The sequence below is a fragment of the Algoriphagus sp. 4150 genome (genome assembly GCF_031457395.1).
In the GTDB taxonomy this organism is placed as follows: Bacteria; Bacteroidota; Bacteroidia; order Cytophagales; family Cyclobacteriaceae; genus Algoriphagus.
Genome location: NZ_JAVDWS010000001.1, coordinates 288,358 through 346,028, shown reverse-complemented (window position 1 = coordinate 346,028; position 57,671 = coordinate 288,358). Strand labels below are relative to the sequence as shown.

Genomic DNA, 57,671 nt, shown 5'->3' with positions numbered 1-57,671 from the left:
TAGCAAATAACTTGTTTTTGAGATTGGAGTGACATAGATAATGGAAGAAATGTCATATTTAAAGTCACGCAGTATGGGCACTCCCATGATCATGGATGCAATAATCATAGACAAGCCCACAATAGCCGCCATGGATTTGGCAATGACGAGCGGAGAATTCTTCTTGACTAACCCCAAGTCAATTCCCTGAAATACAAATTCAACCCCAACGATTGAGAATAAAAACAGAAACAGAAAGAAAAAATACGTTTCAGGACGCTTTAACCTGTATTTTATTTCGAATGTAAAAAGGCGATACCACATAAAGAGTTAAGATTAAGCGTTTAAGATTTGAGCCATGTAAACATCTTCAAGGTTAGCCTCTAAGGCTTTGAAATCTGACCCTGGATGGGTGTCGCTGATCACATGTACAATTTGCTTCCCCAGATATAGCCGGTCACTGATTACCCGGTATTCTTTTTTGTAGTGGTCCAATTCATTTTTGTTGATTGTCTTCTCATACAATCGACCTTGAAGGCTTTCTATAATTTCAATAGGGCTCCCCTGAATAATTACTTTCCCAGTGTTCATAATCGCCATCCGGGTACATAATTCCTTCACATCATCGACTATATGTGTGGAAAGGATTACGATGGTTTGCTCTCCCACTTCACTTAGCAGGTTGTAAAAACGATTTCGCTCAACAGGGTCAAGCCCTGCGGTGGGCTCATCCACTATCACTAGCTTAGGGTTGTTCACTAGTGCCTGGGCAATACCAAACCGTTGCTTCATTCCTCCGGAGAACTCCCCTAATTTTTGCTTTCGCACGCTATACAGATTTACCCGATGAAGAAGAGCGTCTACGATTTCTTTGCGTTCCTGCCTATTTACGATTCCTTTCAAAACGGCCAGATGATTTAATAACATCTCGGAGGATAGGGATGGATATAAGCCAAATTGCTGTGGCAGGTAACCCAGTACTTTCCGCAATTCATTTGGGTGCACCTTAACGTTGAGGTCCCCAAGCTGAATCTCTCCATGATCCGCTTCCTGCAGCGTTGCTATCGTTCGCATAAGTGTTGACTTGCCGGCTCCATTAGGTCCCAGCAAACCAAACATTCCTTTGGGTATTTGCAATGAGACATGCCGGAGTGCCTTCACTCCGTTGCGATAGGTTTTAGAAAGATTGGTTATGATCAGATCGTCCATGATTAATTAAATTTGATTGCAATACTATGCAGTGCGAAGTGATCGGAAAAAAATGTGGGACAGACAGGCGTTCACCCGGTATGGACTGCTGATTCATGAAAAAAAAACGCTTCATACCACCAGAGCATACGTTCATAACAACTGGGCACGCATCTGCAACGACCCCTATTTGCAGTCTGAATTTTGGGTAACTTTGCAGAATGGCGTTTTATCAGAACATCTTTAGCAAGCGACTTCTTCAAAAGTCAGTACCGTACTTTTTTATAGTTACAGCCATTTTAATCCTAGTTTTTAATGATTTTTTTGGAGATGAGGACGGCTTTGTAGTTTTCAGCCTGCTGTTTTTTACTGCTCTGACCATCTGGCTGATCCGCTGGATATTTATTCAGATCAAATCCATTCTCCGACTGAAAAAGGAAAAAAAACAAGCTGAACTTATGCATTTAAAAAGTCAGGTTAATCCACACTTTTTTTTCAACACCCTGAACAACCTGTATGGATTGGTGGAGAAAGATCCTGGCAAGGCGCAGCAGTTAATTCTCAAGCTGTCCGATATGATGCGTTACAGTATCTATGAGGGGCAAAATGATTGGGTAACGTTAGCAGATGAAATCACCTTTTTGGAGAACTATATGGATTTACATCGTATGCGGTACCATAAGGAAATTGATGTTCGCTTTGATATAGAGACGGAAGACAGGAATGTTAAAATCATGCCATTGCTCTTTATCATTATGGTGGAAAATGCCTTTAAGCATGGGGTAGAAAAACTACGAAGGGATGCATTTGTTCACATCTTCTTAAAGGCTACTAAGCAGCATGTGGACTTTGAAATTGAAAACAATTTTGATACGGAGGAAATTGACGATAAAGCAGGGATTGGCTTGAATAACCTAAAGCAACGGTTAGAATTGGTTTATTTGAACAAGTATCAACTTGAAATATCCCCAACCCATGCCGACATTTATAAGATTCGATTAAGACTTACTTTATGAGCGTTAAATACATTATAGTAGATGACGAGTCAATCGCCCATGACATCATTAAAAAGTATTGCTCGATGTTGCCAAACATGACGCTGATGCAGGACTGCTATGATGCAATTGAAGCCATTGACTACCTAAGCAGTAATCCTGTTGATCTGATCTTTCTCGATCTGAACATGCCTAAGCTGCATGGGTTTGAATTTCTAAAAACACTGCCCAACCAGCCCAGAGTAATCGTGACTACTGCCTACAAAGAGCATGCGTTGGAAGGCTATGAATTGAACATATCAGATTATTTATTGAAACCTTTTTCATTCGAACGATTTTTGAAAGCTGTCAATAAAGCATGGTCAATCAATTCCAAAACACCATCCATTGAGAAAAGTAATGCTGCCGAGGTCAGGCCAGAACGAATTTTTCTACGGTCAACTAACAAACACATACAAGTATCACTGGATGATATTTTGTTTGTAGAGGCTTCGGGCAACTATGTCAGAGTTGTCCTGAAAGAAGAAGTCATCACCTTGCGTGGCGTGTTATCTTCACTGCCTGAGCACATGCCAACAGACGGTTTCATTCAGGTACATCGGTCATTTATGGTGGCGAAAAGGCACATCAAAAGCATAGAAGGAAACCAACTAATTATTGATAAATACACCGTACCCATTGGTAAATTATTCAGGTCACAGCTGGACCGGTTATGGAAATAATATGATTATCCGCTATGTTAAACGTGCCTATCACCGGTGCGGAAAAGTTCTTGCCTCAATTAAACAACCTTCTGAATTCTAGGGGAGATACTTCTGTCTTGGTCTTGAATAATCTGCTGAAAGATTGTGGGTAATCAAAGCCCAATTGATAGGCAATCTCGCCCACAGACAGGTTGGTAGTGGACAACAAATCCTTGGCTTTTTCTACGAGTTTATCCTGGATGAGTTGCTGGGTATTCCTACCGGAAAGTGAGCGAAGCAGGTCACTCAGGTAGTTGGGGGACAGATTGACCTGTCGGGCCAATGACTGTACACTGGGAATGCCATGCTGCAGTGCTTTCTCCCGGTTCAGGTAATCATCGAGATAGGTTTCCACCTGCTGAAGAATATCATGATTTACCGCCTTTCGGGTGATGAACTGCCGTTTGTAAAAGCGGTTTGAAAAATTAAGCAGGAGTGCTATCTGGGAGATCACCACATCCTGACTAAAATCATCGATACGGCTGTTAAGCTCAGTCTCAATCATGTTGAAAAGAGAAGCGATGGTATCTTTTTCCTCTTGTGAAAGCAGCAATGCCTCACGGGTAGAATAGGAAAAGAAGCCGTAGTTTTTGATGTCCTGGGCCAGTGGATAACCAAGCAGAAAATCCGGGTGAATTATTAATGCCTTCAACGAGCACCCGGGCAGGTCAGTCGAATTTTCATCACTGCCAATAATCTGGTTCGGTGAGGCGAAAAGCATTCCTCCCTCATTGAAATCATAATAGCCTTGTCCATATCGTACCCTTGAACTTAGCATGGGATTGAATGAGATCTTGTAAAAATTCAACACATGTGTTCCTCCGGGTGTCATCATATTCCCTCCCGTCCCTCCTGTAATCAAACTGATCAGCGGATGTTTTGGCTCAGGCAGGCCAAATGCGCTATGCGCATCGGAGATGGAATCAAACTTGAGGTGGGTGGGTTCTTTTTTCATAATCGGAAGATAAGTCAGGGATGGCCTGTTCACTGAGTAAACACATGCCATCCCGCTCAAATTTAGTGTTTAATAGTCATTCCCTGTGCAGAGCTGGATACTTCATCCCACTCTTCCCAAATTTTCAGCCGTTCTGCGTATGCAGCTTTAATCCCCTGCAGATTATGACTGCCCAGGTTAAACCGCAGCGGAGGATTCTCAGAGTCAACCACCGCAAAGAGGGCTTCCGGAGTAGCTTCCGGATCACCCCGCTCCATACTGCTGAGATTTCCAAAAAACTTCTCTTTAAAACCGGCATAGATTTCCATTCCTTCGGCAAACTTCAAAGATTGCTGACTACCAAATTCAGTGGCATATGCACCGGGCTCCACGATGGTGACTTTGATATTGAATTGAGCTATTTCGTTGGCCAGACTTTCGTATATGGATTCAAAAGCCCACTTGGATGAGCAGTAATAACCTATCACAGGCAAAGTGATGTGCCCCAGATTGCTCGAGGTCCCAAGGATATGTCCATAACCCTGCTTCCTCAACAGTGGCAAAGCAGCTTTAATTATAGCCAGTGGCCCAAAAATATTGGTTTCGTAGAGTGCGCGGACGTCGTCTGAATCGGATTCTTCTATGGTACCGACCAGAGAGTATCCTGCATTGTTAAAGACAATATCCAACCTGCCGAAATAATCAAATGCCTGCACCAGAGCAGACTTCACCTGCTCAGATTTGGTCACATCCAGAGGTAAAAGCAATACATTATCGCCATAGCGCTCCTTAAAATCTGCGATGCTTTCCACATTCCGTGCCGTGGCTGCCACCTGATCGCCACGTTTTAGCGCGGCTTCAGTCCATACCCGACCAAATCCCCTCGAAGTACCGGTAATAAACCACACTTTAGGTTTCCTTTCATTTTGTGCTGTCATTATTTTCATGTTTAACGTACCCTGCAAAGGTCTGAATAGGAAGACAGGAGTTTGTAACCGAAAAAGGGGGAATTGTAACCAAATCGAGGAAGAAGGCACAACAACCAAATATTTTCACTAAAATCAACCTATGAAATCAAGCATGTCGAGAGCGACACACGGGGGAATGATTATAAACTATGCGAGATTCTCCCGAATGGATCGGGACAGGCTATCCCGTTTCCTTCGTCACGGGACAGGTTATGACCATTGAAAAGACAATTATAAACACATGAAAAGACAACTTTTACTTGCCGTTCTAATTTTCACGTTTGCCCCTTCTCTTCTTGCCCAAACCTATTTCCCCAAAAAGAACAGTTGGGAAAGCAAAAGTCCTGAATCCATGGGACTGGATGCTGTAAAAATCAAGCAAGCTATTGACTTTGCCACCACGCATGAAAGTCAGGAAGATCCCAACCTGAAAATTGCGCACTATGAAGGAGGTTTCGGACGTGAACCTTTTGGGTATCCGGTAGGGCCTATGAAAACGCGCGGCCCTGCTACCGGACTAATTATCTACAAGGGATATATTGTCGGCCAATGGGGCGAACCTAAACGTGTTGACCTGACTTTCTCAGTGGCAAAAAGTTTTCTATCCACCACTGTCGGACTGGCCGTAGAAGCAGGATTGATCAGCTCAGAAAATGATATAGTCTACCCATATATGGCTCCCATTTACCCCTACGATCCCGGTAAACTCAGCATAAATAAAGCAGATCATTTTGGGCAGGATGATACCTTCGAGCTTTTCAATACTGAACACAACCGAACCATCACCTGGGATCATCTCCTGCGGCAAACTTCTGACTGGGAAGGGGTACTTTGGGGCAAACCGGACTGGGCAGATCGTCCCCGCGAGGGAACAAAAGAGAAACGGGCAAGACCCCAAAATCCTGCGGGTTCAGTCTACGAATACAATGACACCAGAGTAAATGTGCTTGCCTTGGCCCTGATGAATATCTGGAGAAAGCCACTTCCTGCAGTGCTAAAAGAGAAAATCATGGACCCCATCGGGGCCAGTGACAGCTGGAGATGGACCGGCTATGAAAACTCATTTGTCATCATAGACGGTCAGATCATGCAGTCCGTCAGCGGGGGCTCACATTGGGGAGGCGGAATGATGCTTTCTGCTTATGATCAGGCTAGATTTGGTTACCTGACGATGAATGACGGCAACTGGGACGGCATGCAAGTAATCCAAAAATCTTGGATAGATAAGTCCAAAACCCCTACCCCGGCCAATCAAGGCTACGGCTACATGAACTACTTCCTTAACTACGACAAAAAGGACATTCCTGCGGCTCCGACCACCGCTTTTTCCCACATCGGTGCAGGAACAAATATGATCTATGTAGATCAAGAAAATGAGTTGGTAATAGTCGCAAGATGGATTCCGGGCGGAGACAAAAATGAATTGGTGAGGCTGGTATTGGAAAGTTTACCAAATTGATCAGAGATTAAAACAATAAGGAATTGAACCTGTTTCTGCCGCACTTAACACTGAAATTAAAAGCATATAAACAACCAGCCACATTAGAACTAGAAATATTTATGTCGAATATTGAGAAGAAAGCTTCCTCCCCTATAGAACAAGAGAAGGAATTGGCAGCAATAGCCGCTGTCTCTTACATCCAAGATCAGCAGGTGGTTGGGCTTGGTACAGGCTCCACAGTGTATTATGCCATTCGTGAAATAGGAAAGCTTATTCAGAATGGTTTGCAGCTAAAAGCAATCCCAACTTCGAAGAAAAGCCAAGCTTTAGCCGAATCCTTCAATATCCCCATTATAGACAGTAATAGTGTGGATTACATCGATGTGACGATCGATGGTACGGATGAGTTTAATGAGGATTTTGTACTGATCAAAGGCGGAGGCGGGGCGCTGTTTAGGGAGAAAATCGTCGCTTCCATGACGAGAAAGCTGATTATCATCGCAGATTCCGGTAAACAGGTGAAACAGCTGGGACTGGCGTTCAAATTGCCTATAGAAGTAATTCCGTTTGCATCCAATTATGTGATGAGTCAAATCAAGCAGTTGGGGGGAATTTGTAGTATCCGTATGAAAGAAGGCAAAACCTTCGCAACTGATCAGGGAAATTGGATTTTGGATGCAGACTTTGGTCACATAAAAGATCCTCACTCCCTCTCGAAATCTCTAAATGAAGTTGTCGGAATTGTTTGCCACGGCCTATTCATAGGGTTGGCTGACATAATTCTAGTTGGAGAAGGTGACGTTACATATACTATCCTTCCATGATACCACTTCTTAATTAGGGCATGCTGAAAAACGCCGGTAATAGTTCAAAAGCTATCATTTTGAATGATTAACCCATTTTTGATGCGAGCGGCTTTTCAGCAAGTGTAAGCTTATTGATTATAATAGGTCTTTATCCATGCATCCGAAAATCCCAAAATCGGGATTTTCAAGCTAGTCTCAGTCATTTTATTATATCCGGATTGGCATAGGCGCGATCCAGCCAATCCACTACCTGCATCCAGCTTTCACGGGGGATTACTGAATGTGTAGTATTCTCCATGACCAAAAACTCCTTTTTATTGCCAGGGATCAAGTCATACAATTCTTTAACTTTTTCTACCGTAAATAATTCGTCCTCATCACCAATACCAACCAAAACAGGGATATTCATATCCTCCGGCAGTCTGAGTGTTTTCACATCAAGCATCATCATAAATCTAGGGGTATATCGCATCGTAAACAGACTGTCTTGGGTGACTGTCATACCTTCTCTGTAATAATTAATAGATTGATGAGCCGGACGGAAGATAGCGCTTGCCAAAAATTTTGCTTTCTTAAAAAGTGAAGGTGGCTTTGATACCCCTTCCCTGCCCTCATATGCGCCGGACAACATAACTAACCCTTCAATATCATTCGGAACAGCATTTGCCACAGAAAAGGCAGCCGCAACCCCTAGGCTGTGCCCCAGCACAACCACTTCAGAAAACTCCAACTCTTTTATATATACAACCGTCTCAGCCATATCAGCAACCCACCTGTCCAATCCCGGCGCATCCCCCCGATTACCACCCGACAAGCCGTGTCCTCTGTAGTCCAATCCAAACGTAGTATAACCACTTTCGGAAAATGGTTTTCCTGCCATGTCATACGCACCACTATGTGCTGTAATACCATGAAGAATCAGTACTGCGACTTCCCTTTTGTCTGAAAGCACACCGTCTGGATTCCATCGGCGCAAAAACAATGTTTCTCCATCAGTAGTCTGTATTAAATGGTGTGGATCTTTGAATTCATTCCTCATGGCGGCGGCCCTGTCTTCGGAAATACCGACATGCTGTGCTTGAGAGTCAGTTGGGTAATATACTAAAATGAATGCCGTACCTACGATGACAATTATTATACTAAACAGAAATTTCATATGATTATAATTTGTTTTTTAGCGGCCATATGGAATGCCCGTAACAATCATTCTCCTGTGTGATCCCGTAGATATGGAACCATGGGCATTTCAAAAGCTTCTTTTTTTTCATTTTTTATGTTTTACTGTTTTTTTCCAAAGATTGACATTGGCCCGATTAAGGAGCTTTGCCGGCTAAATTGTTTAATCCACCCAAATGGATTTAATGTTGACAAATTCGCGGATTCCATAACCGGCAAGTTCCCTTCCATACCCACTATTCTTAATTCCTCCAAAGGGTAATCTGGGATCTGAAGTCACCAATTTATTTACAAAGCAGCTTCCGGCTTCAAGTTGTAATGCTACTTTTTCTCCACGTTCTCTATTTGAAGTGATCACTCCCGACCCCAAACCAAATTGAGAATTATTGGCCAGTGCAATGGCTTCATTTTCATCTTTGGCACGGATCACAGAGGCTACCGGACCAAAAAGTTCATTGTCAAAAGCTTCCATACCCGGATGTACATCGACCAGGATGGTGGCCGGATAGTAAGCTCCCGTTCCTTCCGGGATTTCCCCTCCAAGTATAAGGCGGCCACCTTGCGCTATGGTTTTTGTGACTTGTTCGTGTATTTCATCCCGCAAATCCAACCTTGCCATAGGACCATAATAGGTAGATTCGTCCATAGGATCACCCATTTTTGCCTCACTCATCTTTTTGGTGAAGAGTTCCAGAAACTTATCGTAAATGGCATCGAGCACCACAAAACGCTTGGCTGCTATACAGGTTTGCCCATTATTCTGCAATCTTCCGAACGTAGCCAGATCGGTCGCTTCTTCCAGATCCGCATCATCCAAAACAACGTAGGCATCGCTTCCCCCCAATTCCAATACAGTTTTTTTCAAGTTGGCTCCGGCAACCGAGGCAACGGAACGTCCTGCGGGGTCACTTCCTGTAAGGGTTACTGCTACGATATTCTTATCTTCTATGACATCTTTTACATTGCCTGCATTTATATTCAGATTGGTAAATACGCCTGCCGGAAATCCCGCTTTGATAAAAGCATCTTCCAAGGCAAATGCACTTCCCTGCACATTGGATGCATGTTTCAGTACCCCGGTATTTCCTGCCATTAGTGCAGGTGCGGCGAAACGGATCACTTGGTAAAACGGAAAATTCCACGGCATTACAGCCAGAATAACACCCATTGGCTGGAATGTAACATAACTCTGGGTCGCTTCAGTATCCACTATCTCCTTTCCAAGTAAACTTTCCGAATTATCCGCATAGAAGCGGCATACCCAGGCACATTTTTCTATTTCCTTTCTGGCCTGAACAATAGTTTTACCCATTTCTGTCGTAGCCAGCCGGGCGTATTCTTCCTTATTAGCATCAAACAGGTCGGCAAGCGCATGCATCAGCTGCGAGCGTTCCGCAAAGCTTGTTTCCTTCCAGGAGGCATACGCTTCCCTAGCGAAAGCTATCTTTTCCTGAGCTTTTGAAATAGCTATCCTTTCGTATTCGGCTACAGTTTTCCCGTTTGCAGGGTTAATCGTTATTGCATTACTCATGATGTTGTTTTTTAGGTTCACTGGAATATTTCTTAATCAATACATTTAAAATTTCATGGTTTAGAGAGTAATCGACGGCTAAATCGATAAGCTGTACCCCTTTGGAACTCAAAGCCTGTCCCAACACCCTTTGGAATTCTTCTACAGAAGTCGGCCGATATCCCTGTGCCCCGAAACTTTCGGCATATTTGACAAAGTCCGGATTTCCATAATCCAACCCATACTTCTCAAATCCGAGGTCCTGCTGCTTCCATTGTATCATGCCGTAAGCATGGTCATTTAGGATAATGACTATCAGGTCAAGTTGCATACGTATGGCAGTTTCCAATTCCTGGGAATTCATCATAAACCCTCCGTCTCCGTTTATGGATATAACTTTTTTCTCCGGATTCATTTTTTTTGCCATAATAGCCGAAGGGAGCCCTGCTCCCATAGTTGCCAAGGCGTTATCAAGTAGCAAGCTGTTTTGCACATAGGCCGGATAATTTCGTGCAAACCATATTTTGTACATTCCATTATCTAAAGTCACGATACCGTCATCGGGGAGAATATCTCTCACAATCTTAACCACACGCTGGGGTAAAACCGGAAAACGATTGTCGTTCCCGTATTTTGCCAGGCGGGTCGATACGCTGCTTTTTATATTCAGAAAAAAATCGGTATTCCAGCTATTGGCACGGGGCTTCAAAGAATCGGTCAATTCCAAAACACTGTTTGCTATATCTCCGATAACATTTAATTGGGGAAAGTAAACTTCGTCTATCCCAGCAGGAAAGAAATTGAGATGAATCACCTTACGTTTGTCCTCCATATGCATGAAAAAAGGCGGTTTTTCAATGGTATCGTGTCCTACATTGATAATCAGATCCGATCCTTTAATGGCTTCATGCAAAAAGTCATAATCGGACAATGCCGCTGTTCCCAAGTATAAGGAATGACGTTCGTCTATGATCCCCTTTCCCATTTGTGTGTTGAAAAAAGGTATTCCTAAAGAATCAACAAAGGCTGTCAATGCCATGCTGGCTCTTTTTCTATTGGCTCCGGCACCGATGAGTAAGAGAGGTCTGCCAGCCTCTTTGATCAGGTCTGCGGCCTGTTGAATAGCATCTTTCCCTGCATTGGGAATTTTAAAATCCACCACCTCAAACATCCTCGGATTTTCTACATCTTCCGCGGCAATGTCCTCAGGCAGTTCTATATGGACCGCTCCCGGCCTTTCGTCCTGTGCTAGCCGAAATGCTTCCCTGACCATAGAAGGGATATGTGAACTATGGGTGACCTGCTTGGTGTACTTGGTAAGCGGATGCATCATTTTGACCACATCGATGATCTGAAATCTCCCCTGTTTACTCTTTTTGATCGGCTTCTGCCCCGTAATAATAACAAGTGGCATAGCGCCTAATTGAGCATAAGCTGCAGGGGTCACCAGATTGGTAGCACCCGGTCCCAGGGTAGAGAGGCAAACTCCCGGTTTGCCTGTTAATCTGCCATAAGTCGCAGCCATAAATCCCGCACCCTGTTCGTGCCGGGTAAGGATCAACTCTATTTTTTCCGATTTCCTGAGGGATTCGAGGAAATCGAGGTTTTCTTCCCCCGGTAGACCGAATATATATTCAACACCCTCATTTTCCAGTGCTTTGATAAATAAATCTGATGCTTTCATGTGTTTATAATTGTTTTCTATTGGCCACATGGAATCTCGCTCGGTGAATAATCATACCTCTCCCGAAGCAAGTTCGGGACAAGTTGTGTGTCGTTTTCGACATGCTCGATTTCATATGATTACAATTTTTTCTTAAAGGCCATAACTTGTCCCGTGACGAAGGAAACGAGATAGCCTGTCCCGATCCATTCGGGAGAATCCCGCTTCACAGATAATCATCCCTCTGTGTGACTTGAGTCATGCTCGATTTCTATTGCAATTTTACCATAGAAATTATCATCATCGGATTTTATCTCCAAAAGGCTATGCGCTTTACCAATATCTGATAACGGAAAAGTTTTGGTCAGAATAGGTTTTAGTTTTTTGCTTTCTACGAGTTTAGTAAGTTCATCCAGTTTATTTCTACTCTGTCTGGTAAAAACAAAATGATAAGTTGCATTTTTCCCCCAAGCTTCAATAAGATTTTGTGGCTTATCTATATCAACTATAGTAACTACCTGTCCTAACTGACTAAGTATTTTTCCACTGTCAGAAAGCGTGTTACCACCGATAGTATCGATGATTACATCTACTCCTTTATTGTCAGTTAATTGGTTAATCACCTGAATGTAGTCTTCATTTTTATAGTCAATGACATAATCAGCCCCCAACTCAAGAAGAAACGGGTGGTGAACTTTTCTCGCTGTAGTAAATACAGTTGCGCCCATAGCTTTAGCTATTTGAATAGTCGGTATTCCCACTCCACCTGCACCTCCATGAATCAGTATAGTCTGGTTGATTTTAAGTTGTGCCCTTGAAACAAGCATTTCCCATGCAGTACCGGCAGCTAATGGAAGCGTTGCAGCTTCCAAGTGGCTTATATTTTTAGGTTTTAGACCGATGATAGATTCGTGGGCACAGTGATATTGTGCATAGCTTCCATGTCCCTTAAAAATTTCGGGTGAATAATACACCTCATCACCGACTTCAAAATTTTCAACCCCGGGGCCAATTTCCACAATTACACCCGAGATATCGTGCCCTGTAATCACGGGCAAGGTCAATTCATTTTTATAATCTCCACGACGGACTTGAAAATCCAAAGGATTCACGGAAGAGGCAAGAACCTTTACTAAAACTTCTTGAAACTTTGGTTTTGGTGTAGGTACTTCTGTAATTTTAAAACTATCAAAAGACCCAAATTCATTTAATATTGCTGCTTTCATTATAACATATTTAAGTTTATTAACATCCAAATTATTAATTAAAAGGCTGAAATAGTATCGCTTTGAGAAATTTCAATTTCTAACATCTTAGAACGATAATTATTTAAATAAGGTTACCATAAATTCAAGAACATCTATCACATTGAATTATAACTAAATATAACCTATACAATAAAACACAAGTTCAACCTTAGACAATTATTTTCACAAAAACACACCTCATCATGTAATAAAAATAATTATTATTTCTATAAACTAATAAGTTATTATATTAGTATTATAAAGCATTCATCAAAACATGGATATAATACTACGTTTGTTCGACCTTCTTTTATCAGGTATAATCATAAATGGGGATTAAAGGTTACTATTTTATTTGGTCAATAATCCAATCTGTTATCTCTTGGAGCACTACAGGGGCTATTGTTTGTTCAATGACAGAATATTCAAGTGGGGAGCCTGTGTCAGATTCTTGAAAAAGATGGTTCAAATCCTTATACTCTTTAACAGTAATCCTATCATTACCTCCTTTCTTCAAAGCATCTTTAATCGCAGATAGATTTTCCTTCGGAGGAACCTGAAGATCTTTTTCGCCATTGATTGCCAATACCGGACATTTCACCTTTTCAAGGGTTTTGGATGGGTCGTATCTCAGAAAGTACTTCACCCAAGGAGATGTAAATAGATTTATCTGTGCAGAAATAAATTCATCTTTGGTCATTCCCTGCGGAACCTTGACCGCAGAATCTCCTTTGAGAGATTCATCCAACATATCCTTGAGTTGTGACTTTATAGTTACATCGTTATCGGAATTCACGATAACATCAAAAATTGAGGAGTTTGTCCGGAGAAGATTCTTAATCTCTTTTTCAGAAGTCCCCAACGCTTTTTCTATCAATTCTTCTTGCAACAACAGCAATTTATCTCCCCGGATTCCAGATCCCGCCATTAAAACGATAAAACCAACATCGGCTGTTTCAGCGGCAACCATCGGCGCTATCAAACCTCCTTCACTATGACCTACGATACCAATATTAGTTGTATCGATTTCTTTTCTGGACTTTAAATAGGCAATTGCACTTACTACATCAGTGGAAAAATCAGCAGTGGTGGCTGAGCTGAAATCTCCCGTGGATTCCCCGAACCCCCTATCGTCAAACCGTAAGACAGCGATTCCATTCCTAGTCAAATAATCGGATAATACCAGAAAGGGCTTGTGCCCCATGAGTTCCTCATCCCTATTTTGTGGGCCACTTCCTGAAATTAAAACAACCACAGGGAATTTGCCTTTATCGTGAGGAAATGTAAGGGTTCCTGCAAGGGTAATTTTCGCTTGGCGGTTTTCAAAGGTTACATTTTCTGAAATGTACGGATAAGGTTTTTCAGGCTCTTGAGGTCGTGGGGTTACTTTTTCTTCAGTTAACTGTTTTGTAAGATCTAGCGGGAAGTCCTGATTGTTTTGCTTGAATGTACCAACGATTAAACTATCCCCCTTGTAAACTCCTTCATATGAAATACCTGCCATTGGAACCTCAAAAACAATAAGCGATTCCTTGAACGTTGTTGTAGCGGGTACATCTTTTACTCCTTGATCAGGGCTGTCCATAGTAGTTCTATAGCCATTTTCGTCTTCAGAAATGTTGAAAGAAACAGTCAAGTGAGTTCCATGAACAGTAAGCTTCCCACTCCATTTGCCTGTTATTTCTTGGGCTTTAAGTGATTGAGTTGACAATAAAATCAACAACGCTATTACAAGTTTATACATAATTTCTTCTTTCCATAATTGAGACATCTATCCTTTCTTAATTCACCTAGAACTTATGTGATATTCCAACACCTAAAATCCCATTTCCATAATAAGTTCTATCGTATTGAAACCCCAATTCAGTTCCTGAAACTATTTTATTATACCGCTTCACGGATCTATCTAAGAGTATACCAGATCGAATGTTAAAAAAGGCTGCAACTAAGCCCGCAGTACCCAACGCAGTCCAATAGGCATCACTATTTCGTTTATCAGGTCTAAATAAAGCATACAATGATAAGCCGGAGGAAATTAAGCCAATGACCTTAGCCGTTTTCATTGAATTCTTAAACTTATTATAATCCCTTGTAACCTCTGAATCATTCACCTGCATAATAGGAATTTGCAATCCATAAGGACTCTCAAAACTTTGGCCATTATAGAAATATTTAGTACTAAACACTCCTTTCTTTACTTCTATGGGATGAAAATCCTTCGTGGATTGAGCCAATGAATTGAAATGGAACCCAATAAAGAAGAAGATTAACAGGTTAAACTTCATAAATAAATATATTAGTATTATAATTTTATTAGTAGATAGTATTGAAATTAAAAACCGACACATACGCATTAATGCGCTAGACTTCCCATAAAAGCCCTGATTTTATTTATGATTTCATCCCCATCTTCTTCCAGAGCAAAATGCCCTGTATCGTAAATATTATAGTCAATATTCTTAACATCTTTTTTAAATGCTTCTGCACCGCTTTCAGGAAAATATTCATCGTTTTTACCCCAAACAACCAACAAGGGCGGCTGATTATCCCTTAGGTATTGTTGCCATTTTGGATATTGTTTTAAATTGCTTTGGTAGTCGTACCATAAATCTAAATTCACCTTATGCGCATTAGGACGGCTCATTCTTAGGTAATCCAAATGCCAAGTATCAGGATTTACATTTTCGGGATCTCGCGTTCCGTGGGTATACTGCCATTTTAGACCCTCCAACGTAAAAGCGGGCAATAAAGCCTTTTCAGTACTTTCGTTTCTGTTAGCCCAAAAGTCCTTTATCCCTTTCCACGCCTCCCCGATGCCTTCCTCGTAAGCATTTCCATTTTGTGTTATTATTGCAGTTACCCTTTTTGGATTTGCTGATGCGATCCTAAATCCGATAGGGGCACCATAATCCTGCATCATTATCGCATATGAACTAATACCTTTTAGTTCTAAAAATGAGTTCATCGTAACCGCAATATTGTCAAATGTGTATTCGTACTCTTCGGGAGATGGGAAATCACTGCTCCCAAATCCCGGGTAATCGGGTGCTATTAGATAAAATTCATCCGAAAGTTGATTCAACACTTTCCTGTATTGATGGGAAGAGGAAGGGTAACCGTGCAGTAATACGATCGCCGGCTTTTCGGCATTTCCTGTTTCACGATATGCGATGTTTACCCCATTTACATCTAATGTTTTATATTTTATTTGTTGCATTTTATTTTCTTTTTTAATTATCACTTTATTTGCTATAGTTGAATTCTCTTGACATCCCGAAACGAACATCAATAACAAAAGACAAAATATATTTAAATTCCTCATAGGCGATCCGAGCTTCATTTCTATTGTTCCATATTGTTTTCTACCAATTTCTTTAAGCTTTCATTCATCAATTCAAAACCTTTTCTAGTACTGTTTTCAAGTTTTTTCCGGAATAAACCTACTAGAATCCCTTTGAATGTTTCGCTATGAATAAAGTTAGTTGTACCGTTTCCGTTATCTATGAGTTCAAACTTATGTTCGCCGTCAAAAACACCTTTGAACAACAACTTCCCCATCCAACGAAATTCTTTGTTATGTTTAAATGTCAATACGGTTGGCTTGAATGTCATCCTCTTACCTTCCGGCGAGCTAATGCTTACTCTGATTTGACTGCCAACCTTCGGTTCTCCTGTTATACTTTTAATAAAAGGGTTCCAACTGGTGTGGTTTTCAAAGTCTGTCAACACTGTCCAAACTTTATCAGGTGTGGAATTGATCATGATTTGTGTCTTGATTTCCATTGTAACTAGTTAAGTTTTGAACTCAATGTTTTTTTTTATATGATTATATTTTACGATTAATTTAATAGATACTAGTTTTAAATTATATGGTGAATTTAAGTTTATTCAACATTTCATTTGTCACCTCATTGGAATAGATACTAAACGAATTAATTAAAGTACCCTTTAGGCTATACTTATCCGAAGTAATTACATATAATATTGCTGAATTTTCCGGACTCGAGTCATCATCTTCAAACCTATAAAAATGATCTATATTAAATTCGTTATGAAATATTTTATATTGCCCATCTCTGCATTCTATGCAATTTTGTTTTAGGTTAAAGTCTTCCACATAACCTTCTTTCTTTAGATCGCTTAATGCCTCAATTAAATTGTCGTATGATTTCATTTTTTAGAATGTTATTGGATTAAAGCTTATCGTATCCTTTAAATTTTTTACTTACAATGCGTTTCCATTCGGGGAATCTTTTGATATATGCGAATACAAAAGGACAGAAAGGCAATAACTTTAGATTATGATTTTCTAGATAATGCAAGGTCTTTTCAACTAAAGCACTTGCCGCTCCGGTCCCTTCTAGTTCAGGTTCAGTTTCGGTATGCACAAGAGCTATCTGACTCCCAAATTCACCGTAATTGGTGAATGCATATTTCCCATCTATTTCTATTTCGAAGCGTCTTTTACTTTCGTTTTTTATTAAGGGAATTTCTACAAATATTGATTTCATCTGTTTATAATTTGATTTTTAAAGGACAGATGGAATCTCGCATGCATTATAATCATTCCAGTGTGTGACTCTTGGGTCATGCCCGATTTCAACTGATTCCTATGGAATAGGAAATCTTATGTTAAGTTTATATTCAATAGAGTAATTACCAATATTGTGCCTAAATCACAAACAACTCAAACACAGTTACTTAAGTGGTTTTTTAGATGATTTAAAATTCTATTTATTCATAAATTTCTCTTATATAAGAAATTTGTATCAATTACCATATTTGATGGTTGAATACGGTTAATTATAAATTATCTATTGCTTTGACAATGGGCATATTACCATCCTGCATACTTATAACCTTTTTGAAGGTTGAAGCACTTTCTAATATTTCTGATAGTGTTTCTGCAACATTTTCTATTGAATTTTCTCCGTGATGTTCTACATTCAATTCAATCGCCCCAGAGCCTTTTGTTTCTATTAATGCGCCTGGCTGTAAAATAGTATAGTTCAACTTCGTCTGGTTGATTAAAAACAAATCTGCGTAATGTTTAGCCAAATAATAGTCTGTGAGACTTTCAAGTCCCTCTGATTTCCATTTGTGAGGCGACAAGGAAAAAATGGCACTTAACATAATATACCGTTCAATCCCTTTATTTTCGGCAGCCTGCATGGTTTTTACCGCACCATGCAAATCTATTTGAAGCAAATTTTTTCCTCTTGAACCGGACACAAAGTAAACAGTGTCTATTGCCTCCGGGAAATTTTCAGTAATAACATCCAACTCTTGTGAAATATCCAATTGAATTTGAGCATAATTTATGTGTTCAAACAATTCATCCTTTGCTCTTGAAGTGCCGATTACCTTATGGCCTTTGTTCAAAAGATTTTGGGTTAATAGTTTACCCACACGTCCGCTTGCTCCTATAATTAAAATTTTCATCTGTTTATATTTTGATTTTTAATGGTCAGATAGCCTGTCCCGTCCGCCGCGGCGGATCGGGAGAATCTCGCACGACGAATAATCATCCCTCTCCCGAAGCAAGTTCGGGACAAGTTGTGTGTCGCCTTCGACATGCTCGATTTCATACTATTATTTTTTAAAAATTGATCTATGATAATAAAGAAAATCGAGTATCCTTAATAGACCCATTTCGGTCAACAGATTCCCTTCATTACAAATATTTGCTTTTAAATACTGTGAGTTTTTCCCGCATCATTTCATCTATGGAATAGGATATACCCCCCATCCCAATACCGGATAAATCCCTACCGCCAAATGGCATCCAGTCTACCCTGAAAGCGGTATGGTCATTAACCATTACAGCAGTGGCATTTAATTTTTTTACCGTGTCTAAAGCGACATCAATATTCTTTGTGAAGACAGCCGCCTGAAAGTGAACATCCAGTGCATTGGCCTTTTTGATAGCCTCATCACGGTCTGTAAATGGATAAATACATACCACCGGGCCAAAAATTTCCTTATTGGAAACCTTAGAACTTTCCGAAGGATTAAGCAGCACTGTAGGCTGATAAAGAGTTTCAGAAATTCTTTCTCCCCCTGAAAGTAATTTAGCGCCATCTGCGATTGCTTCAGACACCCATTCCTCTAACCGATCAACTTCCTTGGGAGTAATTAACGGACCTACATCTGTATCACTTTCCGATGGATTTCCGACTTTTAACCTATTTGTGGCCTTTAGAAACTTTTCAATAAATAATTCTGAAAGTTCCTGATCCACATAAATTCTCTGAACAGATACACAAACCTGGCCTGCATGGTAAAAACTACCTTTTACCAGATCTGGGATCATTTCATCAAAATCTGCATCTTTTTCAACAATAACCGGTGCAGCTCCACCATGCTCCAAGGCACATCTGGTACCTGGCGAGAGTTTACTTTTTAGATACCAGCCTACCTTTGCAGAACCTATAAAGGAGAAAAAATTAATTCGAGAATCTGTTACCAATGATTCTGCTACATCATTCTCACAAAGTGCAATTTGCAACCATCCAGAAGGTAATCCCGCTTCTTCCAAAATATCCGCAAGAGCCAGACTTGATAAGGGTGTTGCCATTGCCGGTTTGAATATTACGGGACAACCGGCCGCAATAGCAGTGACTACCTGATGAACCGCTAAATTTAGTGGATGATTAAACGCACTTATAGCTGCCACAATGCCAATAGGTTCCTTTGTTGTAAAAGCAATCCTATTTAAAGAAGCCTCAGTAAGTTCCATAGGCACCTGCTCCCCTTTTATTTGTGAGATATGTTCTGCGGCCAGTTTAACTCCTTTGATAGCTCTGAGTACTTCCGCCTTTGAATCTTTATAAGGTTTACCACCCTCGCTTAGAGCCAAAAAAGTTAACTCCTCGATCCTGGTACTCATTATTGAAGCGGCTTTTTCTAATATTTCAATTCTTTTGTAAGCAGGAATCCACAGTGATTGATCATCGAATAAGTTTTTTGCAATAGTTATAACCTTTTCAAGTTCACTTTTAGGCATCAAATCCAACTCTTTTATCATACTTTGATCGTATGGAGATAAAATTTTTACAGATTTCTTCATAACCGTTTATTAAATGTGCGAGCGTAAAAACCAAGCCATTTTTTCATGTTCTTGCATTAATCCAGTGATAAAATCACTTGTACCCAAATCATTGAAATCATTTTCAAATAGATTTATATTTTCCCTTAAATCTTTAATAATTCTTTCATGGTCAAATAAAAGTTCACTTATAAAACTCCTGCCATCTCTTTCATTATTAGTTGATTCTGATAAACTCTTTAAACTTAAAAACTCCTTTAAAGAGGCGGGGGCATAATGACCTAATGACCTGATACGCTCAGCTACCCTATCAATAATATCATCTAATTGCTCAAATTGTATTTCAAAAAACTTATGCTTATCATAAAAATCTAAGCCTATTACGTTCCAATGAGCATTTTTCGTTTTGGTGTAAAGCACAAATTCATCAGCCAAAATTTTTGACAATTCATTAGCTACTGATTGCCTATTGCTCTCTGATATACCTATATTTATCTCCATTTTTACTTTATTATTATGTATTTAATAGTTTTCATAGAACACTATCACTGTATAAGAGTCGTTAAAACAATCTCTCTATTTTCCAATAAAGGCACAATTTTCCCTAGGACCAATTCTTGAAAATGTGATGAATTGCGATGTTCCTCTATGGCAGCTTCGTTTATATAGCCTTCATAAAGCACTAAAGTATTGGCGTCTAAATTACTTTGATGTACTTTATAGAAAAGGTTGCCGTCTTCCTTAATACTTTCTTCCCTAACCGTCTTTAACAAGTCTAAAACCTTGTCTATTTCACCTTGCTTAACTTTCCATGTAGCAAATACGTATACCTGATCTTGATTTTCCATTTTTTTAAATTAGTTTCAGTTTTATTCCTATTACAAATGCTTTTATGTAAAATTGGCCTCCCTCAAGTATGGAAGGAGACCAATAAACTGTTCATTATTTGTCAGAAGATTCTAAAATACCTATCATTTTTTCAGCTACTCCTTTCGCTGAGGCAGGATTTTGTCCTGTTACCAGGTTCCCATCGGCAATGCTGTGGGCAGCCCAGGCAGCGCCGGCGTGAAATCTTGCTCCCTGTTCGGTCAAGGCTGTTTCAAGCAAAAATGGAACATCGGCTATGGCGTAAGCATTTTCTTCCTCATCGGTAAACGAAGTAATGTTCTTTCCACTTACCAAGTAAGTTCCGTCACTCAATTTTGCATTTAACAAAGCTACAGGTCCGTGACATACAGCACCCACTACTGCATTACGTTCATAGGTTTTGGTAATGATACTTTTAAGCAGTTCATTTTCGGGCATATCAACCATAGGAGCTAAACCACCGGGTACAAATACGGCATCATAGTTATCCACGTTTACTTCCGATAGCTTGCTGGCTTTTTGCATGGCTTCCCAACCTTTTCCCGTTAAAAATTCAAGGTTATCAGGATCATCTGCCAGGTTTAGAGCGTCCAAATAAGGGGTGTCTCCGGTTAGACTCGCAAAATCAATCCGGTAATCAGCCTTGGTAAATTCGGCATAGGGATGTGCCACTTCAGGAAGAAAAATTCCTGTTCTTCTGTTGTTTGGACCAATCACGTTTGCATTGGATACGATAATTAAAATCTTCTTTTTCATTTTGGTTTCGTTTTTACCGGTTAAGATCTTTTCATTAAACATCTTATCTTCTCTTTTACTCTCTGAATTGAAAGAAAATAAGACTAGTGCTAGCCCTAGAATCATCATACTTTTCATTGCTATAAATTTTAATGGTTACTAATTATTTATAATACAAATTTATAGCAAGCTTCCTGCTCAGGACGATGAGGCAAGTCACTAAAAAAGTGTGAGTAAAGTCACATTTTTAAAAGCTCGTATCCTTATCATTAATCTTTAGCGTATAGGCGACTAAGGGTTTCCCGGCTTACTCCTAAATACTCAGCAATATATTTTTTAGGTATTTTCAGCATAAGATTCGGATATTGGTTAGCGAATTCTTCATAGCGTTGCTGAGGATTACTCGAAAGCAAAGAAATAATCCTCTGTTGAAGGGCCATATAACCATTGGTCAGTTTTATACGAAAGAAATGCTCCATTTTTGGAAGAAGCATAGAAAGGTTTTCCCTACCCTCTAATGTTAGGCATAAAACCTCTCCCGGCTCCATGCATAGCACATACATATTGGCCTTCTTTTGATTGAAATAAGCAATATAATCCGACATCCACCAGTTCTCTGTTGCAAACTGTATGATATGCTCTTTTCCCTGGTCATCAAGATAAAATACCCTGAAAATACCCGTTAAAATCAAATATTCGTACTTGGCATCATCGCCTTGCTGAATCAAGTATTGATTTTTTAACACCCTTCTTATCGTAAAAAATGGCTTAACAGCATCAAACTCCTTATCGCTAATAGGCGTAATTTCTTCGATATGTTTCCTCAGTTTTTCCATAGCAGATTATCATTATTTAGCAGTTTCGGTTCCGGCAATTAAATTTACGCTGCTATTGATGATTTGATGTGGTTCATAATACGCTGATTAATGTGGTTGAAATTGAATAAATACATTGGGTTAGTTTAAAGGTCTTTTGAGCTTATCTTTATAACACCAAGCAAATTTTGACCATGGTTTGGGTAAGATTGAAGTAACTACCGGGTGGCCGGTTGCTTCAAAATGCTTTTGTGCGTGCTGATTTTGGGATGAATTGCAACATAGTACTGTTCCACAAGTTTGGCAGAGTCGCAGATGAATCCATTTCCCACCAATCTTTACACATTCTTCACAAACCTTGACTTTGGTGGTTCTGAATTTCCCGCCATTCAAATGCTCACAATATCTTTCTGCTTCCTCCATCCCTATTGTTCTAACTTGCTCATTTTTAGTTCAGCCAGGTATTGATGAACTTGACTTATGGCCATGGAACCTTCACCGACAGCGGAAGCAACCCGTTTTACAGAACCTTTCCTTACATCACCTACAGCGAAAAACCCCGGTATGCTCCCCTCCAGGGATTGTGGTTTTCTTTGTTCAAAGATGGAACATGTAGTCATTGCCGCTTCCATGACATCTACTCCAGTATGAATGAATCCCTTACCATCCATAGATACAATTCCATGCAACCATTCTGTACAGGGTTTTGCACCTATGAAAGTGAATAAGTTGGTTATTCCGATGATTTGAGTTTTCCCATTGGTATTCAGTACCAAATACTGTAAGTGATGCGCTCCGTTCAGTTGGACCACATTGCTGTTTTTATGCACAATAATATTGGGCGAGGAATAAATTCTTTGGACCAAGTAATCACTCATTTTATCCCCTAGATCATCCCCACGGATAATCACATGCACCTCAGCAGCGTGGTCAGCCAAAAACAATACAGCCTGACCTGCGGAATTTCCACCTCCTACCACACCGACCAATTCATTTTTGCAGGCAGAGGCATTCATTCCGGTAGCGGAATAAAAGACACCACTGCCTTCGAATCGTTCAATACCTTCTACAGGCAGACGCCTGTAGTTTGCCCCAGTGGCAGCAATGAGGGATTTTGCCTTGATATGTTTTTCATTTGACGCGCATAATGTAAAGTACTCGCCATTGTATTCTACTTTTTCTGCTTTATGTGGAATGGAAATCGTACACCCAAATTTCTGCGCTTGGAGGTAGGCCTTGTTGGCAAGGTCATGTCCTGATATACCCGTTGGAAAGCCTAAATAGTTTTCAATTTTTGTGCTTTTCCCTGCTTGTCCACCGGGGGCATTGCCATCAATGGTCACTACGCTTAATCCCTCTGAAGCGGCATACACACTTGCCGCCAATCCGGAAGGTCCTGCCCCTACTACCAAGACATCATAGATCGTATCCTCAAACTCCATTAATACCCCTGTTAATCTCGCCAATTCAGCAATAGTGGGATTTTTATAAATTTCACCGGACATACTGATAAGAATTGGCAAATCCGCATAATTAAGATTAAAGCTTACCAGCAATTCCTTGGCTTCAATTGATTCATCGATGTTGAGAAAGGAGTGCCAGATGTGGTTTTTATCCATAAAGTCACGGAGACCATAGGTTTCTTTGGATTTTTCGGAACCAATCACTTTTATTCCCCCACTTAGCTCCTTTAGCATAACCTCTTGCCTTAGAAGAAATGCACTTAAAAGAACATCGCTTATACCGCTGTGTTTGGAAATAATTCCTTTCAGGACCTCAGGCTCAATGCGCAACACGCTTGCTCCTTGGGATGCGTACGCACTAAATGGTATGCTTCTATTTGACAACATACTGCTGTCGCCGGTAAACTCATTGATCATATGTGTAGCCAAAACACGATTATCATCATGTGGATCCCTCATATATATCTCTCCTTCCAAAACGACATAAAAATCATAGTCACTATCACCCACCTGAAAAAGCACGGTTTCCTTATCAAAGGTTAGTATAGTACCAAATTCCTTAAGGGTGCTGATTTGTTTTTGTGTCAAAACCGGAAATCTAGGATCAGTCATTGTGTGTTATTATTTTAATATTTATTATTAAATTATTGCTTGTCAAAAACTAAATATGAATCCATATTATATTTTTGAAATTCTCTTGAGTTGGACGGTTGAATTATATATATTCATACCTATGTTAGTTATACTTCCACAAATTTTTCGTGATGATTATTTAAACACGCTTTTATTTTTTGTGTATCGCCCACCAGCCATATGATATCATTGGCCGATAAAATTTCCGTTGAACTGGGATTAAGAATACGGTTTCCATTTCTTTCTATACCTACCACATGGCTACGTAGGTCTTTCCGGATACCGGAGTCTTTTATTGTCTTACCTGAATAATAGTTGGCGTCAGTTATTTGTGCTTTAAGAAGACCTATATCATTAATATCAATATCGTCTTCGTAATTCTCCTTCCGGTTAGTTTGGTCAAAAAGAAATTTTATTTGGGTAATCTGTTCCTCTGTTCCCAAAATACCTACTTTATCGAAAGGCAATATCCGTTGCTCTCCATTAGGCAGATGAATGGTTCTATCGCTTCTACGTATGTATACTATATTTATTCCATACTTCTTTTTCCAATCAAGTTCGTGTAAAGTCATTCCTGCAAAGGAAATCTTGTCGTCAGTTTCCAGTTCTGTTACATATGCATTCCATTCCTGTAACTGCTTTTTTGCTTCTTCGTTTTTCTGTTGAAGTTCTCTACTAACTGTATTTTTAACATATTCTAGCCGCTCCCTTTCGTTAAGGTTGGAAATAAACTGCAGCTCAATCCTTTGGTAAATTTTCTGTACTTTATCTGAGAAAAACCACAACAATACTACAATTATCGGAACAGCGGTCATTAGGGCATATCTGGTTGTTGTAATCTGATCAATAAAGAAACCTATAAGAAATATCCCCAAAAGATATCGGATAGCATTGAGTGAGATACCCGTCAAAGAATAATTCAGGTAATACGAATTGACAGTTGCACCTTCTTCTTTTAAATTGACTTTTTTGATTAGTATTGCCCATAAGAAAGGTGATGCCAGTAAGGCTGCACTGCTTATTAGAATCACATTTCTCCAGAGTACACTTGCTAATTGGGTATTCAGAAACGGAATAAATGTGTATTTGAACAGCAAGACAATGGCAATAAGTATAATGCTGTTTGTAACAAGGATCCTGTAATATTCCCGCAGGATTTTTTTCCATAGCGGATCATTTTTAATTTTCTGTGTTTCGGAAGTGTAAGCATCTAAACGCACTATCCATTTTGCAGGAAGAATTTTTAAAATACCATTATATAGAGGTTCTGAAAATTTTATTAAATAAGGCGTAGTAAACGTTGTAACCGCCGATACGCCCACAGCAATAGGGAACAAAAATTCCGAAATTACGCCAAGTGACAATCCCAACGCAGCCACAATAAAAGCGAATTCACCAATCTGGGCCATACTGGAACCAATTTGTACCGCTTGCTTTAAAGGTTGTCCGGACATCAAGGCACCTAATGCACTGAAGAAAAATTTCCCCGTTAATGTCAGCATTGTAATGAAGAAAATAGGAACGGCGTAAGTGTACATTGCCTGTGGATCGATCATCATACCCACGGAGACAAAGAAGATAGTTCCGAACAATTGTTTAATGGGTTGTGTAAGGTGTTCGATTTTCTCTGCCAAAACGGTTTCTGCGATTAAAGAGCCCATTACAAACGCACCTAATTCTGCAGAAAAACCTACCTGAGTAGCCAACAATACCATACCGAAACAAAGTCCTATCGAAAGAATGAGTACGGTTTCATCATCCATCCATTTTTTTGTCCTTCTTATAAATGCCGGAAGCAGATAAATTCCCACTAAAAACCAAAGCACCAAAAAGAACGCAAGTTTGAACACCGTAAAAATAATCTCCAAGCCTTGAAAATTTTGTGCGACAGCAACTGTAGAAAGCAATACCATTAGAAGGATTACAATAATATCTTCTACCACCAACACTCCAAAAACCACTTTGGCAAATTGCTTCGATTTTAAGCCCAATTCATCAAAAGCCCGCAAAATAATGGTGGTAGAGGAACTTGCCAGCATACCGGCCAGGAAAAGACTGTCCATCTGGTTCCATCCTAATAAATACCCCGTAAGGTAACCACCCAAGCCCACAAAAATAATTTCGGTAAACGCAGTAATCGATGCAGGACCGCCTACTTTCATTAGCTTTTTAAAACTGAATTCTAAGCCTAAGCTAAACAGCAACATGATTACACCTATATGTGCAAAAGTCTCAATGTTGTCATGGTCAACAATTGTGGGCAGAAAGCTGAAATGTGGACCAACCAAAAAACCGGCAATAATATAGCCCAATACCAAGGGTTGCTTAATTCGTTTAAAAAGAATTGTAACCAATGCTCCTACCAATAGGATTAGAGCCATATCTTGTATTAGTTCAGGTAAATGAGCCATCTTTTATTTTATATTATTTAGTAAATTAATTTTCAGTATGATTAACTAATAAAAATCTTTTATTTATACAGTCTAGGTTAAATAAAAGCTAAGTATATCTCACGAATAACATGGTATTGCATAAGACTTGTTTTACAATTCTTGGTAACTTAATGCTTTTGACGGACAAGCATTTATTTGACTCTTTAAAGCTTCTAATGAAGCATTTTCCGGCTTAATCCATGGTGATGCATTTGGATCATAAACCTTAGGCAATGTTTTTACACACACACCGGAATGGATACACTTTTTGGGTTTCCAAATTACCGTTAACTCATCCTTTTGGTATTCTTTGCTAATTTCCATAATTCAGTAATTTATTATTTTAAAACATCCCTAAGATCATCCGACTTTCGGAACATAGCTGCGGCAAAAGGACACAAAGGAATAATCTTAATATTTTTCTCCCTAGCCATTTCTACGATTTTGTATAGTATTTGCTTTCCTACACCTTTACCATTGTATTCCGGTTCCACATAGGTAGAATCTATAATAATCAATTCCTTTCCTGCTATGGAATAGGTCATTGTCCCTATACTTTTTCCATTCTCCTGCGCAGTAGCAGAACCTTTGGCACCCTCTTCTTTTAATAGTATTTCCATGATTTATTAGTTTTAAAATTTTATTTCTGAAGTAAACACAAAATGATATAATGTATCTTCTTTATTACTGGATTCAAGGAATCTCTTAGGAAAAATCACATTAGATTCAAGTTCAAAGAAAACAAACTTGTTGAGCCGGTGACCGACTATTGTTCCTAATTGATGTGCAATAAATCTCCCGTTTCCTATAGCCGGATAATCCAAAGTCAATGCAGCTCCATATACTCCATCATGTAAAGAATAACGCCAAAAAGCAGCATAATCAAATGATACTTCCCACTTATTAAAGTATGTATTGAAATAAGGATGAACATCTATCAAGTTGGACGGCCCAAAGCGTGCAACCCTACCAAAATAAGCCCCTCGGGGATACAGAGCATCAAAGGTGTTCATTTTGTTGTCAGCAGCATCTTTATCCCCACTTATAGCTTCTGTTTTTAAACCCAAATTGACTCTTTTTCCAATTAGATTTACTTCTCTTTCAATATTAATGGAAAGAGTCCATGCCGAAATTGTCTGATCTCCGAACTTCCCAAATTGATAAACTGCTTCATTATTGTATGTTAGCTTTTTGTATTTACCAAAGTGTCTGATTCCCACAGATACCCTCCGCTCGTTTTCCTTACCACTAGCATAGATTGCATCATTTTCTTTTTGATATAAAGCATATACGTCCAAATTCGTTGTGCTCGAAAAGTTGGCCGTCGTGTAAACACCTGAAAAGGTTTCATCAAAATTCAAGTAATCATTATCGAATACCTCAGGCTGTGGCTGTACCGGGATCGAGAAAAATGTTTTCGCCTTAAAATTATCGGTTTGATAGTTAAACTCGACAAAATCAAATGATCTTCTGACATTGGGACCTTCCCGTATATCTACTAATCTTCCAGATCCTAACCGCATGTTATACCTCCCCCCGCTAACATCCCACTTTGGAGCAAATTGATATTTGATAAACAACTGGTTTACATAAAGCTCGTCTTTGTCTACAGGACCAATATCTTCTTTGTCCGTTGCCAAACTGCTACCAAGTTCGGCAAACAGTTCAAACCTCTCACCTACTTTTAAATGAGTATGTACTAGAAATCTATTTAAGTACCAGATATTATCCTGACTTACATTGCTGTCAAATTCACCATTTATAAATGACTCAGTCTGAAATCGCCAACTCCCACCAAATGAAAGTGTCGTGTTTTGAAACAGATTAATAGCTTTTATATTCTGATACATTTTTTTGTTCTCAGTTAAATCCAACTTCCTCAAATCATCATTTTGACGCAACAAACTAAATTCCTGAGCATAAGCAGCGAATTGAAAGGTGTGGAACAACAGGATACAGATCCCGATCCTCACAACTAAAGCACTCTTATAATAATCAGCCCCATTATTCCTGTTAAAAACAGAGGAAATTCAGCAAACACAGGTTGTTGTACAGATTCTACCAATTGAACAGGCATACCCAATTGTATTGGCATAATAGACCCTGCAACTAGTGCTAGAATTAGCTTTATGTGAGTTTTCATGGCTTAATTTAATTTATATAATGTCTATAAAGTACTCATCTATTGAGAACAATTGTCTAACAACTTAAACTTTTTTAATAAATTGAATGTTTATAATTAATTTCACAGTATCACTTACTACAATATTTCCAGACTCTGTCACTGCACTCCAAGTAAGATTGAAATCTTTTCTGTTAAGAGTCCCGGTAGCTTCAAAACCTGCTTTTGTTTGTCCATAAGGATCTATTGCTATACCATTGAAATCAACATCCAGCTTAATTTCTTTAGTAATATCTCTGATAGTTAAATTCCCCACTAAGATTTCTCCATCAAAGGATGTTGACTTAAATACTAATTCGGGATACTTTTCTGCATTGAAAAAATCATCTGATTTTAAGTGTGAGTCCCTATCACCATTTTTTGTGTTGATAGATGCCGTTTGTGCAGAAAAGTTAAAATCCGCATCAATAAAATCATCATTATTGCTTTCAGCTGTTGCATTAAAATTTTCAAAATGACCGGTCACCGTAGAAATCATCATGTGTTTTACCTTGAAGCCTATTTCAGAATGTGCTGTGTCAATAATCCACTTAGTTTTTGTTGTCATGCTCATTACATTTTTATTTAAATAATAGTTAATTTATTTGTTTTGATAACCTCCATAAAAATTTATTGGAGACCAGTTTGGAATTACTTCCGGTAACTTTGGGTTCATATCTACATATTCATCTGAAGCAAAAACCACTTTCCCTCCCACTACAGTAAGTATTGATTTTATATTGTTGATTTCTTTCTCAGGAATTGTAAAATAATCATCGGATAATAATGCAAAGTCTGCAAACATCCCCTTTTCCAACGTTCCTTTTACAGTTTCCTCATCAGAAATCCATGCGCTTCCATGCGTGTATAAGTGCAATGCTTCTTCTCTTGATAACTGGTTTGAAGGTTCAGCCAATTGAAAATCCCCTACAGTCTTGCCTGTAATCAACCAATATAAAGCCGGCCATGGATTGTAGCTTGCCACTCTGGTACCATCAGTTCCTGCCCCTACAGGGAGTCCAAGATCTATCATTTTACGAACCGGTGGTGCCTGTTTTGCTTTATCAACCCCATAACGTTCGACAAAAAACTCACCGGCATATGCCAGACGAGCCTGAATTGCTATACCACCGTTTAAAGCCTTTATACGGTTCAATTCCTTATCTTCAACTGTTTCTGCGTGGTCAAAAAGCCATCTTTTGGAAGTCAGTTTTCTATTGGTTTCCCGATTTACCTCTTCAATTACATCCAACATATTGGCAATGGTTTCTCCATAAGTAGCATGTATCCGAAATGGCCAACCATTGTCCACATGAAGCCTAATAATTCTCTTAAAATCTTCACGCCAGCCAGGTCTTTTTTCCAGCATGGGCTGGGGCGCCAAAAAATTTTCAAAATCGCCCGCACTCCAGGTCAAAAACTCTCCACCTCCTTCGAGCTCATACCCGTGGTCCAAATGTATTTCTCCATTATGACCAACCTCATTGTTGGCCATCCATTCCTGAAATTCAGCATATTCTTCTCCCTTGTTTTGGGGAAACAAATAATAGGAAAGACGGATGGGCATTTCCCCTGCTTCAGCTAAAAGCCGGGTTCCTGAATAATCTGCGGGAAATTGATGACCTCCCCCGCCGGCATCGATACCGCTGGTAATCCCAAAGCTGTTCAACTCTCTATAAAACTGTTTGGTGGAGTTTATCATTTCCTCATCGGACAAGGGGGGTAAAGCAGCAATCCTTTGGTATAAAATTGTGGGGTTAGGCTCTGCCAAAAGCACCCCGGTCAATTTACCATCCAGTCCTTTTTCAAAGCTACCGCCTTCCGGAGCTTCTGAATTTTCATCAATACCCATCGCTTCTAAACCGGCAGCATTCAGCCAGCCTCTGCTGTATAAAAACAGTACAAAAGCAGGAACCTCACCGGTGGCTTCATTGATTTCTTCGGAGGTAGGAAAGCGCTTTTCTTCAAACTGAAACGGGCTCCATCCTCCGATTACCCTAACCCATTGACCTTCCGGGGTCCTTTCAGCCTGCTCCTTCAGCATTTGTAAGGCTGTTTTCAAAGTTTTAACGCCATCCCAGCGCAGTTCTGCGTTATAAAACCGCCCACCTCTTGTTAAGTGTAGATGAGAATCGTTTAATCCGGGTATCAGAGTTTTGCTTTTTGCATTTATACTGATTGTCTTTTCGCCCTTGAACTTTAGGATCTCTTTGTTAGTACCTGAAGCCAAAATTTGTCCATCCTTAACAGCAATCGCCTCTGCAACTGTTTTATTGTTATCCATAACTATTACTTTAGCATTGAAAACAATAAGATCAGCTGCTACATTAATAGATTTATTCTCTCCTCCTGTGAGGAAATATAATATAACGGCCAGTACCAATAATAATGTAATTAGTTTCATATGATTATAATTATTTTTCAATGGCCAGATAGCCTGTCCCGATCCGCCGCGGCGGATCGGGAGAATCTCGCAATGCTAGGTTTCACAAGAAGTCCTCCATGTAAAGTGCAACCTGCATTGCTGTAGGCTACTTTTACAGATGGGACTAATGTTTAAGCATCTCTCTGGCATATTGGACACCTATCCCATACGCCCCCCCATATTTAACAACCAGATCATTTACAGGCTTATAAGTCTCCTGTCTCGCCCAATCCCGTTGTAACTCCAGTAAATATTGTAATGAAGTAATTGGTTTTGCACCTGCCTGAACCATACGGGTAACCGATTGGTCGTGGGCTTCTTTTGAAATATCACCTGATGCATCGGTAATCACATACACATCATATCCTTCGCTAATGGCAGACAAAACGGGCCCTACGATACATACACTGGTCCAAAGGCCACCCATAACCAATTTCTTTTTTCCTTTTTCAGTTATGGCTTTATGAGCATTAACATCTTCCCATGTATTCATTGTAGTACGGTCTATATAGGTGGTTTTATCTGGGTATGCCTCCAAAATTTCCGGAAACACCGGACCGCTAAAGGATTCTTCTGCCACGGTGGTTATTACCGTAGGTATTTCAAATATTTTGGATGCACCCACCACTAGTGCAACATTGTTCCTCAATACATCCATTGAAATACTATTGGTTGCAAAAGCCATTTGACCTTCGTGATCTATCATCACCAACGCATGGTTAGTGGGACTCAATAATTCCGGGCTAGGCTGTTGACCAAAGGCCAATACTGACAAAAATCCTACAGCGATAAATAAAATTGCTTTTTTCATTGAAATTATTTTTAATTTTTTAGACAGTTATAAATATATTTTTAATTGTATATCGTACACTTAATATCACTTCATGAGAACCCTATTAATATCAAGAAAATAGACACACATCATATTAGAATTTTCTCATCAAACAGAACAATAAGATCATAATAAAAACAAAGCCCTCCTACAGATAAATTTAAACACCAACTCATATAATTATGAGAAAATTTTATCTGTGTTTACAACAGTATTATATGACAAATAACACTAATCACGTGCCAACTTTGTATTCATTTGATTTTCAGATAGTTAAAATCAAAACTCTATTGGAAATTTTTCTTAAATATTTTATTTTTCTGATATTTTAGAAATTTTTACATACACTTTAATCACAACAGGCGATAAAAAAATCAATGCGTAAATCACCGGACAAACAATAGTTGAATATCTGCTTTTTTTTGATTGGAAAAGAATTGGTCTGGGAATTATCAGCAATACTAAAGAATTTATCTTTAGACAGTAACCTTCTGCTTAAAATTTCAATTGGGTACTGGCAAATCCAAACAGTATATCATTACCTACTGTAACGTTCTTAAGGTATTCTCCAGAATTAAACCAACTCATACCTGTGGCCAGGGAAATATGCCTAGTAGGTTGAAAAATAAATACACCCGAAATCTGGCTGCCTATATAGCGGGCAGGTGTATCATCGAATTCGAAATACGGAATCATATTTGGTCTATAAATTCCGTCACCTATACTGTATCGCCACAGAAAGGAATAATCACAGGAAAAGGACGTTGCATTGCCTAATTTCAGACTAACACTTGGGTGGACATCAATAAGGTTGCTTGGCCCCAATGGTGCTGCCATACCAAAATAGGCACCGGGAGCAAACAAAGGATTCAATGTTTGATGCTTCCGGTCAGTATTACTTCTATCTCCACTGATTACATCAGTCTTAAGACCAATCTCAGGAGAATATGCCATTTCATTAAATCGATATGAGGTGGCAAAGGCAGTACTCCATGCAGCTATTTTTCTGTCTCCTATTGTTCCAAATTGATAGCCTCCCTCTAAATCATAGCGCCATCTTCTACCGTATTTAACTATCCGGGCGGCCAGGGTATGCCTTTTTTCTATTCCCGCACCATCATTAAACAGCGCTTCGGCATTGTGAAATCCCAAGTAATAGAAATTAAGATTTAGGTTTTCCTTCGATGTTGAAATATCAGAAAAGGCGCCCCAAAGCCTTAAGTCCGAAGAAGAGGTATCGTCAAAAATCCCGATCTTATCTTCCACAGCGTGCATATAAAACACATCAGTATCGGCCTTTTGCTGCCTTATGACAGCCTTAATCCCATCAAAAGATCGACGGCTATTCGGAGCATCCCTAACAGAAATCAACCGCTGCGATCCATAACTGAGTTCTTGCCTACCAGCTCTTAGCGTCAATGGGATGCGGTTAAAAGGCTTATAATCTATAAACGCCTGATGAGCCTTCAGTGGATTCTCTTCAACAGGCACGAGAATTTTCCTGCTGTTTGCAAGGGCGCTTTGCACTTCTGCAAAAATGCGTACCTTCTTTGAAAGGTGCAGGTCTGCGTGAAGCAACCATCTAGTCAACATAAACCCATCCCCATCCCTCAAAGCAGGATTCCAGCCCTCATTATTCATAATCAGGTGCTGAACTCTAAAACTGCCACCAAAACTGACATATGTTTCCTTATTGATCTTCAAGTATTTTAAACCAGAATACCAGTCGTTTACTGTATCCTTCTCTAATACGGAATAATCTTCGTCATATCGCAGTTGCTGAAAAGGAACAGGTTGTTGCCCATGCGCCGAAAAGCAAAAAAACAACAACAAAATTAAGACTGGTCGCACGGATAGCAAAGCCTTTATACAGATTGCTTAATAAGCGGGATAACCTTCGAACCGATCAATTCAATGGAGTGTAACAATTGCTCGTGAGATAACCCTGCATTATCCATTTGAAACGTAAACCGGTCAATGCCACCAAGGGCCTTACTATGCCTTAGCAATTTTTCAGCAACCTCTTCCGGACCACCAACTACCAATACTCCTTTAGGAGCGACCAGTGAATTGAATTGCGTCCGGGTTACCGGTGGCCATCCACGCTCTCTCCCTAATTTGGTCCACAGCTCGGCATACCCAGGGTAATAATCTGCAATCGCCTGTTCACTCGTTTCAGCCACATACCCGGGAGAATGAAGTCCGACTTTCAGCTGTTCCGGTGAATAACCTGCTTTTCGACCAGCTTCGCGATACAAGTCAACCAGAGGTCGGAACCGTTCTGTTTCACCACCAATTATGGCCACCATCAAGGGCAATCCCAAAGATCCGGCACGCACAAATGATTCAGGAGTACCACCCACTCCCAGCCAAATAGGCAGTTTTTTCTGCATTGCTCTGGGATATACAGGTAGGTTTTCAAGAGCAGGCCTGAATTTTCCTTTCCACGTAATGAATTCATTATCACGTATCTCAAGCAATAATTCCAGTTTTTCTTTAAAAAGGGCATCATAATCCTTTAGATTATAACCAAACAGCGGATAGGCTTCTATCGCAGATCCCCGTCCAACTACCAGTTCTGCCCGGCCTTTTGAGATGAGGTCAAGCGTTGCAAAACTTTGGTAAACTCTCACAGGGTCATCAGTGCTTAACACTTTAACAGCACTGCCAAGAATAATCCTTTTGGTTCTTGCGGCCGCAGCAGCAAGGATTACTTCCGGGGCAGAGTCAAGAAATTCCCTTTTATGATGTTCACCGATGCCAAATACATCAAGTCCGGCTTCATCGGCAATTGAAATCCGATCCAATAGCTGCTCCATTGCATCTACATTACTAAGGGAATTACTGCCATACATTGCCGAAGCAAAACTATCTATTCCTATTTCCATTTTTTATCCAGTTAATATAGATTCATATTTTATTTTTAATAATCTTCAACTCCTCTCTTTGTACTAAGAACCTGAGTTCGATTAATTAATCGATAATTATACCGCATGGTATATGTTTTGGCTTACTTTAAACAAACCTTTTCCAAAGTTTCAATTAATTTTAAGAGTCTCATGCAACTATAAACTCTGACAGATACTAAGAAATGTCAACTAAACATCAACTTTGGAAAAGTTGATCAATAAATTAAGCTCGAACTCAGGTTAAGAGCTTGTTTATGAAAGTGCATTGGGAGGCGGACCTCCTGCCGGCCTGCTTTTCTCTTCAGGCAAGGGAACATATTCTTCACTGTCCATGGGGGGCAAAACAATACGTCCCTGTTTCCAATCCTCCTTGGCCTGTTCAATCCTTTCTCTTCTACTGGACACAAAATTCCACCAGATATACCGATCACCCAGGTGTTCACCGCCAAGCATCATCAACGTGGTCTTTTCTCTGGCTATAATCAATGGGTCAACCCCTTTAGTGAACACCATAAGATTTCCCGCTGCATATGCGATCCCGTTTACTTCGACGCTACCCCTGACAATGTAGGCTCCCCGCTCACTATGCCCATTCGGCAAGCCAAAATGAATACCCTGCTCCAACACAACGTGCACATAGAACAAAGGGGAATGTGTCTTGACATTACTTTTCAAGCCATAGGCTTCGCCTGCAATCAATCGCATCCAAACTCCGGTATCCGTAAATACAGGTAATTGTTCCTGCTTATAGTTTTCGAAGGACGGATCGCTTTCTTCATCCCTTTCGGGAAGTGCTACCCAAGTTTGAATCATTTCCAACTCTCCTCCGGCCAGCATCGCCGGATCTTCAAACCGTTCGCTATGTGTAATCCCTTTTCCGGCAGTCATCCAGTTTACTTCACCTGGAGTTATCACCTGCTCTACTCCGAGACTATCCCTATGGGTCACATTTCCGCTGAACAAGTAACTGACTGTGGATAAACCGATATGCGGATGTGGCAAAACATCGAGACTACTTACAGTTCCTGTCGGCATATTTAATGGACCACCGTGGTCCATAAAAATAAATGGCCCCACCATCCTGCGAAGCTGATAGGGAAGAATACGTTTAACTGCAAAGTCTGAGGAAATTTTAGCCTCCCTGGCTTCTATAACAATATCTAGCATATTAAATTAATTAATAATTAAACTCTTTTCAAAATCTTTGGTAACCGCATATATAGGTTCCATCATCAGTCTCTGGCAGTTTTGTTAATCAGCAATGCGGCATCACCATTTTAGCAAAACTGAGTTTCGAGCAGCATATCTTATTTAGTTTTGAGGCCACTCGCCGAACTTGCCTTCCCTGAAATCCTTAAAGGCTTGCTTAATTTGCTCTTCAGTATTCATCACGAAAGGACCCTTTGCCGCAACTGGCTCTCTTAAAGGTTTTCCCGCTATCACGACACACAACAGTGGTTCAGTAGCATGCAATTTAACTTCACTGGGGTTCTCAACGGACGGTGTAAGCCAAAGAACATCGTTCTTTTTACCCGCTACTTTATTTGCTCCAAAAATACCGGCACCATCTATTACGTAAATAAAGCCATTGAAATCAGCGTGAAAATCCTGTACAATGCTATGCGACTCCTGCAACACAACTTCAACCATGGTCACAGGTGCATAATTTTTTGTTTGTGATGTAACACCTCCCGAAGATCCGGAAATCACTTTTATCTCAGCTCCATTTTCTTTTCGTACGGGTGCATCTGCATGGAAGATTTCCTGGTACCGGGGTTCAACCATTTTGTGCTCGGCAGGCAAGTTGACCCACAACTGAAGCAAATGTGCAAAGCCATCTTCTAAAGCCTCTTCGATATGCAAGATACCTTTGCCTGCTGTCATCCATTGTACATCTCCTTTTCTTAGTTCTCCTTCGTTTCCCTGATTATCCTTATGCCGAAGCACACCATCTATCATGTAAGATACCGTTTCGATCCCTCTGTGAGGGTGATGATCAAATGCACCCTTTTTCATGTTATCTTCGGCCATGACCAGAAACGGGTCAAACTCTTCCCATTTTTCGGCTGGCAACACGAGATACTGTTTGTGGATAGAGGTGTCTCTTTGTGGTATTACAGACCACTTATTTTGTATTTCCCGTTTTATCATATTCTTTCTCTCGGTATCTTTCAAATGTTAGATCAGACCGCCGTATTACCACCATCTATTACCATTTCTGAACCTGTGGTATAGGATGATTCATCGGAAGCCAGGTAAAGTACGCCAAAGGCAATTTCATGCGGAACTGCTTCGCGGCCCAGAGGGGTTATACCAATAGCCATTTTCTTAAATTCTTCTGGATTTTGCAGACCTTTCGTCATCGGTGTATCAACAAATCCCGGATGGACCGAATTTACCCGAATGTTATCTGCGGCAAATTCGGCGGCAGCACCTTTTGTAAAACTTCTTACGGCACCTTTAGAAGCGGTGTATGCCGTGGCCTTAGCCGATCCGACTATTCCTGCAATGGAAGATATATTGACGATTGAACCTCCCCCGTTTTTTTTCATATGAGGCACCACTGCCTTGATTCCTATAAATTGGCTTATCAGGTTTATGTCTACGACCTTTTTAAACTCACTTAAGGATGTTTCTTCCAAGCCACTCATAAGATTGCCGGTAATTCCGGCATTATTCACAAGAATATGTATCGCACCATAGAGCTCAATAGCTTTTTTTACAACCTCATTCCAATCCTGCTCAGAGGTGACATCGTGTATCATATAATGGACAGTTCCGCCACTCGCTTTTATGTGATTCGAGACGTCCTTCAGACCATCTTCCTTGATATCAGTTATCAACACTTTTGCACCCTCGCCCGCAAAAAGGACGGCTTCTGCTGCCCCTAATCCGCCTGCTCCACCTGTAATGATTGCTACTTTATTTTCTAATCTTTTCATATGATTATAATTTTTTCTTAAAGGCCATATGGAATCTCGCCAGGCGAATAATCATCCCTCTCCCGAAGCAAGTTCGGGACAAGTTGTGTGTCGTCTTCGACATGCTCGATTTCATAACTATTTTTTTTAGTATATAAAGAGTTTCTTCGTTTATATCAATAACCCAAAGGCATAGTGATTTCATTTTATTAATTCCGTTGAGATATGGATATTTCCTTTTAGCGTTTTTAATATAGGACAGTTTCCCGCTACCCATACCAATATTTGTTTCATTTCCGGATCCAGCTGCTCTCCAAAGTGGAGCTAATGGAAGTAACTTTTTTTAATAACGACGTATATACAATACTCTCATGAAATCATTCATTTAGGGGCGTATGGGTATATGAATGATCCAGAGGCGTAGGCTGAGGGTTCGACAACCACTTGCACGCGGCTATCCTTAAAAGTTTCAATCTCATGGTTATCGATGTGTTGAAATTGTACTTGTAACACACGTGGTTCAGCCCACTCACCACCTTCATCAAAACGCACGCTACCCATTACCGTTTCGAAGGTATTTGCCCGGCAATATGCTGCAAGAACCTCATCATCCAGACTAGCAGTCGACTTAACCGCTAGCTCAAGTATTTGCAATTGCGCATACGCCAAGGGAGCCATATAGTAACCCAGTGCATCTACGTTATTTTCAATTGCCCTTGCCTGATAGTTGGCCAACATATCAGCAACCCCCGGAAAGTCCATCTTTGGTACCGGCATCCAATATTCATAATTGACAAAGCCGTTTAAAAGCGGGCCCAATTCCGTTTTTACGGAAGCACTCTGGGGGCCAATCATAGCACCACCAACCATCTTTGGACGATAGTCACTTTTATGAATTGCACGGACCAAACCTATAGAATCCTTCAAATAAGAACATATGAAAAATAGATCAGCATTAGTAGCTTGTACCCGGTCTATCAGGGATGTAAAATCTTCTGTTGACAGTGGGTAGGTTTCTTCATAAACAATCTGAAAACCATATTTCTCTGCATTTTCTCTGGCTCCAACAACCGGATTTCTTGAAAATTCCGCATCTGCAGAGAGTATGGCGACGGTTAGCGGTTTGGGACTTTGGGAAGCTGCAAGGGCAAAAAAGCCTTCTGTAAGCGATGAATTAGGCTTCGGGCCAGTGGGAATCATTGCAAAATAATTCGGGTATTTCAGGTTTAAATTAACCCCTAAACCCATTAATCCGACCAAAAACCGTTTACGCTCCATAATGATGGGCATCGAGGCTGCAATAGTATTGGTTCCATAACCTCCAATAACCAAATCTACTTTATCCTCATCCAAAAGCTTTTTATAGCTATCGGACACTTGTAAAGGGTCTCCATTGTCATTGTAACAGACCAATTCTACTTTACGACCAAGAAGCCCTCCTTTACTGTTGATGTCTTCTTCCCAAATACTGTGTGCGAGCATTACTGCTTTTGCATTCTCTGCCACTGGACCGGAAAGTGAAAGGCTGTAACCAATGCGAATAGGATTATAGACTATTTTGTTTGACTGCATATTTAAAATACTTTTAATCGTGTATTGTCTATTTTATGGTTATCACAAAATCTTCCTTTGGCCACCTTACTTTTTTCAGCCGGGCATTGGAATCATTTTCTTCATCACGATAACCCAATGCCATCAACACCACACTTTTCAAACCCTTTTCTTTTAATCCCAGCAATTCATCAAAACGCTCAGCTTCAAAACCTTCCATAGGTGTTGCATCAACCTTTTCGGAAGCAGCAGCTATCAATCCGGTACCCAAAGCGATGTAAGCCTGTTTTGTCGCCCAAATAACATTTTCAGCGTCAGTTTTCAGTAATAATCCATTCAGTGCTTTTTCCTTGAAGACTGCCAAACTCTCCACAGGTATTTTACGCTCCCTGGAAATCAACTCAATATACTTTTCAATTGTCGCCGGTTTAATTGAATCGAATGCGGCGAAAATCAGTAAGTGAGAGGACTCCGTAATTTGGGGATTTAAGGAATAGGCACTCAATTTTTTCCTTACATCCGCGTCTTCAATTACCAAAATTTTATAGGGCTGTATGCCAACTGAGGAGGCGGAAAGGTTAATTGCTGTGATGATCTTTTCTATTTTTTCATCAGACACTTTTTTGCTACTATATTTCTTGGTGGCATATCGCCATTCTAATGCTTCTATTAATTCCATTTTCTTCCAATTTTTAATTCTATGATGGCTTAATTGTTCCTTTCATGGTATAAAAGCTACCATCGGGCAAGGTTGCATTACTATAGATGATACCATTCTCATGGTCTTCGACATGCGTTACCGTTGCCCCTGAAATTTCTTTCCAAGCCACCATATATACCTGCGGACGAACTTCAGCAATGGTAGTCTCTACCTTCTCTGCATAACCGGTTTCGGCTAAACCTCCTCCATCTATTATAGTAAAAACCATGGATTCATCTGTTTCAAAAAAGAGTTCGGTTTTCAGAGCACCAACATCCATTACATATCTGTTTCCTGTTAATTTGTTTTCCATTGATAATTTTTTAAAATAATTGTTAAATTAATTTTAAGTGGTTAAAGTACTGTATGCTATTGTCATCACCATTGATATATTATTGACAAATCGGAATTCTCAGTTAAACTTACTTTCGGTATATTATCATTGATTTCAATAACAAACTCATCAATAAGTTTTACAGTATTAAAATCAATGGGCTGTCCTGCTATCATATAATATGCTATTTGCCCTACCAGCTCTTTTTTATCCACATATGTAGCACCTACGTTGATAAAATCATCAATCGTTAATGCTTCATCCTGTTTTTTTTCCTTTCTAAATTCATATAGGTCAAGTAGCATATTCCTAATGGTGAATTTTCCATTTGACGCTAACCTGATTTGATTATCAAGGTAAAAAGCGTAGATGCATCCCCGTCTGTAAGGAAGCACGCCGTAGTTGCTATAATCTGTCCAGTATTTAGCAGCAATGGAGTCGTTGTGTACACCTTTGACCTTGCTTTCGTAATGTGGTTTTAAAGTCTCTTCATTCAGGTAATATAGAAAGTCCTCTTCATCGTAAATTTTGCTGTTTGCCAAATTAATGATTGTGATATAATCGTTAAACCCTTCACCAAACCATTGATTATCAAAGCTGTCATTACCTAACATCATCTTGCTTCCTATCCAGCTGTGAGAAGTTTCATGCGCCGTAACGTACTTTACTCTTGTGTCAAATTTTTTCCCCAGCTTCATTACAAAGCCATTTTTGATTCCAAACCCCCCAGCTCCAATTTCTTTTTGATTGTTTTGTAGTGCCGTGACGGCTAAAAAATAAAATGGGAAATCGGTATCCTTCCAGAACCTGTGGATACTCGGAAAATAGCTTTCAAAAAAAGGAATGAAATTTCCCTGAAGATCATTACCATATCTATCTTCAATTGTGGTGACGCAATAGTAAGGGACACCCATCACGTTGTATTCCTTCACGTTGATATTATCCCCCATCACAAAATACACCATGTTTGAAAGGTTGCCATAATAGTCTACAAGTTTCTCCGATGGATTTTTTTGAGATGGTTGGACGGAATTGAAATAAGTGAAATTTTCAGGATACTTTAGCCATCTAAAAGACACCAAAGGATTACTTTCATCAGTTACGTCTAAGGCAAACTGTAAATGCACCAATGTCAATATTCCCTTGGTGATTACAGGTCTGAATAATTCTGTTTGTGTAGTTACAGTCGGTTTGTCATCATTAAATGAACCGTGTATTTCATAGCTGATACTATGCTTTTTTGCTCCATTATGGTATATGGTGATTTGCCTGTTCGCTTCGTCAATCCTGAGCACTTCAGGTTTAGTAGTACGAATATTTTTAACCACATTAAATATATCATGTTGTCCACCAAAATCCGGATCTCCGAATATAAAGACGGTACTGTCTTTTTGAGTGACAGAATAGGCGAGTTCAACCTCTAATACAGAAGATTCACCATCCCAGCTAAGCACATAATCCATAAAGGGCTTTTGTTGCGCAGAAGAATAAATATTGAAAGAAAGTAGAAGAATTAAAGTGAGGATGCTTTTTGTCATTTTTATCAGTTTTATAATTCCATAGTTACTTAGTTTGGGATCTTCTATATTGAAAATCATTTTCCCCTCACATTTATTAACAGCGTACTGTAGAAAGAAGTCATCGCATTTCCATTGGCAGATTTTAAGGCAGGGATCTCATCTTGTACGACATCCCAGTGTTCTGCTATTTTTCCATCTTCTAATCGGAAAATATCGACCACTATTACGGGCACAGGTCCCCACCCATTTACAAGACTATGCGTAATAACCATATCATTTTCTTCCAGGATTATACCTGGGTGCCACTTAAAACCTGCATCTAAAAAAGGCAAAAGCTTTCTAAGTCCTTCATGACCATTGATCATCGAGGGGTTGTGCTGTTGGTATGATTCATGCCAATAGCGATCGATCGCTGTACTGTCTTTTTCGTGAAACAATTCATTCATTGCCTTTAATACGATTTCTTTATTTCCCATTTTTTGTTTGTTTTAGTTTAACGAGTCAGGTCTAAGCAACCAGCAATTGCCGACACTGTATTCAAAGTCTAAAGCTTCTATTCTAATCCAACTCTATTTCAAGCTTATATCTCGTCATTTTGGCATAAGCGCGGGTCTTAGAATGATCTACACTTTCCTTTATTGACTACTTAGGATAACTTGGAGGTAATGCACATGCTGTCATTTGTCGATGATATCCGATCGGGTCTTTACTCTCCTATAGTATCGAATCCGAAAAGTTTCATCTTGAATTCATCTAATTCTGTGTCTGTTTTTTCTTTAACCATTTGAAGCAATTCTTCTGCATCCTGTCCGACGGCTACACGTATAGGAGCCGGGATCTGCTTCGAAATTTCGATGATCTTTGCCGCTGCTAAATCCGCATGTAAGCCATTGGATTGCATGGTATTAAGTGAAGAACTGAAATGTTCAAAATGCTTGCCGTAGTGTTTTCTTTGCTCTTCAGTCATTTCCTCCGAAATCTTTTTCAATTGAGCGGCTGTCTTCGCTGGACCACCTGTAAGCATGTTTCCTGGTTGAACCATTATAACATCAATTCCCTGAGGCTTTAACTCTATTCTATAGACGTCTGCAAAAGCTTCCATAGTGGCTTTTGACGCACTTGATGGCCCACTGAACGGAAGTGGAAATGGACCTGTCAACGAACCTATTTGCAGAATTCGGCCTTTGGCCTTTCTGAGTAATGGTAGAAAGGAATTGATTGTAGAAATGCTGCCCAATACATTTACTTCGAATTCTTTGCGGATAGCAGCTAGTTCCAGAACTTCCATGGGCCCTGGGGTAAGTACTCCGGCATTGTTAATTAAAATACCCAACCCCTGATTTCCCAGGGTAGAAGCAACTATTTCACTCCAATTCCTAACATCCTCTTCATTGGTAATATCAGTCACCGTAAATGTTATGTCAAAAGCAGCCAGTTCATTTTTTTGTGCTTCGATTTCGATTGGAGAAATTGCTGTACCGAAAACCTTGTAACCTTGTTTAGCATAGCCGATTGCCAATTCAAGTCCAAGACCACTGCCTGCTCCCGTAATAGCTACTGTGTTAATTGTTGTATTTTCCATAGTTGTATACTATTATTTTTATCTGTTATAGGTCTGTTTGTCGACAGAAAGAAAATATTTATATGTGTCTGTTTTTATTAAAGTTGATTATTTTAGTTTGCATCCATTAACCTATTATATTTTGGAACAAAGGGTGTTTTCATTGATTATTATAATCCCTAATTTTAAACAATTCCATATCCCGGGCTTTCGTCAATTAACACCCCACCTTACTTTTGTAGGAAAGCGAGTAATTCATTATTGAATTTTTCCATTTCTTCCAAAAACAATCCATGTCCACTGTTTTCAAATTTCACGATATAGGAGTTTTTAATCCCCTGATGCATTTGTTCTGCCAGTGCAAATTCACAGATAACATCTTTGATACCGTGGAAAATTGCAGTAGGAATAGTCACTTTTGGAAGCTCACTCCTGAGATCCGTATCTCTTAAGGCGATTAAGCTTTGGGTAGTGGCATAAGGAGATGCTTCAATGTTGATCCCTCCTAACCAATTGGCAATACCTGCCGGAAGTGAGGTTTCACTCGCCCCGAATATTTTTCCGAAATTCTCCAAAAGCAATGGCCTGTTAACTTTGCTCAGTGCAATCAAACCCTCTACATCTTCTTTGGAAAAGCCATACTCATAATCATTTCGTTTGGTCCAAATCGGGGCTGCCGCGCCGAATAAGGCAAGCTTACTAACCCTGGCTCCAGAATATTTTGCCACATAATGTATCGCAATAGCACCTCCCATTGAGAATCCCCCCAATGTTGCATCTTCGATATCCAGTTTGTCCAGGATGACGTGAATATCCTTGGCATACACATCGTAATCATAAGCTCCATAAGGCTTGTCGGATTTCCCAAAACCACGTAGTGTAATTCCGATTACTCTGTACCCTTTATCTACTAAAAATTGATACTGGTACTCATACATAGCATCACTCAATGGCCATCCGTGAATCAAAACCACAGGTGTTCCCTCACCCCAATCCGTGACGTGCAATTTGACATTTCTTTCTACCGTGATGAATTCTTCTCTTCCGAAAGAGGTGGCATCATGGTTCTGAGCCATAGCATGACCTGCAGCCATAGCCAGTGCTGAAATCATAAATACTTTTTTTATCGTTTCCATTTTATTTTTAATTTTATAGAAGGGTTGCGTCCAATGATATTTCTAGCTTGTAAGCGTTACTTACAGGACAGGTTTCTTCTGCAGATTTTGCTATTTTTTGAAATTCCGCTTCAGTAATCCCAGCTATTTTTGCAGTCAAAACCAAGTCAGATTTTGTGATAATTCCATTATCCAATGTGATAGTTGATGTCGTGGTCAGTTCCTCCGGATTGTAGCCTGCGGTGGTGAGATCGGCACTCAATTTCATAGTAAAACAACCGGCATGCGCCGCTGCCATCAGTTCTTCGGGATTAGTACCTGTTCCGTTTTCAAAACGGGAGACAAAAGTGTAAGGAGTCTGTTTTAAAATCCCACTTTGGGAAGTCAGGTTTCCTTTGCCTTCTTTAATTGTGCCGTTCCATACGGCTGTTGCTTGTCTTTGCATGATTGTAAATATTTACGTGTCTAATAAATTGATACTGTATCTCTGATTTATATAAAATATATGTTGTGATTTCTTCTTATCTCTTTCGTCTTCATTTCAACTTTTAACCAAAATAGATGACGAGTTATTATTGCTTATAAGCAAACTGTTATTACTATGGTTGATATAGGGGATGAGTAAAATAATTATGCTCACCAGAAGTGAGTTGTTCTTTTTCCAGCGTTTTGATATCGATCTTAAACAAATTCATAGTGGGTTTATTACCAGAGAGGAAGTCGGTTTCGGACTTGCTTGCCCCACTGTACACTATTGATTTTCCGTCTAAAGAAAATGAGGGTGTCAATTCTGTTAGATTGGGTGTGTTGGTAATATTCCTCCTATTTTTACCATCAGTATCTATGATGTATATATCTCCTTGTAATGTAAAGCACATTGATTTTCCATCCGGTGAAATATCCGGAAATATTCCTGTGGTCGACACGCTCTCCATACTCATCCCCTCCAAGGACAATAAAAATTTAAAGCCTGTACTGTCGGGATCTAAAACATATACATTCTTGAACGTCGAATTTGCAACACCCTCCTTTTCATCTATGTTCGAGACAAAAGCTATACGGCCATCGGGAAACACTGTTGGAAAAAACTCCCAACTCGGCGATTTGGTAAGATTTGTAAGGGTCAAACTATCTTTTACACTGTATATCTCTGCATTACCATCTATGTTTTTCAATACGAAAATGAGCTTTAAATCCTTATGCCAATCCAAAACACCTTCATCTGATTTTCCTTTTGGTTTAAGTACTAATTCTCTATTGCTGCCATCAGCATCGACTATATAAGTTCCTCTAACGCCATCTACTGTTCCGGTGAAAGCAAATTGTCTACCGTCTGGACTCCAAACAGTTCGACGGTATAGACCACTTGATGACTCCTCAATATGCACTAAGGTTTCAATACTACCGTCGTTTTCGTTTAAGACACAAAGACTCATATTGTTTTCATCGAAAAACCCTATACGACTTCCTTGCATTTTTTCTGTAGCCTTAATTTTTGAACTACAGCTAATATTTATTAGGACTACTAACAACAGGAGCACACTTATTTTCATGTGTATATTATTGGTTAATTTATATAATAAAATAGTATTAGTTTAGTTGGAATAATTATAATTTCAAAGGTTAGAGTTATATCCTACCCTAACCAATGCGATCAATCTATTATATAGCTTAATGTAGCTATCCCTCGATGGGGATGTCCACCAGTCCCACTATTTATGGAAGATGAGTGAAATTTCGGAACGATGTGGTCTAAAAACACAAACGGACCAACTGCATCTGTATATCTGTTCGCTAACAATCGATAAATGGTTAAGTCACCTATGTCAGCTCTTTGTCCTTTTGTTGAGAAACTGGTTTGCTTTTTCATTTTAGTTTTTCGTATTGTAATAACCTCCGAAATGTTTTACAGCTGACCATTCAGGAAGTGTTTCAGGCAATTTCGGAGACAGCTCACTGTAGTCTTCGGCACCAAAAACCACCCTTCCATCAACTACTGTTAATACGGATGAGACAGTTTTTATCTCTTCATCAGGAATGGTATAGTAATCTTTATTAAGCAATGTAAAATCCGCAAAATGTCCCGGAATGATTTTGCCCATTTCACCCTCTTGGTGCTCAAACCAGGTAGGTCCTAATGTGACTAATTTCAATGCTTCCTCCCTTGTTAACCGGTTATTTTTCGCAAGTATTTCAGAACCTGACACCGACTTTCCGGTAATCATCCAACTGATGCCAATCCATGGATTATAGGATGAAGCTCTAAAAGCATCCGTAGTGATGGCAAGAGGAATCCCGCTGTCAACCAACTGCCGTAATCTTGGGGTTTGCAGTGCTTTCTCCACACTATAGGTCTTTATAAATCCATCACCATGCATAGCCATTTTCATATCCAGAGAAATGCCTCCCCCCAGTTTTTTTACTCTGGCTATATTCTCAGGGGTGATTGTTTCAGCATGTTCTATGCTCCAGCGCAAACCGTCTAAAGGAGTCTTATCATTTATGGCTTCCAATGCGTCCAGAAATGTTGTGATGTTTTCATTGTAACTAATATGCAATCGAAAGGGAATTCCTTTCTCAATAAGCTTGGTAATATCCTCCTGGATATACCTGTGCATAATTTCCTCATCGATAATTACTGCCGGTCTGTCAAAATTTTCGTGGTCATGTATCTCTAATCTGAGTATTTCACCTGTACCTTCATATTCATGGCCATGTGCCATGGTTGGATGTAGGTTTTCTCCCGGACTGATGGGAGATTTTCTTGTAACGGCGTTAATTTCCGCATCCACCAAACTGGGACTGTTGGTGTCACCAAACTGAAGGTCAATGAATGGCATTCGAATATTCAGACGGTTTTCCTTTGCCAGCTGCTGTATTTGCGCATGCCCATGTGGGTAGCCATAAATACTTGCTGCGTCCACAGCTGTAGTAACCCCGAAACGGTTCATGTCATTTATAGCATTGGTAATTGAACTAAGTTGCTCTTCATCTGAAGGTTGTGGCACCATTAATTCCAGCGAGGCGAATGTAAACGTATAGGCATGTACCACTCCTGTGTAATTCCCATTTTTGTCCTTTTCGAAAATGGTTTCCGGTGAATCCGGAAACTTATCCGTACCCACTCCAAAAGCTTCCATAGCCAATTCATTCAAATAGGCACGGTTATAGGCATACTGTATAATTGCTGGTCTGTTTGGAACTGCCTTCTTGATTTCTTCGATGGTGGGCAATCGATTTTCTTCAAACTGGTACGGCGACCAGCCTCCAATCACTTTCACCCAATGTCCTTCAGGAGTTCGCTTTGCCTGCTCACTCAACATTTCCAAAGCACGGGCTAATGTGGGCACACCTTCCCATCTGACGTTGTAGTTATAGCTCCTTTCATTTAGAATATGCGTATGGGCATCATTAATACCGGGTATCAAGCGTCGGCCAGCTGCATCGATGAGTTTGGTGTTGTTGTCTTTCAACTCTAGTATCTCGGCATCAGCGCCTACAGCATAAATTCTACCTCTTTTTACTGCTAAAGCAGTAGCTTCGGGCTTGGTCAGACTTCCCGTGCTAATATTTGCATTGAACACAATCAAATCGGCACCGATTAATTGTTCACTGGATTGTGCTTGAACATTTACAGCAAATAAAATAGCTGTTATAATAATGATTAGTTTTTGCATGATTTTATTTAGTCTCATTTCTAGTCACCTAAGATTTGAAAGACTTATATAGTGTATGTTACTTTTTAAAAGAGGTCTTTTAATAGTATTTTTAATGGATCAAGCGTTCTGAATTATTGTCTATAGGCATGTTTTTACCCTTTGATTATTTAATCAAGAAATACATATAATGATTCTATTTTCCCATCTTCAAAGACAGCGATATCCATTCCTGTTGCTACAATAGATTCTTTATTTGGCCCCAGGCCCCAGATCAACCTACCCATGTTATTATTAATAACAACTGGTTTAAGTTTAAAAAAGGAAAACTCCGAAGGCATATTGTCCAGCACATTATTCACACTTTCATTGATTGCCTCATGCCCTGTTGTTTTATGCCCTACATGATATAAAGCACTATCAACAGTATAGATACTTCGGATGGATTGCAATCTTGCAAAAGCATCTCTTTGGCTCCATACCTGAGCCAGATTTTCTTCCATGAGAAGGGATAGGTCATTACTCATATACACTAATTATTATAATTAAATATTTATAAAGGAGTCTAAAGGACAACCAAAAGCTGCAAAAAATCCTGAAACAGCTTTTGGCACCTTATACAGTCTATTTCGAAACTAAATATTATTGTTGAGGAGGTGTTGTAGCAAGCAACTGCAATTCCCAAGCTAAAGCAACACCACTTCCTCCACCATGATCAAACAGAATAGGGCCCAATTGAGATGCTGTTTCCATTCGAGCCCAATCACGTTGCCATTCTGAAACCACAGCCAACCAATTGATTGGCACAATTCCTACCTGAACCATTCTACGAACAGCCATATCATGAGCTTCTGCTGAAACAGATCCACAGGCATCTGTAACTACGAACACATCATATCCTTCCCCCAAAGCTTGAATTGCAGGCATTGCAACACAAACTTCCGTCCATAGCCCTGCTAAAATCAATTGCTTGCGACCGCTTTCATTTACTATGTCAGTAACTGCAGGATCCTCCCAAGTATTGATAAAGGTTCTGTTAATAGGTTTTTGTTCAGGAAATACATCTTGAATACCTTTAAGGATCAAGCCTCCTCGTTCTTCCGTAACAGTAGTAAGAATTGTTGGTACATTAAATACTTTTGTGGCTTTAGAAAGCCCTATTGTATTGTTAATAATAATTGTAGGTTCGTGGCTATGCAAATTAGCAACTTGAAACGGCTGGTGATCGATTAGTACGACGATACTGTCTTGCGGACGAAGGAGTCCTTCAAGTCCAATCTTTGGGGTTTTGCTCATAATTTTTAAAATTTTAATTAATTATTTAATTCAACAAAGGATACTATTATTTTACCGCTACACTTAGAAATGTTAGTTATTTAAAATAATTGATAAATGAAATTGTAAGACATACAGAATTATACAGAGATAATGACATTTACTTTAAGGTCTTTCAAAGCATTAATAAAACTAATTTTTATAGAGCAAAATAGAACTAAATTAGACTGGCTCCTATCTTCCTTATACCCTATTACATTCATCAATAATGGCTTAACTTCAGACAACCAATTACTATTATTGTGCCACACTTTTAAGTTACTGATAATCAGGAGTATAAATGAAATTGTATTATAGAGTAAATTCTATTTTATAATAAATTTCTCATATATAAGAAATTTCATTTCCTTTTAAATTAAGTTCAACGTATTCAGCCACCCCCTCAAATCCTTTATGGTTATTACATTATATCATAGCAGATTCGAACTATTCTACAATAAGAAAAATAACTAATCGATTCATTATCCTTTAACTTGGCAATTTGGTTTACCTGAGCTGCTTCTTTCCACCGGTAAATATGGTGGCAACCATTATCTTGATCCAAATCAGTAAAATCGCTATATAATATGACTATACCGTATTCAAAGTTGGATTTTATACCCGCAGGTGAAATCTTGAAAAGCCTGCTTGATTCTAAGTCAACAATATTGTAAACCAGTATTTATTTTCCAGATGATACTCTGCTGTAAAAGAAATTTGATTCAGAAAGCCCTACCCAAAGGTCAACTAGTTTAATTTGATTTTTTTGTCAAAGCAGTTGAAGAAAATGATCTAGGCCACTTATCATATAAACCTATAAAAACCCTTCTTTTTTTATCCTATCAAAAAAGTATATAAACTCTTAAAGAATGCTTCAATCGGAAGCTTAATAGCAGCTTGTCTCACATCGAAAAGAATAGGAAGAAGAGAAACTTGATTCCATATAAAATTAATTCAATGGAAGAATCATTTTTTATGTCCTTTACTAAAACCAAATTGGTGACGAGGATGAGTCGAAAAAAAATATTATGTTTATAGTTTTCAAAAATTCTTCCCCAGGGCTAATATCTTATTCGGCCTTCTTAGAAATCGTTCCTCTTCTTCAAAGTGAGCGTTCAAAAATGTCGTGGAAATTTCGAAAATCAGTTTACTCCCAAGCACACGGATGCCCAAGCACAGTATGTCCATATCATCATGTTCAACTCCCTGATGTGCAGAAAAGGTTTCGTGATTAAAGCGGCAAGAACCCCTTTAAATCTAAATAAAACGATTCTCAAATTATTCTCTTGGTCTGAAATTCCTCAATGGGAGCCGTAAAGTAAGATTCGGCAGAAGCTACAAAATTTTTAAAGTGCTTAGAAGTATTATGGTTTTCAAGTGCGACTTCTGACGACCATTCTTCCATCATAATAAAAAGTCCGGGCTGGTCAGTAACTTCATGTAGATCATATTTTTGACACCCCGGCTCTTTTCTGGTTTCTTCTATAAGTCGGATAAAAAGACTATTTAATTTTTCAAGATCTGCACTATTTTTTTTTACTCGAAGGAATGCTGTTATAGTTATCATATTACTTGGATTTAATTTTGTTAATAATTGAAAAAATCATTTCGACCATCTTTAATGGTAACACCAGTAAGTTGAAAAGCGCTGTAGGCGAAGAACTCTCCCAACTGAGGTTCATCGCCAACAACCTGGCTTGCACTATCTACTTTTACATTAATACAAGCGAAAAGTGGTACAATAGTTTAGCCCAATTCCAACTACATATTCACTACTATTTTCCCTACTGTTCTGCCTGTTTCTAGCTGCAAATGAGCCCGTTTCATCTGGGAGAATGGAAATACCTGCTCTACTGATGCTTTTATATGGCCTTTTTCCAATAATAAGGCAATTTGTTTCATATCCTCACCATCAGATTGTACAAGGAAGAAATAGCCATTTACACCTTTCGCCTTGGCTTTTTCGCCAACTGCCTCGTTTAAGGTGGTTGGGATACTGATAACGCTTCCTCCTTTTTTAGTAACCAAAATAGAATGATCGATGTTATCCCCTCCAATAGTATCCAATACAAAATCGAACTCCTCCGGATGGTTTTCCCAATCATAGTTACGGTAATCTAAATGTGAATCTGCACCCAAACTCAAAACAAAATCCCTGTTCTTTGCTGATGAAGTTCCGGTAACTTCTGCGCCTAGGTATTTTCCAATCTGTACAGCAAAATGGCCTACCCCACCGGCAGCTGCATGTACCAATACTTTTTGTCCGCCTTTTACTTTCGCATTTTTAACCATTGCTTGCCAAGCGGTTAATGCAGCTAAGGTACTTGCAGCTGCTTCTTCAAATGAGACATTTTCCGGTTTAAGAGCCAATTGGTTTTCGGGTGCCACTACATATTCGGCATACGCTTTACCGTGACCGGGAAAATTCACCATTCCAAAAACTTCGTCACCTATCTTAAATTTGGATACTTCTGCGCCTACATTTTCTACCACACCTGCAATGTCCCACCCAAGGATCAGGGGACTTTCTGTTTTTATTCGCCCATACACGCCATTACCATTATGTGTTTTTATATCTACCGGATTAATACTAAGCGATTTTACTTTGATCAATACTTCATCGGAAGAAGCTGTCGACTTTTCAGCCTCAGAGTAAATCAGTTGATTTACATCTCCAGGCTGTTCTACAATAATTGTTTTCATGTGTTTGTATTTTGATTTTCTATTGTCACATGGAATCTCGCATGTAGGATAATCATCCCTCTCCCGAAGCAAGTTCGGGACAAGTTGTGTGTCGCCTTCAACATGCTCGATTTCATATGATTATAATTTGTTTTTAAAGGCCATATGGAATCTCGCATATGGGATAATCATCCCAGTATGTGTCGTTTTCGACATGCTCGATTTCATGTGATTATAATTGATTTTTTACAGTAAAGAAAATAGCTTTTATAACAATGTTTGATTCTTTCATAATTGATGATTTAATAGCACAACAACACTCAGTTCCACGCAAAGTTGACTATAAAGTGAAGACTTCGGGTTATGCTTCATCGTTTTACAGTTTTGATCAATTATTTAGTTTAACATAGACGAAATTACACAATGATACTGGAGTGTATATTTAAATGTGTAAATTCAAGATAATAGATCAACCTACTTAAATATTAATGAAAACTCATATACTAGGATTGTAAGGACTTACAAGTTCTTAATGAGATTGACTAATGAGAAAACTCAAACTATACACCAACTAAACTATTCCTTTTATCTCAATAAGACATTCATATAATATTATCTACAACCATCCTTACGATAATAGTGCCATTTATTTAAATTACTGATAACCAATTGTATACCACATATTTTACAATGAATAAATTCTATCATATAATAAATTTCTCATATTTAAGAAGTTCTATTTCCTCCCTATTCATTTTATACAGTATCCTCAGTAAAACAAACATTGGTTTTGATGTGGATTTTGTTTGCAATGAGACCTGAAACACTCAGCACCTCATTAAGCTTACCGTGAAGATGAAGTGAAAATTAGGGAGGGGGTGTAATTAATTTTCAGAACAGTGCACCAAAAAATGGCTGAATTTTTTCCGGAACCTGCTCATCATCTAGCATGTCAATTAAATCAATTTCAATGTTACGGACTATGGTTCCGACGGGTATGTCGTTTAGCAGTCCTTCAAAAGGATTTTCGCTAATGTCACCTACGTATTCCATGAACATAAAAACCCAAGAAACGATCATATTCAAAGGAATCATCAACAACATGTACTGCTCTCCAAGCTCGACGAACTGTGGTAGCAATCCAAAAGGCAGTAATGTCATGAAGACGATAATGAACAGGTTTGAAGTGGTCGCATACTGGCGCGGAAAAGGCGTGTTTTTAATTCGCTCACTCTTTCCTTGTTCGTCATATAGATTGCTAATTAAGTTTTGTAAGGCAATATGCTGGAAAGTATCCAGCTTACCCGCCTGTCGCAACCTGGCAAGATGCTGAGACTGTTTATCTAAAATTTGTGTAGATAGATTTTTCTTACCTTTCAGAGCAATATGCTCCTCAGCAGCAAGATACTTTTCGATATCAACCTGGCATGGGGGTTGCGAACTTTGCAGAGTGTCGCGCTGCCTTTTGCTCGCACGATCTTTATGTTCCCAGCTTGTGCGCTGCCACATGGCATTTTTCAAAGCATACAGCCAGGCAATATGCCTGTAAATGATAATCCGTACATTTTCATCCAAATCATTGCCTACTAGATCGTTCTTAAAGTGATAAGCCTTCAGCGCTGCTCCAAATGATCTGCTATGATTGGTTATGCTACCCCATATCTTACGCGCTTCCCAACTCCGGTCATAGGATTGATTGTTTTTAAAACCAACAAAAAAAGCTGTAGCCGTTCCTACCAAGGACACTGGAAGCCAAGGAATTGCAACCCATTTCCAACTTAAATATGAATAGGCAAAAATAGCTATAAAACTCGTAAAAAATGAAAATAAAACCATTCGCCATGAGTAATAGTAAACTATGAGGGGAGACAAATATCGTTTTACATACATAAGTTACATTCAGGATTGACGGTGAGTGAATATATTAAAATCATTCTTTTCTATTGAATAAGCAGACCGAACAATCAGTTTTGTGCTTTTATACAAAAATACAGTGGTACAAATTTACTAAGGATAATTATCCAATTTTCCTTTATGTGCTTCCTTAAATTTGGAAAATGAATCCTAATCACAGCAATCGTCTTAAAAACAAACCTGTGTTTGTGGGCAGCAATCCAACGGCATTTTCCTGGATCAAATCTGTAGCCAAACCGAATTGCCAATCATTATAACTTAGGCCTAGTCGTAGGTATTGATTGGCAAAATTGTATTTGAGATTGTTTTTGTAGTTAAAATTATAAGAACCCATTAATTGGGTAAATAATCTCCAGCTTCCACTCTCATTCAATGGTGGACTGTAAGTGAGGAGCATCCAGATTTCGCTATTAGGCGATTTAATAGGCTCAAACGAGCCAAAAACCAAAAAGTAAAGATCTCTGATTTCGCGGCCATAAGCTATCGCAAGTTGAGGTACAAACCCAGCATTTGTTATGTAACCACCCCCTCCTGCACTAACCCCCTCGGCTACATCATAAAAAAATAATGACTGGCCGAGAAAGCTACTTTTCAGCCGATCGGAGTATGGAGCTTCATATCTAAGATATCCGAAATAACCAAATCGGCTGGTTGAATCCATATACTTAGTCATATACATCTGGTGGGCAAAGGCACGATTTCCTGCAAACACTTCGACCGGGATTTCGCGATCCTGTGCAATCGCGGTGGAATGCATCCAAAGCAGTGTTATAGATTTAACAGCAAACAACAGCCATCTCATAGCCGGGCGAATTGAAAACAGTTTATTAAGCATATTTATATTTATTTTTAGGTAATTAGCTAAAAACCTAGGTTAAAGATTAAGTAATTTTTAATTTTTCTGTTATTATGATTTGCTAAGTATTGGAATAATTGTTTGTCACATATACAACATAACATCTACCACCTTTAGCAATCAAACCATTAGGAAACAAGAGTATTAATATATACTCATATTAGCCTATTTGAAAAACACAATTTACAATCGCTATGCCATAAACATTATTGATTGATTACCAGTGTTTTAAGTATAGTTTTATTACTTAATAAATTCTACTATTTAGGATATTTCTATCATTTAAGAAATTATATTAGTAGTTATAATTGATTTTTTGACTATATACAACTAATAATTTTTAGACTAAAAAAAAAAAAAAAAAAAAAGAATAATATAAAATCGAAAACCAGAAAACCGTAAACACCGTAATAGAGGTAATTACTTAAGTTCACACCACTTGTTGTCCAGTGTGACTTATAGGTTTTCCTTTGCAAATTTGCTAAACATTCAGATTATTGAAGGCAGATTTCGTATAATGTAAGGAAAAGTTCCGCCGGCATATTCGCTCATAACGATGGATTTCCAAATGGATGAAAAAAGAAGATTTAACTAGTGCCTCCTAATTACTTCTATGATTGCTTAAAGACTTCAGACTAACTTGCTTCTCAATACCCAATCTTTTCATTTTAGCAAAAAGGGTTTTGTCCTTCATCTGCAAAATTGCAGCAGCTCCATTAGGGCCGCTTATGCGCCAATTTGTATGTTCGAGCACTTCAATGATATATTCCTTTTGTTTAATCTCAAAAGGCTGAAAATCATTTTTAAAAGCTGAAATTTCATTTTTAGGGATCCAGCTCCCAGGACCCAAAGTTGTGCCGTTCTCCACTATTACCGCACGCTCGATCAAATTTTCCAGTTCCCTGATATTCCCCGGAAAATCATAATTCATTAAATATTCAATCGTTTTTGTAGCTAACCGCTTAAAGGATTTTCCAGCTTTTGTAGAATATTTTTCCAAGAAAAATTGAGCCAATAAAGGTATATCATCTTTTCTGGCCCGGAGAGGGATATTATATATTGGAAAAACATTCAAGCGGTAATAAAGATCCTCTCTAAAAAGACCCTCCCGCATCATTTCCTTCAGATCCCGGTTTGTTGCAGCAATAATCCGGACATCAACCTTAATTGTTTTTGTCCCTCCCAGTTCATCGAATTCACCTTCCTGTAAAACTCTTAATAGCTTAGGCTGAAGCTCCAGAGGTAATTCCCCTATTTCATCAAGAAAAATTGTTCCACCATCCGCAAGGGCAAACTTTCCCATTTTATTGGCGACAGCCCCGGTAAAGGCACCCTTTTTATGCCCAAACAACTCACTTTCTATGAGTTCCTTCGGTAAAGTAGCGCAGTTGATTTTAATTAGAGGACGGGTTTTTCTTTTACTATTGCTATGTATAGCGCTTGCCAGTAATTCCTTTCCGGTTCCGGACTCGCCCGTAATAAGTACCGTTGTATCAGTAGAGGATACCTGATCTACCTGCGTTAGTACTTTTTTATAGGAATCACTACTATATAAAATGTTGTTAAAATTAAAATTTTTACTTATCTCTTCCTGTAAATATTCATTCTCATTTTCGAGACGCTCTTTTAACGATTTGATCTCTTCTAATGCTTCATATAATTCCAAATCACGTGTTTTTCTTGCTGTAATATCTCTTACAACTGCACAGCTATAGTCTTCACCATAATATTTTAAATGACTGGCTGTTATATCAGCGGGAAACTTCGTTCCGTCTTTTCTGGTAATTATCCATTCCAATCTGTGTGAGCCTTTTTCTCTAAGCTCCCTGAAATGTCCTTCCCAAAATCCCGTTGTAAGAGAGGGATCTATCTCAAACATATTAAGCCGATCCAGCTCCTGTTTGGTAAATCCCAATTTATCTATCAATGATTCACTGTAATGCAACAAGTCCGCTTTGTCATTATATACATAAATCAAATCCTGTGCATTATCAATGATAGTTTTATAGAGTGTTAGATCATTGTCCTTTTGTTTCAATTCAGTAACATCCTGATAAATTCCGGATACTTTATAAACTTCATTCCCCTTCAAAATAGGTTTTCCTATAGCTCTGATATATCTGGGTGGTGAATCCTTGGTAGCAAGTATCTCATCAAAAGGAATTGCTTTCTTAATTAGCTGTACAAGTAAGGATTCGAGCCTATAGCAATCTTGAAATCTATGTATGATTTTAGAAGGAGTTAAGTCCTCCTTATTCGTGGTATTGAAAATTTTCAATGCACAATCAGTACTAAAAATGGATCCATCTTGTAAGTTAAATTCCCACCCTCCAACACTTCCTATCACTTTTGTATGATCAATTACGTGTTTAAAGAAATTAGACTCAGATGTTTCCTTGAAAATCCCACATATAAAATTCATTCCATTATACATGAAATACTGAGCACAAACTTCTACATTATAAAATGTACCACTTTTAGTTTTATGTGTAGCCGGAAAATTAATACTTCCTTTTTCGGCAACTTCCTTCCAATGATTTTTCCAGGTTTCAGGGGTCACAGTAACATTAATATCTG

At 39.1% G+C, this 57,671-nt stretch carries 56 protein-coding genes and 1 pseudogene (2 of these 57 only partly in view); 4 read left to right on the top strand and 53 right to left on the bottom strand.

What is annotated here, in order from left to right:
• Positions 1-303, bottom strand: the start of a protein-coding gene (locus J2X69_RS01510; protein ID WP_310097347.1) for a M1 family aminopeptidase. It extends 2,970 nt beyond the left edge of the window; 303 of the gene's 3,273 nt are visible here — the first part of the coding sequence; the start codon lies at positions 301-303; the stop codon falls past the left edge of the window.
• A gap of 12 nt (positions 304-315) precedes the next feature.
• Positions 316-1,188 (bottom strand): ABC transporter ATP-binding protein, encoded by an 873-nt coding sequence (locus J2X69_RS01505; protein WP_310097345.1) that lies wholly within the window; start codon positions 1,186-1,188, stop codon positions 316-318.
• A gap of 200 nt (positions 1,189-1,388) precedes the next feature.
• Between J2X69_RS01505 and J2X69_RS01500 the strand changes: the two genes are divergently transcribed.
• Both J2X69_RS01500 and J2X69_RS01495 read left to right on the top strand, forming a co-directional pair.
• Entirely contained in the window at positions 1,389-2,183 is a 795-nt protein-coding gene (locus J2X69_RS01500) for a histidine kinase (RefSeq protein ID WP_310097342.1), read from the top strand.
• Positions 2,180-2,884, top strand: coding sequence for a response regulator transcription factor (locus tag J2X69_RS01495; RefSeq protein WP_310097339.1), 705 nt, complete (start codon positions 2,180-2,182; stop codon positions 2,882-2,884). The genes J2X69_RS01500 and J2X69_RS01495 overlap by 4 nt, the downstream gene beginning before the upstream one ends.
• Before the next feature lie 55 nt (positions 2,885-2,939).
• Here J2X69_RS01495 and J2X69_RS01490 read toward each other — a convergent pair whose 3' ends face one another.
• Together J2X69_RS01490 and J2X69_RS01485 are read right to left on the bottom strand one after the other, a co-directional pair.
• Positions 2,940-3,860, bottom strand: coding sequence for a helix-turn-helix transcriptional regulator (locus tag J2X69_RS01490; RefSeq protein WP_310097336.1), 921 nt, complete (start codon positions 3,858-3,860; stop codon positions 2,940-2,942).
• A gap of 62 nt (positions 3,861-3,922) precedes the next feature.
• Positions 3,923-4,777: an SDR family NAD(P)-dependent oxidoreductase gene (locus J2X69_RS01485; RefSeq protein WP_310097332.1), complete on the bottom strand. Its 855-nt coding sequence runs from the start codon at positions 4,775-4,777 to the stop codon at positions 3,923-3,925.
• Positions 4,778-5,048: 271 nt separating this feature from the next.
• Between J2X69_RS01485 and J2X69_RS01480 the strand changes: the two genes are divergently transcribed.
• A complete protein-coding gene (locus J2X69_RS01480) occupies positions 5,049-6,266 on the top strand; it encodes a serine hydrolase (RefSeq protein WP_310097328.1) in 1,218 nt (405 codons plus the stop codon).
• Between the two features lie 101 nt (positions 6,267-6,367).
• Entirely contained in the window at positions 6,368-7,072 is a 705-nt protein-coding gene (gene rpiA / locus J2X69_RS01475; RefSeq protein ID WP_310097326.1) for a ribose-5-phosphate isomerase RpiA, read from the top strand.
• Between the two features lie 181 nt (positions 7,073-7,253).
• Here rpiA and J2X69_RS01470 read toward each other — a convergent pair whose 3' ends face one another.
• The 49 genes and pseudogenes from J2X69_RS01470 to J2X69_RS01240 all read right to left on the bottom strand — a co-directional run.
• Positions 7,254-8,210, bottom strand: coding sequence for an alpha/beta fold hydrolase (locus J2X69_RS01470; RefSeq protein ID WP_310097322.1), 957 nt, complete (start codon positions 8,208-8,210; stop codon positions 7,254-7,256).
• A 183-nt stretch (positions 8,211-8,393) separates the two neighbouring features.
• Positions 8,394-9,761 (bottom strand): NAD-dependent succinate-semialdehyde dehydrogenase, encoded by a 1,368-nt coding sequence (locus tag J2X69_RS01465; protein ID WP_310097319.1) that lies wholly within the window; start codon positions 9,759-9,761, stop codon positions 8,394-8,396.
• Positions 9,754-11,424: an acetolactate synthase large subunit gene (locus J2X69_RS01460; RefSeq protein WP_310097316.1), complete on the bottom strand. Its 1,671-nt coding sequence runs from the start codon at positions 11,422-11,424 to the stop codon at positions 9,754-9,756. Before J2X69_RS01460 ends, J2X69_RS01465 begins: the two co-directional genes overlap by 8 nt.
• A 215-nt stretch (positions 11,425-11,639) precedes the next feature.
• Complete coding sequence (locus J2X69_RS01455; protein ID WP_310097312.1) at positions 11,640-12,629, bottom strand: zinc-dependent alcohol dehydrogenase family protein; 990 nt, start codon at positions 12,627-12,629, stop codon at positions 11,640-11,642.
• Positions 12,630-12,996: 367 nt separating this feature from the next.
• Positions 12,997-14,394 (bottom strand): alpha/beta fold hydrolase, encoded by a 1,398-nt coding sequence (locus J2X69_RS01450; RefSeq protein ID WP_310097308.1) that lies wholly within the window; start codon positions 14,392-14,394, stop codon positions 12,997-12,999.
• Between the two features lie 46 nt (positions 14,395-14,440).
• Positions 14,441-14,935, bottom strand: coding sequence for a hypothetical protein (locus J2X69_RS01445; RefSeq protein WP_310097305.1), 495 nt, complete (start codon positions 14,933-14,935; stop codon positions 14,441-14,443).
• Between the two features lie 68 nt (positions 14,936-15,003).
• A complete protein-coding gene (locus J2X69_RS01440; RefSeq protein ID WP_310097301.1) occupies positions 15,004-15,867 on the bottom strand; it encodes an alpha/beta hydrolase in 864 nt (287 codons plus the stop codon).
• Positions 15,868-15,992: 125 nt separating this feature from the next.
• Positions 15,993-16,433, bottom strand: coding sequence for an SRPBCC domain-containing protein (locus tag J2X69_RS01435; RefSeq protein WP_310097298.1), 441 nt, complete (start codon positions 16,431-16,433; stop codon positions 15,993-15,995).
• A gap of 410 nt (positions 16,434-16,843) precedes the next feature.
• Positions 16,844-17,161 (bottom strand): GNAT family N-acetyltransferase, encoded by a 318-nt coding sequence (locus J2X69_RS01430; RefSeq protein WP_310097296.1) that lies wholly within the window; start codon positions 17,159-17,161, stop codon positions 16,844-16,846.
• A gap of 292 nt (positions 17,162-17,453) precedes the next feature.
• Entirely contained in the window at positions 17,454-18,092 is a 639-nt protein-coding gene (locus tag J2X69_RS01425) for an NAD(P)H-binding protein (protein ID WP_310097293.1), read from the bottom strand.
• A 232-nt stretch (positions 18,093-18,324) separates the two neighbouring features.
• Entirely contained in the window at positions 18,325-19,719 is a 1,395-nt protein-coding gene (locus J2X69_RS01420) for an aldehyde dehydrogenase family protein (protein WP_310097290.1), read from the bottom strand.
• A 9-nt stretch (positions 19,720-19,728) separates the two neighbouring features.
• Positions 19,729-20,199, bottom strand: a complete 471-nt coding sequence (locus J2X69_RS01415) for a DNA starvation/stationary phase protection protein (RefSeq protein ID WP_310097287.1) — start codon at positions 20,197-20,199, stop codon at positions 19,729-19,731.
• Between the two features lie 44 nt (positions 20,200-20,243).
• Entirely contained in the window at positions 20,244-20,546 is a 303-nt protein-coding gene (locus J2X69_RS01410; protein WP_310097285.1) for a putative quinol monooxygenase, read from the bottom strand.
• A gap of 94 nt (positions 20,547-20,640) precedes the next feature.
• Entirely contained in the window at positions 20,641-21,321 is a 681-nt protein-coding gene (locus J2X69_RS01405; protein WP_310097281.1) for a type 1 glutamine amidotransferase domain-containing protein, read from the bottom strand.
• A 248-nt stretch (positions 21,322-21,569) separates the two neighbouring features.
• A complete protein-coding gene (locus tag J2X69_RS01400) occupies positions 21,570-22,136 on the bottom strand; it encodes a Crp/Fnr family transcriptional regulator (RefSeq protein WP_310097278.1) in 567 nt (188 codons plus the stop codon).
• 120 nt (positions 22,137-22,256) lie between these two features.
• Positions 22,257-22,538 (bottom strand): UBP-type zinc finger domain-containing protein, encoded by a 282-nt coding sequence (locus J2X69_RS01395; RefSeq protein ID WP_310097274.1) that lies wholly within the window; start codon positions 22,536-22,538, stop codon positions 22,257-22,259.
• Between the two features lie 2 nt (positions 22,539-22,540).
• On the bottom strand, positions 22,541-24,190 hold the full coding sequence (locus J2X69_RS01390) for an FAD-dependent oxidoreductase (RefSeq protein ID WP_310097271.1): 1,650 nt from the start codon (positions 24,188-24,190) through the stop codon (positions 22,541-22,543).
• A 128-nt stretch (positions 24,191-24,318) separates the two neighbouring features.
• Positions 24,319-26,592, bottom strand: a complete 2,274-nt coding sequence (locus J2X69_RS01385; protein WP_310097268.1) for a cation:proton antiporter — start codon at positions 26,590-26,592, stop codon at positions 24,319-24,321.
• Positions 26,593-26,754: 162 nt separating this feature from the next.
• Positions 26,755-26,967 (bottom strand): (4Fe-4S)-binding protein, encoded by a 213-nt coding sequence (locus tag J2X69_RS01380; RefSeq protein WP_310097265.1) that lies wholly within the window; start codon positions 26,965-26,967, stop codon positions 26,755-26,757.
• A 14-nt stretch (positions 26,968-26,981) separates the two neighbouring features.
• Entirely contained in the window at positions 26,982-27,263 is a 282-nt protein-coding gene (locus J2X69_RS01375) for a GNAT family N-acetyltransferase (protein ID WP_310097262.1), read from the bottom strand.
• Between the two features lie 12 nt (positions 27,264-27,275).
• Positions 27,276-28,493 (bottom strand): alginate export family protein, encoded by a 1,218-nt coding sequence (locus J2X69_RS01370; protein ID WP_310097259.1) that lies wholly within the window; start codon positions 28,491-28,493, stop codon positions 27,276-27,278.
• A 125-nt stretch (positions 28,494-28,618) separates the two neighbouring features.
• The gene (locus tag J2X69_RS01365; protein ID WP_310097256.1) at positions 28,619-28,786 is read right to left on the bottom strand and encodes a DMT family transporter; all 168 of its coding nucleotides are present in this window, start codon (positions 28,784-28,786) and stop codon (positions 28,619-28,621) included.
• A gap of 64 nt (positions 28,787-28,850) precedes the next feature.
• On the bottom strand, positions 28,851-29,372 hold the full coding sequence (locus J2X69_RS01360) for a YceI family protein (RefSeq protein WP_310097254.1): 522 nt from the start codon (positions 29,370-29,372) through the stop codon (positions 28,851-28,853).
• A gap of 33 nt (positions 29,373-29,405) precedes the next feature.
• On the bottom strand, positions 29,406-31,208 hold the full coding sequence (locus J2X69_RS01355) for an amidohydrolase (RefSeq protein ID WP_310097251.1): 1,803 nt from the start codon (positions 31,206-31,208) through the stop codon (positions 29,406-29,408).
• 145 nt (positions 31,209-31,353) lie between these two features.
• Positions 31,354-32,040, bottom strand: coding sequence for a hydrolase (locus tag J2X69_RS01350; RefSeq protein WP_310097248.1), 687 nt, complete (start codon positions 32,038-32,040; stop codon positions 31,354-31,356).
• A gap of 516 nt (positions 32,041-32,556) precedes the next feature.
• A complete protein-coding gene (locus tag J2X69_RS01345) occupies positions 32,557-33,765 on the bottom strand; it encodes an alginate export family protein (protein ID WP_310097245.1) in 1,209 nt (402 codons plus the stop codon).
• A gap of 161 nt (positions 33,766-33,926) precedes the next feature.
• Positions 33,927-34,949: an LLM class flavin-dependent oxidoreductase gene (locus J2X69_RS01340; RefSeq protein WP_310097242.1), complete on the bottom strand. Its 1,023-nt coding sequence runs from the start codon at positions 34,947-34,949 to the stop codon at positions 33,927-33,929.
• 273 nt (positions 34,950-35,222) lie between these two features.
• Positions 35,223-36,137, bottom strand: a complete 915-nt coding sequence (locus J2X69_RS01335) for a pirin family protein (RefSeq protein ID WP_310097239.1) — start codon at positions 36,135-36,137, stop codon at positions 35,223-35,225.
• A gap of 144 nt (positions 36,138-36,281) precedes the next feature.
• A complete protein-coding gene (locus tag J2X69_RS01330; RefSeq protein WP_310097236.1) occupies positions 36,282-37,145 on the bottom strand; it encodes a pirin family protein in 864 nt (287 codons plus the stop codon).
• Positions 37,146-37,153: 8 nt separating this feature from the next.
• A complete protein-coding gene (locus J2X69_RS01325) occupies positions 37,154-37,912 on the bottom strand; it encodes a glucose 1-dehydrogenase (RefSeq protein ID WP_310097234.1) in 759 nt (252 codons plus the stop codon).
• A 360-nt stretch (positions 37,913-38,272) separates the two neighbouring features.
• Positions 38,273-39,463, bottom strand: coding sequence for an amino acid ABC transporter substrate-binding protein (locus J2X69_RS01320; protein WP_310097230.1), 1,191 nt, complete (start codon positions 39,461-39,463; stop codon positions 38,273-38,275).
• Between the two features lie 28 nt (positions 39,464-39,491).
• Positions 39,492-40,121, bottom strand: a complete 630-nt coding sequence (locus J2X69_RS01315) for an NAD(P)H-dependent oxidoreductase (RefSeq protein WP_310097226.1) — start codon at positions 40,119-40,121, stop codon at positions 39,492-39,494.
• A gap of 19 nt (positions 40,122-40,140) precedes the next feature.
• Complete coding sequence (locus J2X69_RS01310; RefSeq protein ID WP_310097223.1) at positions 40,141-40,455, bottom strand: MoaF-related domain-containing protein; 315 nt, start codon at positions 40,453-40,455, stop codon at positions 40,141-40,143.
• 65 nt (positions 40,456-40,520) lie between these two features.
• Positions 40,521-42,014 (bottom strand): hypothetical protein, encoded by a 1,494-nt coding sequence (locus J2X69_RS01305; RefSeq protein WP_310097220.1) that lies wholly within the window; start codon positions 42,012-42,014, stop codon positions 40,521-40,523.
• Between the two features lie 56 nt (positions 42,015-42,070).
• On the bottom strand, positions 42,071-42,472 hold the full coding sequence (locus J2X69_RS01300; protein WP_310097217.1) for a nuclear transport factor 2 family protein: 402 nt from the start codon (positions 42,470-42,472) through the stop codon (positions 42,071-42,073).
• Positions 42,473-42,702: 230 nt separating this feature from the next.
• Positions 42,703-43,578 carry an SDR family NAD(P)-dependent oxidoreductase gene (locus J2X69_RS01295; protein ID WP_310097214.1) on the bottom strand — a complete coding sequence of 292 codons (876 nt, stop codon included), beginning with the start codon at positions 43,576-43,578 and terminating at the stop codon, positions 42,703-42,705.
• A 209-nt stretch (positions 43,579-43,787) separates the two neighbouring features.
• A complete protein-coding gene (locus J2X69_RS01290) occupies positions 43,788-44,693 on the bottom strand; it encodes an alpha/beta hydrolase (RefSeq protein ID WP_310097211.1) in 906 nt (301 codons plus the stop codon).
• A 13-nt stretch (positions 44,694-44,706) separates the two neighbouring features.
• The gene (locus J2X69_RS01285) at positions 44,707-45,117 is read right to left on the bottom strand and encodes an OsmC family protein (protein WP_310097208.1); all 411 of its coding nucleotides are present in this window, start codon (positions 45,115-45,117) and stop codon (positions 44,707-44,709) included.
• Between the two features lie 154 nt (positions 45,118-45,271).
• A complete protein-coding gene (locus J2X69_RS01280) occupies positions 45,272-46,225 on the bottom strand; it encodes a hypothetical protein (RefSeq protein WP_310097205.1) in 954 nt (317 codons plus the stop codon).
• 101 nt (positions 46,226-46,326) lie between these two features.
• Complete coding sequence (locus tag J2X69_RS24815) at positions 46,327-46,542, bottom strand: pirin family protein (protein WP_409014369.1); 216 nt, start codon at positions 46,540-46,542, stop codon at positions 46,327-46,329.
• A gap of 1 nt (position 46,543) precedes the next feature.
• Positions 46,544-48,349 carry an amidohydrolase gene (locus tag J2X69_RS01275; RefSeq protein WP_310097202.1) on the bottom strand — a complete coding sequence of 602 codons (1,806 nt, stop codon included), beginning with the start codon at positions 48,347-48,349 and terminating at the stop codon, positions 46,544-46,546.
• A 149-nt stretch (positions 48,350-48,498) separates the two neighbouring features.
• A complete protein-coding gene (locus tag J2X69_RS01270) occupies positions 48,499-48,855 on the bottom strand; it encodes a nuclear transport factor 2 family protein (protein WP_310097199.1) in 357 nt (118 codons plus the stop codon).
• A 115-nt stretch (positions 48,856-48,970) separates the two neighbouring features.
• A complete protein-coding gene (locus J2X69_RS01265; RefSeq protein WP_310097196.1) occupies positions 48,971-49,624 on the bottom strand; it encodes a hydrolase in 654 nt (217 codons plus the stop codon).
• Between the two features lie 1,059 nt (positions 49,625-50,683).
• Positions 50,684-50,866 (bottom strand): annotated as a pseudogene (locus tag J2X69_RS24810) (RpiB/LacA/LacB family sugar-phosphate isomerase); the annotation flags it as partial.
• A 49-nt stretch (positions 50,867-50,915) separates the two neighbouring features.
• Positions 50,916-51,209, bottom strand: a complete 294-nt coding sequence (locus J2X69_RS01260) for a putative quinol monooxygenase (protein WP_310097193.1) — start codon at positions 51,207-51,209, stop codon at positions 50,916-50,918.
• Positions 51,210-51,403: 194 nt separating this feature from the next.
• Positions 51,404-52,345 (bottom strand): NADP-dependent oxidoreductase, encoded by a 942-nt coding sequence (locus tag J2X69_RS01255; RefSeq protein WP_310097190.1) that lies wholly within the window; start codon positions 52,343-52,345, stop codon positions 51,404-51,406.
• A gap of 870 nt (positions 52,346-53,215) precedes the next feature.
• Entirely contained in the window at positions 53,216-54,160 is a 945-nt protein-coding gene (locus J2X69_RS01250) for a bestrophin family ion channel (protein ID WP_310097187.1), read from the bottom strand.
• 232 nt (positions 54,161-54,392) lie between these two features.
• Positions 54,393-55,073, bottom strand: coding sequence for a hypothetical protein (locus J2X69_RS01245; protein ID WP_310097183.1), 681 nt, complete (start codon positions 55,071-55,073; stop codon positions 54,393-54,395).
• A 622-nt stretch (positions 55,074-55,695) separates the two neighbouring features.
• Positions 55,696-57,671, bottom strand: the 3' portion of a protein-coding gene (locus J2X69_RS01240) for a sigma 54-interacting transcriptional regulator (protein WP_310097179.1). 154 nt of this gene lie beyond the right edge of the window; the window shows 1,976 of its 2,130 coding nt (coding positions 155-2,130); its start codon lies beyond the right edge, outside the window; it ends in the stop codon at positions 55,696-55,698.

Excerpts from the sequence above, each read along its gene's own strand:
- J2X69_RS01505 (WP_310097345.1), bottom strand. The coding sequence starts at position 1,188 with ATGGACGATCTGATCATAACCAATCTTTCTAAAACCTATCGCAACGGA.
- J2X69_RS01500 (WP_310097342.1), top strand. The coding sequence starts at position 1,389 with ATGGCGTTTTATCAGAACATCTTTAGCAAGCGACTTCTTCAAAAGTCA.
- J2X69_RS01495 (WP_310097339.1), top strand. The coding sequence starts at position 2,180 with ATGAGCGTTAAATACATTATAGTAGATGACGAGTCAATCGCCCATGAC.
- J2X69_RS01490 (WP_310097336.1), bottom strand. The coding sequence starts at position 3,860 with ATGAAAAAAGAACCCACCCACCTCAAGTTTGATTCCATCTCCGATGCG.
- J2X69_RS01485 (WP_310097332.1), bottom strand. The coding sequence starts at position 4,777 with ATGACAGCACAAAATGAAAGGAAACCTAAAGTGTGGTTTATTACCGGT.
- J2X69_RS01480 (WP_310097328.1), top strand. The coding sequence starts at position 5,049 with ATGAAAAGACAACTTTTACTTGCCGTTCTAATTTTCACGTTTGCCCCT.
- rpiA (WP_310097326.1), top strand. The coding sequence starts at position 6,368 with ATGTCGAATATTGAGAAGAAAGCTTCCTCCCCTATAGAACAAGAGAAG.
- J2X69_RS01470 (WP_310097322.1), bottom strand. The coding sequence starts at position 8,210 with ATGAAATTTCTGTTTAGTATAATAATTGTCATCGTAGGTACGGCATTC.
- J2X69_RS01465 (WP_310097319.1), bottom strand. The coding sequence starts at position 9,761 with ATGAGTAATGCAATAACGATTAACCCTGCAAACGGGAAAACTGTAGCC.
- J2X69_RS01460 (WP_310097316.1), bottom strand. The coding sequence starts at position 11,424 with ATGAAAGCATCAGATTTATTTATCAAAGCACTGGAAAATGAGGGTGTT.
- J2X69_RS01455 (WP_310097312.1), bottom strand. The coding sequence starts at position 12,629 with ATGAAAGCAGCAATATTAAATGAATTTGGGTCTTTTGATAGTTTTAAA.
- J2X69_RS01450 (WP_310097308.1), bottom strand. The coding sequence starts at position 14,394 with ATGTATAAACTTGTAATAGCGTTGTTGATTTTATTGTCAACTCAATCA.
- J2X69_RS01445 (WP_310097305.1), bottom strand. The coding sequence starts at position 14,935 with ATGAAGTTTAACCTGTTAATCTTCTTCTTTATTGGGTTCCATTTCAAT.
- J2X69_RS01440 (WP_310097301.1), bottom strand. The coding sequence starts at position 15,867 with ATGCAACAAATAAAATATAAAACATTAGATGTAAATGGGGTAAACATC.
- J2X69_RS01435 (WP_310097298.1), bottom strand. The coding sequence starts at position 16,433 with ATGGAAATCAAGACACAAATCATGATCAATTCCACACCTGATAAAGTT.
- J2X69_RS01430 (WP_310097296.1), bottom strand. The coding sequence starts at position 17,161 with ATGAAATCAATATTTGTAGAAATTCCCTTAATAAAAAACGAAAGTAAA.
- J2X69_RS01425 (WP_310097293.1), bottom strand. The coding sequence starts at position 18,092 with ATGAAAATTTTAATTATAGGAGCAAGCGGACGTGTGGGTAAACTATTA.
- J2X69_RS01420 (WP_310097290.1), bottom strand. The coding sequence starts at position 19,719 with ATGAAGAAATCTGTAAAAATTTTATCTCCATACGATCAAAGTATGATA.
- J2X69_RS01415 (WP_310097287.1), bottom strand. The coding sequence starts at position 20,199 with ATGGAGATAAATATAGGTATATCAGAGAGCAATAGGCAATCAGTAGCT.
- J2X69_RS01410 (WP_310097285.1), bottom strand. The coding sequence starts at position 20,546 with ATGGAAAATCAAGATCAGGTATACGTATTTGCTACATGGAAAGTTAAG.
- J2X69_RS01405 (WP_310097281.1), bottom strand. The coding sequence starts at position 21,321 with ATGAAAAAGAAGATTTTAATTATCGTATCCAATGCAAACGTGATTGGT.
- J2X69_RS01400 (WP_310097278.1), bottom strand. The coding sequence starts at position 22,136 with ATGGAAAAACTGAGGAAACATATCGAAGAAATTACGCCTATTAGCGAT.
- J2X69_RS01395 (WP_310097274.1), bottom strand. The coding sequence starts at position 22,538 with ATGGAGGAAGCAGAAAGATATTGTGAGCATTTGAATGGCGGGAAATTC.
- J2X69_RS01390 (WP_310097271.1), bottom strand. The coding sequence starts at position 24,190 with ATGACTGATCCTAGATTTCCGGTTTTGACACAAAAACAAATCAGCACC.
- J2X69_RS01385 (WP_310097268.1), bottom strand. The coding sequence starts at position 26,592 with ATGGCTCTAATCCTATTGGTAGGAGCATTGGTTACAATTCTTTTTAAA.
- J2X69_RS01380 (WP_310097265.1), bottom strand. The coding sequence starts at position 26,967 with ATGGAAATTAGCAAAGAATACCAAAAGGATGAGTTAACGGTAATTTGG.
- J2X69_RS01375 (WP_310097262.1), bottom strand. The coding sequence starts at position 27,263 with ATGGAAATACTATTAAAAGAAGAGGGTGCCAAAGGTTCTGCTACTGCG.
- J2X69_RS01370 (WP_310097259.1), bottom strand. The coding sequence starts at position 28,493 with ATGTATCAGAATATAAAAGCTATTAATCTGTTTCAAAACACGACACTT.
- J2X69_RS01365 (WP_310097256.1), bottom strand. The coding sequence starts at position 28,786 with ATGAAAACTCACATAAAGCTAATTCTAGCACTAGTTGCAGGGTCTATT.
- J2X69_RS01360 (WP_310097254.1), bottom strand. The coding sequence starts at position 29,372 with ATGACAACAAAAACTAAGTGGATTATTGACACAGCACATTCTGAAATA.
- J2X69_RS01355 (WP_310097251.1), bottom strand. The coding sequence starts at position 31,208 with ATGAAACTAATTACATTATTATTGGTACTGGCCGTTATATTATATTTC.
- J2X69_RS01350 (WP_310097248.1), bottom strand. The coding sequence starts at position 32,040 with ATGAAAAAAGCAATTTTATTTATCGCTGTAGGATTTTTGTCAGTATTG.
- J2X69_RS01340 (WP_310097242.1), bottom strand. The coding sequence starts at position 34,949 with ATGGAAATAGGAATAGATAGTTTTGCTTCGGCAATGTATGGCAGTAAT.
- J2X69_RS01335 (WP_310097239.1), bottom strand. The coding sequence starts at position 36,137 with ATGCTAGATATTGTTATAGAAGCCAGGGAGGCTAAAATTTCCTCAGAC.
- J2X69_RS01325 (WP_310097234.1), bottom strand. The coding sequence starts at position 37,912 with ATGAAAAGATTAGAAAATAAAGTAGCAATCATTACAGGTGGAGCAGGC.
- J2X69_RS01320 (WP_310097230.1), bottom strand. The coding sequence starts at position 39,463 with ATGCAGTCAAACAAAATAGTCTATAATCCTATTCGCATTGGTTACAGC.
- J2X69_RS01315 (WP_310097226.1), bottom strand. The coding sequence starts at position 40,121 with ATGGAATTAATAGAAGCATTAGAATGGCGATATGCCACCAAGAAATAT.
- J2X69_RS01310 (WP_310097223.1), bottom strand. The coding sequence starts at position 40,455 with ATGGAAAACAAATTAACAGGAAACAGATATGTAATGGATGTTGGTGCT.
- J2X69_RS01305 (WP_310097220.1), bottom strand. The coding sequence starts at position 42,014 with ATGACAAAAAGCATCCTCACTTTAATTCTTCTACTTTCTTTCAATATT.
- J2X69_RS01300 (WP_310097217.1), bottom strand. The coding sequence starts at position 42,472 with ATGGGAAATAAAGAAATCGTATTAAAGGCAATGAATGAATTGTTTCAC.
- J2X69_RS01295 (WP_310097214.1), bottom strand. The coding sequence starts at position 43,578 with ATGGAAAATACAACAATTAACACAGTAGCTATTACGGGAGCAGGCAGT.
- J2X69_RS01290 (WP_310097211.1), bottom strand. The coding sequence starts at position 44,693 with ATGGAAACGATAAAAAAAGTATTTATGATTTCAGCACTGGCTATGGCT.
- J2X69_RS01285 (WP_310097208.1), bottom strand. The coding sequence starts at position 45,117 with ATGCAAAGACAAGCAACAGCCGTATGGAACGGCACAATTAAAGAAGGC.
- J2X69_RS01280 (WP_310097205.1), bottom strand. The coding sequence starts at position 46,225 with ATGAAAATAAGTGTGCTCCTGTTGTTAGTAGTCCTAATAAATATTAGC.
- J2X69_RS24815 (WP_409014369.1), bottom strand. The coding sequence starts at position 46,542 with ATGAAAAAGCAAACCAGTTTCTCAACAAAAGGACAAAGAGCTGACATA.
- J2X69_RS01275 (WP_310097202.1), bottom strand. The coding sequence starts at position 48,349 with ATGCAAAAACTAATCATTATTATAACAGCTATTTTATTTGCTGTAAAT.
- J2X69_RS01270 (WP_310097199.1), bottom strand. The coding sequence starts at position 48,855 with ATGAGTAATGACCTATCCCTTCTCATGGAAGAAAATCTGGCTCAGGTA.
- J2X69_RS01265 (WP_310097196.1), bottom strand. The coding sequence starts at position 49,624 with ATGAGCAAAACCCCAAAGATTGGACTTGAAGGACTCCTTCGTCCGCAA.
- J2X69_RS01260 (WP_310097193.1), bottom strand. The coding sequence starts at position 51,209 with ATGATAACTATAACAGCATTCCTTCGAGTAAAAAAAAATAGTGCAGAT.
- J2X69_RS01255 (WP_310097190.1), bottom strand. The coding sequence starts at position 52,345 with ATGAAAACAATTATTGTAGAACAGCCTGGAGATGTAAATCAACTGATT.
- J2X69_RS01250 (WP_310097187.1), bottom strand. The coding sequence starts at position 54,160 with ATGGTTTTATTTTCATTTTTTACGAGTTTTATAGCTATTTTTGCCTAT.
- J2X69_RS01245 (WP_310097183.1), bottom strand. The coding sequence starts at position 55,073 with ATGCTTAATAAACTGTTTTCAATTCGCCCGGCTATGAGATGGCTGTTG.